This is a genomic window from Providencia sp. PROV268, from assembly GCF_028477805.1.
Lineage (GTDB): Bacteria > Pseudomonadota > Gammaproteobacteria > Enterobacterales > Enterobacteriaceae > Providencia > Providencia stuartii.
In genome coordinates, this window is record NZ_JAMPLW010000028.1 from 1 (window position 1) to 43,276 (window position 43,276).

General features: G+C 40.4%; 43 protein-coding genes and 4 pseudogenes. 19 read left to right on the plus strand and 28 right to left on the minus strand.

Going from position 1 to position 43,276, the window contains the following annotated elements:
* From PR699_RS17515 to PR699_RS17530, 4 genes and pseudogenes are all read left to right on the plus strand, one after another.
* Nucleotides 1-201, plus strand: a pseudogene (locus tag PR699_RS17515) (GDP-mannose 4,6-dehydratase); the annotation flags it as partial.
* 152 nt (nucleotides 202-353) lie between these two features.
* Complete coding sequence (trmL, locus tag PR699_RS17520) at nucleotides 354-857, plus strand: tRNA (uridine(34)/cytosine(34)/5-carboxymethylaminomethyluridine(34)-2'-O)-methyltransferase TrmL (RefSeq protein ID WP_014657216.1); 504 nt, start codon at nucleotides 354-356, stop codon at nucleotides 855-857.
* Between the two features lie 80 nt (nucleotides 858-937).
* Nucleotides 938-1,188 (plus strand): annotated as a pseudogene (locus PR699_RS17525) (type II toxin-antitoxin system Phd/YefM family antitoxin).
* Nucleotides 1,181-1,440, plus strand: a pseudogene (locus PR699_RS17530) (Txe/YoeB family addiction module toxin). The pseudogenes PR699_RS17525 and PR699_RS17530 overlap by 8 nt, the downstream one beginning before the upstream one ends.
* 108 nt (nucleotides 1,441-1,548) lie before the next feature.
* On the opposite strand, the gene cysE reads toward PR699_RS17530, so the two are convergent.
* The 4 genes from cysE to PR699_RS17550 form a co-directional block, all read right to left on the minus strand.
* On the minus strand, nucleotides 1,549-2,370 hold the full coding sequence (gene cysE / locus PR699_RS17535; protein ID WP_004924317.1) for a serine O-acetyltransferase: 822 nt from the start codon (nucleotides 2,368-2,370) through the stop codon (nucleotides 1,549-1,551).
* A gap of 23 nt (nucleotides 2,371-2,393) precedes the next feature.
* Entirely contained in the window at nucleotides 2,394-3,422 is a 1,029-nt protein-coding gene (gene gpsA, locus PR699_RS17540) for an NAD(P)H-dependent glycerol-3-phosphate dehydrogenase (protein WP_004924313.1), read from the minus strand.
* Entirely contained in the window at nucleotides 3,422-3,898 is a 477-nt protein-coding gene (secB, locus tag PR699_RS17545; protein ID WP_014657213.1) for a protein-export chaperone SecB, read from the minus strand. The genes gpsA and secB overlap by 1 nt, the downstream gene beginning before the upstream one ends.
* 116 nt (nucleotides 3,899-4,014) lie before the next feature.
* Nucleotides 4,015-4,452 carry a rhodanese-like domain-containing protein gene (locus tag PR699_RS17550; protein ID WP_004924305.1) on the minus strand — a complete coding sequence of 146 codons (438 nt, stop codon included), beginning with the start codon at nucleotides 4,450-4,452 and terminating at the stop codon, nucleotides 4,015-4,017.
* Nucleotides 4,453-4,947: 495 nt separating this feature from the next.
* Between PR699_RS17550 and envC the strand changes: the two genes are divergently transcribed.
* Nucleotides 4,948-6,240, plus strand: a complete 1,293-nt coding sequence (envC, locus tag PR699_RS17555) for a murein hydrolase activator EnvC (protein WP_004924302.1) — start codon at nucleotides 4,948-4,950, stop codon at nucleotides 6,238-6,240.
* Between the two features lie 26 nt (nucleotides 6,241-6,266).
* Nucleotides 6,267-7,226, plus strand: a complete 960-nt coding sequence (locus tag PR699_RS17560) for a divergent polysaccharide deacetylase family protein (RefSeq protein ID WP_104873128.1) — start codon at nucleotides 6,267-6,269, stop codon at nucleotides 7,224-7,226.
* 74 nt (nucleotides 7,227-7,300) lie between these two features.
* Here PR699_RS17560 and tdh read toward each other — a convergent pair whose 3' ends face one another.
* Entirely contained in the window at nucleotides 7,301-8,326 is a 1,026-nt protein-coding gene (gene tdh / locus PR699_RS17565) for an L-threonine 3-dehydrogenase (RefSeq protein WP_036942514.1), read from the minus strand.
* A gap of 23 nt (nucleotides 8,327-8,349) precedes the next feature.
* A complete protein-coding gene (locus PR699_RS17570; RefSeq protein WP_004924294.1) occupies nucleotides 8,350-9,546 on the minus strand; it encodes a glycine C-acetyltransferase in 1,197 nt (398 codons plus the stop codon).
* Nucleotides 9,547-9,777: 231 nt separating this feature from the next.
* On the opposite strand from PR699_RS17570, the gene rfaD reads away from it, so the two are divergent.
* The 4 genes from rfaD to yibB are packed head-to-tail and all read left to right on the plus strand — an operon-like array spanning nucleotide 9,778 to nucleotide 13,658.
* The gene (gene rfaD, locus PR699_RS17575) at nucleotides 9,778-10,716 is read left to right on the plus strand and encodes an ADP-glyceromanno-heptose 6-epimerase (RefSeq protein ID WP_004924289.1); all 939 of its coding nucleotides are present in this window, start codon (nucleotides 9,778-9,780) and stop codon (nucleotides 10,714-10,716) included.
* Nucleotides 10,717-10,725: 9 nt separating this feature from the next.
* A complete protein-coding gene (gene rfaF, locus PR699_RS17580; protein ID WP_014657208.1) occupies nucleotides 10,726-11,772 on the plus strand; it encodes an ADP-heptose--LPS heptosyltransferase RfaF in 1,047 nt (348 codons plus the stop codon).
* Nucleotides 11,772-12,737, plus strand: a complete 966-nt coding sequence (gene rfaC, locus PR699_RS17585; protein WP_014657207.1) for a lipopolysaccharide heptosyltransferase RfaC — start codon at nucleotides 11,772-11,774, stop codon at nucleotides 12,735-12,737. The genes rfaF and rfaC overlap by 1 nt, the downstream gene beginning before the upstream one ends.
* 60 nt (nucleotides 12,738-12,797) lie before the next feature.
* On the plus strand, nucleotides 12,798-13,658 hold the full coding sequence (yibB, locus tag PR699_RS17590) for a protein YibB (RefSeq protein ID WP_014657206.1): 861 nt from the start codon (nucleotides 12,798-12,800) through the stop codon (nucleotides 13,656-13,658).
* Nucleotides 13,659-13,700: 42 nt separating this feature from the next.
* On the opposite strand, the gene PR699_RS17595 is transcribed toward yibB, so the two are convergent.
* Both PR699_RS17595 and waaA read right to left on the minus strand, forming a co-directional pair.
* A complete protein-coding gene (locus PR699_RS17595) occupies nucleotides 13,701-15,161 on the minus strand; it encodes a glycosyltransferase family 39 protein (RefSeq protein WP_014657205.1) in 1,461 nt (486 codons plus the stop codon).
* Nucleotides 15,162-15,368: 207 nt separating this feature from the next.
* Nucleotides 15,369-16,646: a lipid IV(A) 3-deoxy-D-manno-octulosonic acid transferase gene (waaA, locus tag PR699_RS17600; protein WP_014657204.1), complete on the minus strand. Its 1,278-nt coding sequence runs from the start codon at nucleotides 16,644-16,646 to the stop codon at nucleotides 15,369-15,371.
* 215 nt (nucleotides 16,647-16,861) lie between these two features.
* Here waaA and coaD point away from each other — a divergent pair, with 215 nt between their 5' ends.
* Entirely contained in the window at nucleotides 16,862-17,347 is a 486-nt protein-coding gene (coaD, locus tag PR699_RS17605) for a pantetheine-phosphate adenylyltransferase (RefSeq protein WP_004924268.1), read from the plus strand.
* A gap of 2 nt (nucleotides 17,348-17,349) precedes the next feature.
* Here coaD and mutM read toward each other — a convergent pair whose 3' ends face one another.
* Nucleotides 17,350-18,159 carry a bifunctional DNA-formamidopyrimidine glycosylase/DNA-(apurinic or apyrimidinic site) lyase gene (mutM, locus tag PR699_RS17610; protein ID WP_014657203.1) on the minus strand — a complete coding sequence of 270 codons (810 nt, stop codon included), beginning with the start codon at nucleotides 18,157-18,159 and terminating at the stop codon, nucleotides 17,350-17,352.
* Nucleotides 18,160-18,371: 212 nt separating this feature from the next.
* On the opposite strand from mutM, the gene PR699_RS17615 reads away from it, so the two are divergent.
* Nucleotides 18,372-19,610 carry an O-antigen ligase gene (locus tag PR699_RS17615; RefSeq protein ID WP_014657202.1) on the plus strand — a complete coding sequence of 413 codons (1,239 nt, stop codon included), beginning with the start codon at nucleotides 18,372-18,374 and terminating at the stop codon, nucleotides 19,608-19,610.
* 31 nt (nucleotides 19,611-19,641) lie between these two features.
* Here the strand turns inward: PR699_RS17615 and PR699_RS17620 are convergent, their stop codons facing one another.
* The 12 genes from PR699_RS17620 to radC form a co-directional block, all read right to left on the minus strand.
* A complete protein-coding gene (locus PR699_RS17620) occupies nucleotides 19,642-20,622 on the minus strand; it encodes a glycosyltransferase (RefSeq protein ID WP_014657201.1) in 981 nt (326 codons plus the stop codon).
* A 289-nt stretch (nucleotides 20,623-20,911) separates the two neighbouring features.
* Nucleotides 20,912-22,054, minus strand: a complete 1,143-nt coding sequence (locus PR699_RS17625; RefSeq protein ID WP_014657200.1) for a glycosyltransferase — start codon at nucleotides 22,052-22,054, stop codon at nucleotides 20,912-20,914.
* A 1-nt stretch (nucleotide 22,055) separates the two neighbouring features.
* Complete coding sequence (locus PR699_RS17630) at nucleotides 22,056-23,075, minus strand: glycosyltransferase (protein ID WP_014657199.1); 1,020 nt, start codon at nucleotides 23,073-23,075, stop codon at nucleotides 22,056-22,058.
* Complete coding sequence (locus PR699_RS17635; protein WP_336297935.1) at nucleotides 23,068-23,472, minus strand: hypothetical protein; 405 nt, start codon at nucleotides 23,470-23,472, stop codon at nucleotides 23,068-23,070. The genes PR699_RS17630 and PR699_RS17635 overlap by 8 nt, the downstream gene beginning before the upstream one ends.
* A complete protein-coding gene (locus tag PR699_RS17640) occupies nucleotides 23,472-24,290 on the minus strand; it encodes a hypothetical protein (RefSeq protein WP_272577867.1) in 819 nt (272 codons plus the stop codon). The genes PR699_RS17635 and PR699_RS17640 overlap by 1 nt, the downstream gene beginning before the upstream one ends.
* Before the next feature lie 14 nt (nucleotides 24,291-24,304).
* Nucleotides 24,305-25,312 carry a lipopolysaccharide 3-alpha-galactosyltransferase gene (gene waaO, locus PR699_RS17645; protein WP_014657197.1) on the minus strand — a complete coding sequence of 336 codons (1,008 nt, stop codon included), beginning with the start codon at nucleotides 25,310-25,312 and terminating at the stop codon, nucleotides 24,305-24,307.
* A gap of 24 nt (nucleotides 25,313-25,336) precedes the next feature.
* Nucleotides 25,337-26,134 carry a lipopolysaccharide core heptose(I) kinase RfaP gene (gene rfaP, locus PR699_RS17650; RefSeq protein ID WP_014657196.1) on the minus strand — a complete coding sequence of 266 codons (798 nt, stop codon included), beginning with the start codon at nucleotides 26,132-26,134 and terminating at the stop codon, nucleotides 25,337-25,339.
* Complete coding sequence (locus tag PR699_RS17655) at nucleotides 26,127-27,251, minus strand: glycosyltransferase family 4 protein (RefSeq protein WP_014657195.1); 1,125 nt, start codon at nucleotides 27,249-27,251, stop codon at nucleotides 26,127-26,129. The genes rfaP and PR699_RS17655 overlap by 8 nt, the downstream gene beginning before the upstream one ends.
* 1 nt (nucleotide 27,252) lies before the next feature.
* On the minus strand, nucleotides 27,253-28,317 hold the full coding sequence (gene rfaQ, locus PR699_RS17660) for a lipopolysaccharide core heptosyltransferase RfaQ (protein ID WP_004924247.1): 1,065 nt from the start codon (nucleotides 28,315-28,317) through the stop codon (nucleotides 27,253-27,255).
* Between the two features lie 197 nt (nucleotides 28,318-28,514).
* The gene (gene rpmG, locus PR699_RS17665) at nucleotides 28,515-28,682 is read right to left on the minus strand and encodes a 50S ribosomal protein L33 (protein ID WP_004924244.1); all 168 of its coding nucleotides are present in this window, start codon (nucleotides 28,680-28,682) and stop codon (nucleotides 28,515-28,517) included.
* 11 nt (nucleotides 28,683-28,693) lie between these two features.
* Nucleotides 28,694-28,930 carry a 50S ribosomal protein L28 gene (rpmB, locus tag PR699_RS17670; protein WP_004924239.1) on the minus strand — a complete coding sequence of 79 codons (237 nt, stop codon included), beginning with the start codon at nucleotides 28,928-28,930 and terminating at the stop codon, nucleotides 28,694-28,696.
* 252 nt (nucleotides 28,931-29,182) lie between these two features.
* On the minus strand, nucleotides 29,183-29,851 hold the full coding sequence (radC, locus tag PR699_RS17675) for a DNA repair protein RadC (protein ID WP_041705127.1): 669 nt from the start codon (nucleotides 29,849-29,851) through the stop codon (nucleotides 29,183-29,185).
* Nucleotides 29,852-30,032: 181 nt separating this feature from the next.
* On the opposite strand from radC, the gene coaBC reads away from it, so the two are divergent.
* From coaBC to slmA, 3 genes are all read left to right on the plus strand, one after another.
* Nucleotides 30,033-31,238 carry a bifunctional phosphopantothenoylcysteine decarboxylase/phosphopantothenate--cysteine ligase CoaBC gene (gene coaBC, locus PR699_RS17680; RefSeq protein WP_014657193.1) on the plus strand — a complete coding sequence of 402 codons (1,206 nt, stop codon included), beginning with the start codon at nucleotides 30,033-30,035 and terminating at the stop codon, nucleotides 31,236-31,238.
* The gene (gene dut, locus PR699_RS17685; protein ID WP_004924226.1) at nucleotides 31,225-31,680 is read left to right on the plus strand and encodes a dUTP diphosphatase; all 456 of its coding nucleotides are present in this window, start codon (nucleotides 31,225-31,227) and stop codon (nucleotides 31,678-31,680) included. Before coaBC ends, dut begins: the two co-directional genes overlap by 14 nt.
* 533 nt (nucleotides 31,681-32,213) lie before the next feature.
* A complete protein-coding gene (gene slmA, locus PR699_RS17690; RefSeq protein ID WP_004924223.1) occupies nucleotides 32,214-32,813 on the plus strand; it encodes a nucleoid occlusion factor SlmA in 600 nt (199 codons plus the stop codon).
* Nucleotides 32,814-33,026: 213 nt separating this feature from the next.
* Here the strand turns inward: slmA and pyrE are convergent, their stop codons facing one another.
* Nucleotides 33,027-33,668, minus strand: coding sequence for an orotate phosphoribosyltransferase (gene pyrE / locus PR699_RS17695; RefSeq protein WP_004924221.1), 642 nt, complete (start codon nucleotides 33,666-33,668; stop codon nucleotides 33,027-33,029).
* Between the two features lie 116 nt (nucleotides 33,669-33,784).
* Nucleotides 33,785-34,498 carry a ribonuclease PH gene (gene rph, locus PR699_RS17700; protein WP_004924220.1) on the minus strand — a complete coding sequence of 238 codons (714 nt, stop codon included), beginning with the start codon at nucleotides 34,496-34,498 and terminating at the stop codon, nucleotides 33,785-33,787.
* 122 nt (nucleotides 34,499-34,620) lie between these two features.
* Between rph and PR699_RS17705 the strand changes: the two genes are divergently transcribed.
* Together PR699_RS17705 and PR699_RS17710 are read left to right on the plus strand one after the other, a co-directional pair.
* On the plus strand, nucleotides 34,621-35,484 hold the full coding sequence (locus tag PR699_RS17705) for a YicC/YloC family endoribonuclease (RefSeq protein WP_014657191.1): 864 nt from the start codon (nucleotides 34,621-34,623) through the stop codon (nucleotides 35,482-35,484).
* A 440-nt stretch (nucleotides 35,485-35,924) separates the two neighbouring features.
* Nucleotides 35,925-37,055: an ABC transporter substrate-binding protein gene (locus PR699_RS17710; protein WP_014657190.1), complete on the plus strand. Its 1,131-nt coding sequence runs from the start codon at nucleotides 35,925-35,927 to the stop codon at nucleotides 37,053-37,055.
* 61 nt (nucleotides 37,056-37,116) lie between these two features.
* Here the strand turns inward: PR699_RS17710 and PR699_RS17715 are convergent.
* From PR699_RS17715 to PR699_RS17725, 3 genes and pseudogenes are all read right to left on the minus strand, one after another.
* Nucleotides 37,117-38,054, minus strand: a pseudogene (locus tag PR699_RS17715) (nucleoside permease); the annotation flags it as partial.
* Nucleotides 38,006-38,671: a hypothetical protein gene (locus PR699_RS17720; RefSeq protein WP_014657187.1), complete on the minus strand. Its 666-nt coding sequence runs from the start codon at nucleotides 38,669-38,671 to the stop codon at nucleotides 38,006-38,008. The gene PR699_RS17720 and the pseudogene PR699_RS17715, both read right to left, overlap by 49 nt.
* Nucleotides 38,672-38,727: 56 nt before the next feature.
* On the minus strand, nucleotides 38,728-39,546 hold the full coding sequence (locus PR699_RS17725; RefSeq protein WP_014657186.1) for a purine-nucleoside phosphorylase: 819 nt from the start codon (nucleotides 39,544-39,546) through the stop codon (nucleotides 38,728-38,730).
* A gap of 188 nt (nucleotides 39,547-39,734) precedes the next feature.
* Between PR699_RS17725 and PR699_RS17730 the strand changes: the two genes are divergently transcribed.
* Both PR699_RS17730 and thiM read left to right on the plus strand, forming a co-directional pair.
* Complete coding sequence (locus tag PR699_RS17730; RefSeq protein WP_272572981.1) at nucleotides 39,735-40,937, plus strand: ROK family protein; 1,203 nt, start codon at nucleotides 39,735-39,737, stop codon at nucleotides 40,935-40,937.
* A gap of 48 nt (nucleotides 40,938-40,985) precedes the next feature.
* Nucleotides 40,986-41,756 (plus strand): hydroxyethylthiazole kinase, encoded by a 771-nt coding sequence (thiM, locus tag PR699_RS17735; RefSeq protein ID WP_014657183.1) that lies wholly within the window; start codon nucleotides 40,986-40,988, stop codon nucleotides 41,754-41,756.
* 29 nt (nucleotides 41,757-41,785) lie between these two features.
* On the opposite strand, the gene PR699_RS17740 is transcribed toward thiM, so the two are convergent.
* Both PR699_RS17740 and PR699_RS17745 read right to left on the minus strand, forming a co-directional pair.
* On the minus strand, nucleotides 41,786-42,490 hold the full coding sequence (locus tag PR699_RS17740; protein ID WP_237713147.1) for a lipopolysaccharide core heptose(II) kinase RfaY: 705 nt from the start codon (nucleotides 42,488-42,490) through the stop codon (nucleotides 41,786-41,788).
* 162 nt (nucleotides 42,491-42,652) lie between these two features.
* A partial coding sequence (locus PR699_RS17745; RefSeq protein ID WP_272577868.1) for a UDP binding domain-containing protein occupies nucleotides 42,653-43,276 on the minus strand: 624 nt, incomplete at its 5' end.

Genomic DNA, 43,276 nt, shown 5'->3' on the forward strand with positions numbered 1-43,276 from the left:
GCTGCTTTTGAAAAAGCATCAGGTAAACCTATCCCGTATAAAATTGTTGAGCGCCGCCCTGGCGATATCGCTGAATGTTGGTCTAGCCCTAAAAAGGCCTTTAATGATTTAGGATGGAAAGCACAATATTCAGTACAAGATATGGTTAATGACAGCTGGCGTTGGCAATCTCAAAACCCTAACGGCTATAAGCAGCAATAGCCTTTAATTGAGATCCTTCACTTAACAGCGGGTTCCTTATCGAACCCGCTTTTTTATTTAGCTTCAACAACTACATGCAACTTGTACCATTTGCGCGTAAAATCCTTCCTCATTGTTCCATCTAACTTGACTGTTTAATACAACCATTCGTTATGCCACATATTGTTTTATTCGAACCAGAGATCCCGCCAAATACAGGCAATATTATTCGCCTTTGTGCCAATACCGGATTTAGCTTGCACCTTATCCATCCGCTAGGCTTTACTTGGGATGATAAGCGACTACGCCGTGCAGGCTTAGATTACAGTGAATTCGCCGATATCAAACACCATCATGACTATTATGCTTTTTTAGATAGCGAAGGCTTAAGTCCTGATAATAACCAATCTGCTAGCGGTGCTCGCGTTTTTGCTTTAACCACCAAAGGTAAGCCAAGCCACAGTAATGTAAGCTATCGGCAAGATGATTATTTAATGTTTGGTCCAGAAACGCGGGGATTACCCCCTTACGTACTCGACAATATGCCAATTGAGCAAAAAATTCGTATCCCTATGTTGGCAGATAGTCGCAGTATGAACCTATCCAACTCTGTTGCAGTGGTGGTGTTCGAGGCATGGAGGCAGTTGGGTTACGCAGGAGCATTATTACGCGACTGATTTAGCAGCCATGCATGCTTGAACTGTCCTTATAACGCCATTATACCTATACAGAATAAAGTACAAGTATAGGAGGGAAAATGAAAACAATTTCATTTAGTGATGCTAGAAATAATCTAAAATCGGTATTAGATAGCGTTGTTGATGATGCAGATACAACTATCATCACTCGTCGTGACTCAGAGGATGCTGTAGTTATGTCTTTAGAGTATTACAATAGCCTAATGGAAACGATTTATTACGCTCACCAGCAAATGCCGAACATTTAAATAAATCAATCGCTCAATTTAAAGCCGGAAAAGTAAAGAAAAGAGAGCTTATAAATGAGTAGATTTTTAATATGGACTGACCAAGGATGGGAAGACTATCTATACTGGCAAACCCAAGACAAAAAAAGCTCAAACGCATTAATAAGCTCATTGACGATACTAAAAGAACCCCCTTTTATGGGATAGAAAAACCAGAACCACTAAAAGAAAACTTAGCTGGCTTCTGGTCTAGACGAATAGATGAAACAAATAGGCTCATTTATTCAATAGACGATGAGGGTTTAACTATTATTGCTTGTCGTTATTATTATTAAAAGGTTCAATAAATTGTGATACAGTAACATGAAATAACTCATCTGTATGGCTAGTATATTCATCCATATCTTTTAGCAGTTTCAGCTCAGATAAAATAATGACTCTTCTCAAATCCCATCGCCATCTTCAAAACCATAAATCGAACCATTAAAGTTCTGATCCATCTCAAATGATGGTTTATCACTATTTGGCTTGCCAACCACCCGAGCAGGTACACCCGCGACGGTTGTATGAGGGGGAACAGGGTGAAGAACAACCGAGCCAGCACCAATTTTTGCGCCACGACCTATCTCAATATTACCAAGAATCTTCGCGCCAGCGCCGATCATCACGCCTTCTCGTACTTTAGGGTGACGGTCACCGCAGGTTTTGCCTGTACCACCTAAAGTCACGGATTGAAGAATAGAAACATCGTTCTCAACAACGGCAGTTTCACCAATCACAATGCCCGTAGCATGATCCAGCATAATGCCACAACCAATACGAGCAGCAGGGTGAATATCCACTGCAAAAGTGACTGATATTTGATTTTGCAGGTAAACCGCAAGCGCTTGGCGCCCCTCTTTCCATAGCCAATGCCCAATACGGTAACCTTGCAATGCATGGAACCCTTTAAGGTAGAGGAGTGGCGTAGAGTATTTATCCACCGCGGGGTCACGTAGACGCACGGCGGATAAATCCATTGCAGCTGAAAAGATCATCTGCTCATCATTACGATACGCTTCTTCAACAATCTCCCTCACTTCCATCGCAGGCATAATGGGAGAGCTTAGCTTGTTTGCTAACATATAGCTGAGCGCACTGCCTAAGTTGTCATGCTTTAGCAGTGTTGCATTAAAAAAACTGGCTAGTAGCGGTTCACAATCAGCAAGCGATTTTGCTTCCTCTTTAATAAACCCCCAGATCCTATCCAATTCTTCTCGCGACATAATGACTCACTTATCTTTTAACTTTAATCTTTCGACGTCGGCGTATAAGCAATTTCATCTTTTGTTGCACGCCCTAATAGAGCCTGTGCAGCCTCTAACACATTTTTATGGCAATAGAGGATTTGATAAATTTGCTCCGTGATAGGCATCTCAACACCAGTACGCTCAGCAAGCGCTTTCACTTCTTTAGTATTGCGATAGCCTTCCACCACTTGGCCAATCTCTTTTTCGGCTTCACTGACACTCACCCCATCGCCGAGCATCATACCAAAACGGCGGTTACGTGATTGGTTATCAGTACAGGTTAACACTAAGTCACCTAACCCCGCCATACCCATAAAGGTGGCAGGATCAGCACCTAATGCCGCACCTAACCGGCTCATTTCGGCAAGGCCACGGGTAATTAATGCGGTACGCGCATTCGCGCCAAACCCCATACCATCAGAAATACCCGCGCCAATCGCAATGACGTTCTTCACGGCTCCGCCAAGCTGTACGCCGACCATATCAGGGTTTTTGTACACACGGAAACTCTTACCGCAATGGAAAAGTTGTTGCAGTTCATCGCCAAATTGACTGTCGGTTGCCGCAACCGAAATTGCCGTCGGCATCCCCGCCGCCAGCTCTTTGGCAAACGTAGGGCCAGATAGCACCGCGAGTGGAATTTCATTGCCTAATACTTCACGTGCCACATCTTGTAATAAGCGTCCTGTATCTCTTTCTAAGCCTTTAGTCGCCCAAATAACACGAGAATTGGCTTGGAGATGAGGTTGAATTTGCTTGAGTACATCACCAAAAACGTGGCTTGGTACTACGATCAAGATATTCGGACTCGCTTCCACGGCACGTTTGAGGTCCGCTTCGAGAGATAAACTATCAGGGAAAGAAACGCCAGGCAAAAATGCCTGATTGCTACGTTCTTGTTGTAATGTATGGATATGCTGAGGATCATGCCCCCACAGCACAACCTGATGACCATTACGAGCTAACGTAATGGCTAAAGCGGTGCCGTAAGATCCGGCACCGATGACTGTCATTGAAGCAGTTTTCATTAAGCGTCCTGTTGAGCTTCTGTATCTGGCGCTGATTCACCTTGCTGCTGTTGCAAATAATTCATAAACAGTGCATCAAAGTTAACTGGCGCAAGGTTCAGTTGAGGGAATGTACCACGGCTCACCATGCTAGTGATTGCTTCACGTGCATATGGGAACAGAATGTTAGGGCAGTATGCACCTAAGCAATGTGCCATTTGCGTGCCTTCAATACCTTCGATTGAGAATACACCGGCTTGTTGAACTTCACACAGGAATGCAGTTTCTTCACCCAGTTTTGCTGTTGTGGTAACACGCAAAACAACTTCATAAACACCTTCAGTCAATTGAGTAGAAGAAGTATCCAAATCCAGTTTGATTTCTGGCTGCCACTCATGCTGGAAAATATGTGGTGCATTCGGTGCTTCAAATGAAACATCTTTTGTATAGATACGTTGGATCTGGAATACCATTTCTGAGTTGTTTTGTTCTGACATAGTTTTAATACCTTTTAACTTCCATATGAATTTGACTGTATAGACCCGCCGATGTTCAAACTAACCTGTCTCAAATGAGCATCATTGGATATATGACAATTTACACGCCGGATAAATTATTTCTTACCACGAGCCAACGGCAGGTTTTCACCTGACCAGCCAGCAATCCCTTCTTTTAAGATAAAGACTTTTTCAAAACCGTGCTGGACGAGGTGCTCAGCCGGTTTACCTGATTCCATACCACTTGCAGAGACCACAATAACGGGTTTCTGTTTGTGTTTATCTAGCTCACCTAAATTATTGTCTTTAATTTCAGATGGCGTTAAGTTGATAGAATCAATAATGTGCCCTTTGCGGAAGTCGTCACGAGTACGTAAATCCACAACGACTGCCTCTTCTTTATTAATCAGAGCAATCGCCTGCGCGCGAGTGATCACTTTTGATTTAGAGAACAAACCTTTAAAGGTCATTACGACCACCGCGACAAATAGTGCGATCCAAACCAGACTCAATAACATGTTCCGGCTGACGAATTGCATGATTTCTTGCATCATGGGGGGCAATCACTCCCGTTAGTTAAAAACGAATACCAAAGGGTTCAGAGTATACCTTTGTGTTGAGCTAATTACAGCCAGTTAGCGCAAACTACATTGTTTTTTTTGCGAAACACTCCGCAGAAATGGTCTCTAATCCCGACAAAATAGCGTTTATTTATCAATATAGACGAACCATTTTACCATAAGCACAAAGCGTGACAAAAAATTGCACTGTTAAAATCAAGCATTCTGTGTGGTGGAAAAAGACACAGAGGCACTAACGAGCACTGAAAATATTTGATTTAATGCTACAAAATGGCGCGATACACTATACAATCAATAGGATGACAAATGATGATATGCTAATTATTACAAGATAATTTAGTTTTCATCAGGTCATAAAACGCGTTTGGTTCGGCGCGATTTGTTGCAATATTCAGAATAGGGTGCTGGTAACTCACGCTATCAGATGAAATAATCAGCTATCGCATTTATTCGAGGTTTTCTATCAGAATGGCCAATACACATAACCGGATGAAAAGAGCAGCTATTCGTCAGGCTATTGCTTCAACCCTGTTCGTTTGTGGATTAATCTCTCTGGTGCCTAATCAGGTATTGGCGGCCAATCAGATCACCGAAAATAAAGATCAGCTCCAAAATTTGCTGCAAAATATCGCTGAAAAAGAAAAAAGCGTCAAAAACCAGCAAGCCAAACGGGCATCATTGCTGAATCAACTCCAACAGCAAGAGAAAAACATTTCTGCGGCAGGGCGTGAGCTACATGAGACACAATCTCAACTTAAGCAATTAGATAAAGAGATTTCCTCATTAAACAGCAATATTAACCGATTGCAAAAGCAAAAAGCCGAGCACGAAAAGTTACTTGCCGAGCAACTTGACGCTGCCTTCCGATTAGGTAAGCACCAAGGTCTATCACTGTTTTTAAAAGGTGAAGAAGGCCAACGGGAAGAGCGTATCCTCGCCTATTATAGCTACCTCAATCAAGCGCGCGAAAAAAATATTAAACAGCTTGAGGCCACCACCCTTGAACTAAATCAGCAAAAACAGCTTGAGCAGCAAAAACAAGCGGAACAAAAAACAGCTTTAGCTCGCCAACAGCAAGAAAAACGTAAACTCGATAAGGCTCAGGCAGCACGTAAGCAAACTCTTGCGGCCCTTGAAAGTACGCTTAAAGAAGATCAAAAAAATCTTGCCATCATGAAACAAAATGAATCTAGGTTGCGAGATAAGATCGCGCGTGCTGAACGTGAGGCGAAAGCCAGAGCGGAGCGTGAAGCGCGTGAAGCCGCTCGTATTCGTGCTGAGGTGGCTGAAAAAGAGCGTAAAGCCAAACAAAAAGGCTCGACTTATAAACCTTCAGAGAGTGAGCGTTCACTCATGTCTCGTACTGGTGGCTTAGGCCGCCCTGCGGGGCAAGCACTATGGCCAGTTCGCGGACAGACCCTGCACAATTATGGCGAGGCAATTTCAGGTGAGCTACGCTGGAAAGGTATGGTTATCGGCGCTAACGAAGGCACACAAGTCAAAGCCATTGCCGATGGCCGTGTACTACTTGCTGACTGGCTACAAGGTTATGGCCTCGTCGTCGTGGTTGAACATGGTAAAGGCGATATGAGCTTATATGGCTATAACCAAAGTGCTCTCGTCAATGTTGGGCAAGAAGTTCGCGCTGGGCAACCTATCGCCCTTGTGGGAAGTAGTGGTGGGCAAGAGCGACCAGCACTGTACTTCGAAATTCGTCGGCAGGGTAAAACGGTCAACCCTCGCCCTTGGCTAGGTAGATAGCCAAATAAATAGTTAGGAATATAATTATGTCAAAACGCCGGCCTTTTATGCGACTCATCGGTTTATCTCTTTTGATGATGAGCCTTCAGGCTAGTGCAGCAAAATTAGCGATAGTCATTGATGACTTTGGCTATCGCACGAAAGAAGATAACCAAATATTGGCGCTGCCGACGCCAATCACGATTGCTATCTTGCCTGATTCACCTCATGGTCAGCTTGTTGCCAATAAAGCCCATCAGCAAGGGCGAGAGGTTATCATTCACATGCCGATGAAACCCCTTAGCAAGCAACCACTCGAAAAAAACACCCTTTCACCAACCATGAGCGCCGAAGAAATTGACCGTATTATCAAACGAGCCATTAGCCAAGTGCCTTATGCCAAGGGCATGAATAATCATATGGGCAGTGAAATGACCTCTAGTCTTTCAGGTATGCGCCATGTCATGAACTCACTGTCTAAGGCGAACTTTTTCTTTTTAGATAGCGTGACCATCGGAAATACGCAGGCCGTAAAAGCCGCAAATGAATTTGGTGTTCCCGTTGTACGCCGCCATATCTTCCTTGATAACCATCAATCAGAGGAAGAAACTCGCGTTCAACTTAATAAAGCGGTCGCCTATGCACGTAAACATGGCAATGCGATTGCGATAGGTCATCCACACCCTTCGACCGTTCGTGCTTTACAGAAATACTTGCCGCAACTCCCTGCAGATATAGAACTTGTCTCGGTAAGCGCCTTATTACAAGGAAGTTCGCAACCCACAGACCAAAAACCGTTAAAAATGCAGCCTGAAACGCCGAATAAACAGCCCACGCCTTCTACAGTCAACCCTAAAGATACGGCGCTGGAGCCAGTTAGGCTCGGGGTATGTGAGTTTACAGTACCAGAAAATACGTCGCTAGAAGGGATTGATTTTCTGATGTTTGTGGTTGAATCAATTTATCAAGATAAGACGCTACAGCCACTATTATCTGCCCCAAAATAGCCGTTCTTTACACAACAAAAACCTAACACTGCTTTCCAGTTGCCGCACAAATTCGGCAACTGGAATACCACCGACTAATCCCAATTTAATATCACTTTTCCTGACTGCCCTGAACGCATCACGTCAAAGCCCTTTTGGAAATCATCGATAGAAAATTGATGTGTGATTATTGGTGAAAGATCTAACCCAGATTGGATCAAGGTCGCCATTTTATACCAAGTTTCAAACATCTCTCGGCCATAAATACCTTTGATAAATAGGCCTTTAAAAATCACTTTACTCCAATCAATCGCCATTTCTGAAGATGGGATCCCCAATAAAGCAATGCGACCGCCGTGGTTCATCGTGTCTAGCATAGAGTGAAAGGCCGCGGGAGAGCCAGATACCTCTAAAGCCACATCAAAGCCTTCTTGCATGCCAAGCTCTTTCATCACATCTTTTAGATTTTCACGCCCCACATTCACCGCGCGAGTGACACCCATTTTTTTAGCTAGCTCTAATCGATAGTCATTGATGTCAGTGATAACAACGTGACGAGCCCCCACATGTCGGCACACCGCGGCAGCCATAATACCGATAGGCCCTGCTCCTGAAACTAAAACATCTTCACCAACAAGATCAAAAGAGAGCGCAGTATGAACCGCGTTACCAAATGGGTCAAAGATAGCAGCAATTTCATCTGGAATATTATCGGGGATTTTAAACGCATTAAATGCAGGCAACACAAGGTATTGTGCAAAACAGCCGGGGCGATTTACCCCCACGCCAATCGTGTTACGGCATAAATGCGTGCGCCCCCCACGACAGTTGCGACAGTGACCGCATGTAATATGCCCCTCACCGGAAACACGATCACCGATTTTAAAGCCTTTGACTTCCTGTCCTATCTCAACAATTTCCCCAATATATTCATGGCCCACAACCATTGGAACAGGAATGGTTTTTTGTGACCATTCATCCCAGTTATAGATATGAACATCCGTACCACAAATGGCAGTTTTACGGATTTTTATCATCACATCATTGTGCCCTAGTTCCGGTTTTGGAACTTCTGTCATCCATATACCTGGTTCTGCTTTTAATTTAGACAGTGCTTTCATAGAACGGCCTTATATTATTATCATTAGGAAATGACTTTCAGTTTTTTGCCTATGCGGGTGAATGCGTCTACAACGCGTAAAATATCTTCTTCCGTATGTGCCGCCGACATTTGTGTACGAATACGCGCTTGTCCTTGAGGAACAACAGGGTAGAAGAAACCCGTTACATAAATACCTTCTTCTAGTAATTCATTTGCAAAAACTTGAGCAAGCGCCGCATCCCCTAACATAACGGGAATAATGGCATGATCGGCGCCAGCGAGAGTAAAGCCTGCCGCAGACATCTTTTCACGAAATAGCGCGGCATTACGCCATAACCGCTCACGTAGCGCATCCCCCTCACTCATCATATCGATGACTTTAATCGAGGCCGCAACGATAGCGGGGGCTAATGAGTTGGAAAATAAGTAAGGACGAGAGCGTTGACGTAACCACTCGACGACTTCTTTTTTTGCCGCCGTATAACCGCCTGAAGCCCCACCAAGCGCTTTACCCAGTGTCCCTGTAATAATGTCTACTCGCCCCATCACATCACAATATTCATGGGTGCCGCGGCCATTTTTACCAACAAAACCAACCGCATGAGAATCATCAACCATCACTAATGCTTGGAATTCATCTGCTAGGTCACAAACCGCTTTCAAATTGGCAATAACACCATCCATTGAGAAGACACCATCCGTCGCAATCAAAATGTGGCGTGCACCTGCGGCTTTAGCCTCTTCAAGACAAGCCCTAAGCTCTGCCATATCATTATTTGCATAACGATACCGTTTAGCTTTACAAAGGCGTATTCCATCGATAATGGAAGCGTGGTTTAACGCATCTGAAATGACCGCGTCTTCGGGGCCTAGCAAGGTTTCAAATAATCCCCCATTCGCATCAAAACAAGAGGAATAGAGTATGGCGTCCTCCATACCTAAAAAATCAGCCAATTTCTTTTCGAGTTGTTTATGGCTATCTTGTGTTCCACAAATAAAACGGACAGAAGCCATACCAAAACCGTGACTATCCATACCCTGCTTCGCGGCTTCAATCAAATCTGGGTGATTTGCTAATCCCAAGTAATTGTTGGCACAAAAATTAACAACTCGCTTATTACCAACAATTTCAATATCTGCATCTTGCGAGGAAGTAATTATCCGCTCATGCTTAAACAAACCAGCAGCCTCTGTTTGGGCTAACTGCTCTTTAATCTGCTGATAAAATAGTTCTGACATGATTTATTCCTGTTATGTGACGATTTTTAGAGTTTAATAATAGATACTAAAACTATCGACTGATGCAGCATAAATAAATTAAGTTTGCAGCCAAGATCACGATCATTCCCCTATAAAAATGTAGCCTCTAGAATGTTTGTCTGCCAGTTATGGTGTCGTCAGCGCGCAGAAATGCTATTATGAAAAACAATTCGTATCCTTTTTGTTCTTAACCCATTTGAGGTATGCCCGATGATCATTGTCACTGGCGGAGCTGGTTTTATTGGTAGCAACATTGTCAAAGCATTAAATGATGCTGGTCGTACAGATATTCTCGTTGTCGATAATCTGAAAGACGGTACTAAGTTTGCCAACCTTGTTGACCTCGATATTGCTGATTACATTGATAAAGAAGATTTTATTGCGAGTATTATCGCCGGTGATGATTTTGGTGATGTCGATGCGGTATTCCATGAAGGTGCTTGCTCATCCACAACTGAATGGGATGGCAAGTACATGATGGACAATAACTATCAGTATTCGAAAGAGTTACTGCATTTTTGCTTAGAGCGCGAAATCCCATTCCTCTACGCCTCTTCAGCGGCAACATACGGTGGTCGTAGTGATAATTTTATTGAAGATCGCCAGTTCGAAAAGCCACTCAATGTTTATGGCTATTCGAAATTCCTCTTTGACCAGTACGTTCGCGAAATTTTGCCAGAAGCACAGTCGCAAATTTGTGGTTTCCGTTACTTCAACGTATATGGTCCTCGTGAGGGTCATAAAGGCAGCATGGCAAGTGTCGCTTACCATCTGAATAAGCAAATTAATGAAGGCCAACAACCCAAGCTATTTGAAGGTAGTGAAAACTTCCGCCGTGACTTTATTTATGTCGGCGATGTTGCCGCAGTCAATTTATGGTTCTGGCAGAACAATATTTCAGGGATCTTTAACTGTGGTACAGGCCGTGCCGAGTCATTCCAAGCCGTCGCCGATGCAGTGACACAATTCCACAGTGATAAAAATGTTTCTGTTGAATACATTGAATTCCCTGAGAAACTAAAAGGGCGCTATCAAAGCTTCACACAAGCAGACATGACAAAATTACGTACGGCTGGCTATAAGGCACCTTTTAAAACAGTTGCCGAAGGCGTAGCTGAATATATGCAATGGCTGAATAAAGAAGATTAATACAACTTTATGAAAATATTGGTGATCGGCCCCTCATGGGTAGGGGATATGATGATGTCACAGAGCCTATATCGCACGCTAAAGGCTCAATATCCTCAAGCACAAATTGATGTGATGGCACCTCAATGGTGCCGCCCTCTATTGGCGAAAATGCCCGAAGTCAATGCCGCCATCCCAATGCCATTAGGCCATGGTGCGCTCGCGATTGGTGAGCGCCGTAAACTTGGCCTTAGTTTACGCCAAAATGGTTATGACCAAGCCATTGTTCTTCCGAACTCATTTAAATCTGCTTTGGTGCCCTTCTTTGCCAAAATTGCCAAACGAACGGGTTGGCGCGGTGAGATGCGTTATGGACTACTTAATGACCTCCGTACATTAGATAAAGCCGCTTTTCCGTTGATGGTGCAGCGCTATGTTGCATTAGCTTATGATAAGCAAAACATTCACAGCGCAGCAGATATTCCAGAGCCTATCTTATGGCCTAAACTGGCTGTTAATGAACAAGAAGTCACTGAGGCTATTAAAGCGTTTAATATCAATACCACACGCCCAATTATTGGCTTCTGCCCTGGTGCAGAATTTGGTCCGGCTAAACGTTGGCCGCACTATCACTACGCCGCGCTAGCGGAGCAGTTGATCAGCGAAAAAGGTTATCAAGTTCTCTTATTTGGCTCACAAAAAGATCATGATGCAGGTGAGGAAATTCGCCAAAGCCTAACGGACAGTGCGCATGAGCATTGTAGCAACCTTGCAGGTAAAACGTCTTTAGAACAAGCCGTGAATTTAATTGCTAGCTGTCAGGCCGTTGTCAGCAATGATTCAGGACTGATGCATGTTGCTGCTGCATTGGATAAACCGCTTGTTGCCCTATATGGCCCAAGTAGCCCTGATTTTACGCCTCCACTATCGAATAAAGCAGAAGTTATCCGCTTAATTAGTGGCTACCATAAAGTTCGTAAAGGTAATGGGGCAAGCGGTTATCATCAAAGTCTCATCGATATTCAGCCTCAATTAGTGGTTGATGCGCTGGCGCGATTACAAATAGGTGTTGCTTGATGCGCGTACTGCTAGTAAAGACTTCATCGATGGGGGATGTGTTACACTCCCTACCCGCACTAACGGATGCACAGCAAGCCTTTCCTCATATCCAATTCGATTGGGTTGTAGAAGAGGGTTTTGCGCAGATCCCCACATGGCACAGCGCAGTCAATCAAGTGATCCCTGTTGCTATCCGCCGTTGGCGTAAAAACTGGTTTTCTGCCCCCATTCGCGCCGAACGTGCTGCATTTCGCCAGCAACTGACTGCAACCCGCTATGATGCGATTATTGATGCTCAAGGCCTATTGAAAAGTGCCTTTCTGGTCACGCGTCTCGCAGATGGCCCTAAACATGGCTATGATCGCCACAGTATTCGAGAGCCTATTGCCAGTTTTTTTTACGACTATAAATACCAAATTAGTAAGCAACAGCACGCCGTAGAACGTATTCGCCAACTGTTTGCCGCGAGTCTTGGCTACGATAGTCCTAAAGCGCAAGGTGACTATGCCATCGCTCAACATTTTTTACATGCCCCCACAGTCACACAGGATGACTATGTGGTGTTCTTGCATTCAACCACTCGTGATGATAAACACTGGCCTGAAGAGCACTGGCGAGAACTGATTGGGTTAATGGCCGACAGTGGTTTAAAAATAAAACTGCCATGGGGCGCAGAGCATGAACACCAAAGGGCATTACGTCTTGCAGATGGGTTTGATTTTGTCGAAGTTTTGCCTAAATTAACCTTAGCCGAAGTTGCTCTACAAATTGCTAATGCTAAGGCGGTGGTTTCTGTTGATACAGGCCTTAGCCATCTAACCGCCGCATTAGATAAACCGAATTTCACCCTGTTTGGCCCAACAGATCCCGGGCTGATTGGCGGCTATGGTTTAGAGCAACATGAAATTAAATCTGTGGATGGTACTATGAGTTCAATAAAACCTAATGAAGTATTTGAAAAATTGAAATCTAGAGTCTCATGATTTATATATCACTGATTGATTATAACTAAATTTTATACTACAACGGGCTAGCCACATTTTATGAAAGAATCAATAACAATAGTAACTGCTTTTTTTGATATTGGTAGAGGAAACTGGAATAGAGCAAATGGCCGTTCTAGATCTTTAGAGCGTACAAATAATACTTATTTAAAGTATTTCCGTAGATTAGCTAAGCTCGAAAATAAAATGGTCATTTTTACATCCTCAGAATTTAAGGAAAAAATTCTTGCTCTGAGGAAAGATAAACCAACCCATATAATCACAATTGATCTTCAGAAAAAATTTAAATTTATCCTCAAAAAAATAGCCAAAATACAAAACAGTGATTCATTTAAATCGTTAATCCAACCTAAACTCTTACGCTACCCTGAGTATTGGTCGCCTGAATATGTTTTGATCAACAATATAAAGTCTTTTTTTGTTAAAAAAGCCATTGATGAAAACCTTGTTGATAGTGACTTAGTTGCATGGGTTGATTTTGGTTATATTCGTAATAATTCAATACGTTATGGTATAACTGAATGGAATCATCCTTTCGATAAAAATAAAGTTCATCTTTTCACTATCAAAAATACTTTAGATCTTACGGATGAAAAAGCCGTGTTAGAAACTGTCTTAAATAATGACCCACATATTATTGGTGGAGTATTGGTTGCTAGTAAAGAAAAATGGCCTGAATTTTATAATCTTATATTCAAAACGCAAAAAGACTTTTTAGCTTCAGGTATGATTGATGATGATCAAGGAATCTACATAACATGCGTAAGCAAAAACCCTGACTTCTTCCAACTAAATTACTTGGGGTATATGAACTGGTTAAGCGTGTTTAAACTATTCCATGATGGCTCAAAATCAAATAATTTAATCCGTTTAGGCATTAAGTTAAAGATAATTAAATAATTGTTCATGTAACGCCTTGTTAGACGAGGCGTTACATTCAATCTACTTTTCAGGCGCAATAAACCCAAAACACATAGTTTCTGGCTCAGCATCCGGCTCTGAACGATAGATAACATCTTCTTTCTCAATCGTAAATTGTGGCCAGTACTGACGAACCTTATCAAAATTCTCATGAGCGCAATCATCATACTTACGACCTAACAGCAATGCACCATGCTGACGGATCTCCGCTTCTGTAATCTTGCGATTATACACATTCGGCGGCATATGATGTTCAAGGGTCCAAGGCTGGATCACATGTGGCCTATCTTTTGCGTAGATAATAAACCATTGATGTAAATTATCTTCACCACCAACATATTTTAGTGGAACGCCATAACGTTCATGCCAGCGATCTTCACCCTCCGCGATCAACGTTTTCACGCCAATAAATTTTTGCCCTGCGCCCTTAATATTAGCCGCTTGCACAACACAATAACCTAACAGAACCACGACACCGAAAAGGGCTAAACCAATCAGTGGTTTTCTGAGTGATTTAGTCGGCATGACTGTTATAGAGCCAATAAATAGCGGGGCACAAGCTGCCATAAAGGGTTGCAACCATTCGGTAATACGCCCACCGTCATGGAAAGAGAACCAACCATAGATCACCGCTAATGGGAAAAGAACCAAGAAATTCGCCATACGATTTGCTAGCGATTTCGGCCAACCTAATTTCCCACCACAGCTATATAAAATAATGGCGGCAATAATTAAAGGATAAAATACGCTGAGCGCCGCCTTAGTCGTATGCAAATTAAAGCCTGGGTCAATCTGTGAATCCACCCATTTAAAGGCAGAAAAATCACTCGCCATTAACCAAAAGAAATTAGGTAATACAATCGCAAACCAAAGTGCAATCGCTAAATAAAAAACAGGATAACGATAACTTTGGCGAACTTGTTTAACAAATAACGTTAATAAAAATACCGATCCTACCAGCGATAATGTTGAATATTTCCCCATTGTCGCCAAACCTGCAAATAAAGCAAAAAGCAGCCACCAAGCCGGATTTTCATAAACGGCTCGTAAGAAAAAGTAGATTATCCAAGCCCAAAAGGTCACTAAAATATAGTTATCATTGTAAGGAATGATATCAAAATTAATCACACCCGATAAATTCAACATCAACATCGCAAACCAAGCTAGGTCACGACATGCTGTTAAACGGTATGCTAATTTCCAGACCCCCAATAAACCAAAGGCAACCCCGACAAAATGAATAAAGTACCAGTAAAAACTGTAGGAAATACCCAAATAAATAGCAGGCCACATAAGAACACCAACAAACCAAGGGTTTTTTGGTGAACCCCACTCCCCATTCATCCCCCAGTTAACGGCTTCCACCGTATCATAAGGCACTGTAGGATCTAAGTGAAAGCTGGCTAGAATCCATGCAACCGCATAGCCAATGACCCATAAATAAACATATTTGTTTGATGTTGATTGATTGATTGCTGGCATACTGTCTTAAATAATTGAGTAAAAGTACCCACTATCTATTAGGCAAACTCATCATGCATAAAAATACACACCTAATAGCACCAATGGAAATTAAACGGCAGATTCTACTATAGTTTATAGCGAATAATAAGAAAGGAAGACAAATAGTCATCATCTATTGTCGTTTTATTCAAGTTCAATATTCTGAATTAGAAATAATCGTTAAAATTATTGCTCTCTCGGAGGCAAGTAAGGTTGTAAAAGCTTTAATAAACGTTGTAGCGCCCCCTGATTTTCATGCAAAACTTCCGCAGCATGACGACCATAATATAAACGGTAATCTTCGTCTGACAGGAGGCTAGTGACGGCTTGAACCATTGAATCGCTATCAGTCACCGTAATTAAGCCATCCGCCTGCTTCAGCTTCCCACAAATATCCTTAAAATTAAACGTATGTGGTCCCATTAAAACAGGTAACGCATGTGCTGCCGCTTCCAACGGGTTATGTCCCCCTGTTTCCACAAGGCTGCCACCAACAAATGCTAAATCCGCAATTCCATATAACAACATCAGCTCCCCCATCGTATCCCCGACAACCACTTGTATATCAGGAGTAGGCACAATACCTTCACTACGACGAATAAACTTAAGGCCTGCTTTTTGGGTGAGTTCTTCTGCTTTGGCAAAACGTTCAGGATGACGAGGAACTAAAATCAGTAATAAATCAGGAAATTGTTTTAATAATTGCTGGTGTGCCGCTAACACAATAGCTTCTTCACCTTCATGGGTGCTAGTGGCAATCCAAACGGGTCGATGTGCCGCCCACTGCCGGCGTAATGTGACGGCTCTAACCGCAAGCTCTGGGGTAACGGAAATATCAAACTTAAGGCTCCCCGTGACATTTAATTGCACACGTCTTAGCCCTAGCTTGATGAAACGCTCACCATCTTCTTGGTGCTGTGCAGCAACCATCGTGACATTACGCAACATACGTTTCACAAAACTACCTAATTTTTGGTAGCCTGCCGCAGAGCGCTCAGACAAACGCGCATTCGCAATCACTAAGGGTATTTGGCGACGATTAAGTTGATTAATCATATTCGGCCATAATTCCGTTTCCATAATAATTACTAATTTAGGATCAACTTGATTAAGAAAACGGCGCATAGAGCACGGGAGATCATAAGGAAGGTAGACATGGTAGACATCATCACCGAATGCCGAAACGACTCGTTCGGAGCCTGTTGGTGTCATCGTGGTTACCGTAATCGGCAATGACGGATAGTGATGCCGTAATGCCCGTACCAAAGGCACAGCAGCAAGGGTTTCACCAACAGATACTGAATGCAGCAGAATACCGCCCGGCGCAACTTTACCAGCACAAAAACCATAACGTTCACCCCAACGCTTACGATACGCGGGAGCTTTGCGACCCCGCACTAATAGGCGTACCCAAATGAGTGGCTGGATAAGATAAAGAAGTACCTGATATAAACGCAATAACATTCGATCTGATTCACTTACCAAAATTGGCGCTATCTTAACATAAACCTTTTATTAAAGTGTGCAGAATATGCACCTAAAAATAGCTTTAAAATTTGCTTAGGGCATCATTAGTCGGTTGCAACAGCACTTAATAGTCGATAATGTTGATAATATGCACATATTACTTAATTTAAATTTTTTAAATTAGCGTTAACAAACAACGAGATATCAATATTATGAAACATAAAGCGATTTACCCTGGTACATTTGACCCTATTACTTCAGGCCATATTGATATTGTTTCTCGTGCGGCGGCAATGTTTGACCACGTATTACTCGCTATCGCTAATAGCCAACGCAAAAGTCCCATGTTTACCCTTGAAGAGCGTGTTGAACTTGCCCAAAAAGTCACCTCGCACTTAAACAATGTTGAGGTGGTTGGCTTTTCTGAGCTAATGGCTAATTTCGCACAAAAACATGGCGCAAATATACTTATCCGTGGCGTTCGTTCTGTTGCGGATTTTGAATATGAATGGCAGCTCGCAAACATGAACCGCCATTTTGTTCCTGAATTGGAAACGGTATTCTTACTCCCTTCACAAAGCTTATCTTTTGTTTCATCGTCACTGATAAAAGATGTGGCACTCCATGATGGCGATATTTCTTCTTTCCTTCCGCCCGTTGTCGCTGAAGCGATGCTAAAAAAGCTGAATAAAATTTAAGCTTATTTTTGACATTGAGGACAATAAAAGGTACTGCGTTGGCCTTGTTTGATACTAAGAATTGGCGTGCCACATATCAAACAAGGCTCACCTTTTTTACCATATACAAACAATTCTTGGGCGAAGTACCCTGGTTTCCCATCGGATTGTAGAAAATCTTTCAGCGTGGTTCCACCCTGCTCAATAGAGCGCTGCAGTACCTTTTTGATCTGCTGGACCAAATCAATCGATTGTTCAAGAGTCAATGTGTGCGTGATTTTTTCTGGTGAAATGCCCGCCGCAAATAGTGCTTCATTAGCATAAATATTACCAACACCCACTACAACCTTGTTATCCATCAGCCAAGGTTTAATGGCTATTTTTCGCTTTCCTGCCTGCTCAAATAAATATTGAGCATTAAATTCATCAGAAAGAGGTTCTGGGCCTAGATGGGATAAAACACGACTCGTTTCAAGATCATCACACCATAACCACGCACCAAAGCGCCGAGGATCCGTGTACCGTAGTACTTTGCCATCTTTTAATACCAAATCAACATGGTCATGTTTTTCTTCAGGCAATTCTTCCAACAATATACGCAGACTACCCGACATGCCTAAGTGGATAATAATCCAACCATTTTTTAGTTCGATTAACAGATACTTAGCGCGCCTTTGTACACTTAAAATCATTTCATCAGATAAACTTTTAATTTGCTCTGATACAGGCCAACGTAAGCGGCTGTTACGAACAATTGCATACTGAATTGAGTTACCAACAAGATGTGGTTCTATCCCTCTACGACTGGTTTCAACCTCGGGTAGTTCTGGCATAAGTCGATCCTTAAACATCGAAATGATTAATAGAAATCAAATATCTTAAACTAAATCGCAATGTTAACTGCCTGATAGTCTGGACATTCAAGTATATGATAAATACAATTCATACATTAGCAATCAAAGATAAGTTATCTAGCACGATAAAAACATTTCGTAGCGTTTGCTCACCCTAAAAAGAAAAATGACATTCATCAGCAGGCGGATTTGTGAATATAAAAAACAGTATTATTAGCCAACTTCCTTTCCTATTAGTTTCTCTTGTCATGTTGGGTATGTTTACAAATGATACTCAAGGTGTTTTAAACATTTCTGCCGCCTTGCTTTTCCTTTACACTATTTATGTCATTATAAAAAATAAGATCCATATTAAAGATAACATTATTAACCTTGTTAGGGGTAAGAAGGTATTCTTTTTATTCAACTTATGGTGTTTGTCTTGTATCCTGTTTTTTACTTACCCCGGCTTTACTCTAGAGGCACTCAAAGAATTTTTTAATGACTGGCGCTATGTCATTATTATCTCATTATTTTTAATAGCCTTTAAAAATAATGAATCAAAATCAATAAAAACAATCAGTTATGCTCTAATTGCCACTCTGGCTTTTACTATCTTTATTTCACCTGTATTAAAGCAATTTAAAAGTAGTGACCTGCCTTTATATTTGCAGCTCAGATATGGCTTTGCTCACTATACTACCTTACTTTTTCCATTCACTTTTAGCGCCTTTTTTATTTTTAAAAATAAAATATTAAAAGCTGCGATGTTCATTTTATCTATTTTAGCTTTCTGTTTTTTACTCTATACTGGTAGCCGAGGTGGTGTTCTTTCATTACTTATTGAATCACTGATTATTTTATTTTTATTCTCCAAAAGTATTAAAAGATTTGTTTTATATATAGTCATTTTCATAATTGCTTCTTTAAGTATTACAACTATTGCATATACCACAATTCCTCAAGTAAAAAATAAAATAAATCAGACTCTAAGTGCTAAAAATATTACCTCAAGTAGAGATAAAATTATTTTAACAAGACTTCCTATTTTTACTCATGAAAATAAAAATATAGTTTTTGGCGTGGGATATGGTTCCGTATCTTATAACCAGTATCTTAATGATAACCATGCTGAGCGGTTTTCTGGAGGAGGTGTCTACTCAGAGCGTAAAAAAGAGTACGTACATAATAATGATGATCCCTTCTTCCTAAACATTATGTATAACGTTGGTTTAGGTGGTTTAATTTTATTCTGTTTGGCCTATATTATTAATTTAAAAGATCTACTTAGTTCGATAAAAATCCAAAAAAATATTCTCAATGTCGGGATACTTGTTTCTTCTATTGGCTATTTTTTAATTTACTGCCTCTTTGAATTTATATTCTTAGATATTTTCTTTCTATACAATATTTTAGTAGCAATTTTGATCAACAGAAAGCTATCAAACTAAGCAGAGTAATGCTGACTAAGTCAGCATTCCCTTAATGAAATATTTTCTTTTTCATATATTCTGCTGTTGCTAATAAAAATTGCAAAAACTTCCCATTCTTTCTTAGGTGTGATTTTTTACGGGATAATTGCTTATAACTTTCGGCTTTAAGTAAAGGGATATTTTTCCAAGGCGAATTCTGTCGTGCAATCTCAAAAAATTGATATTCACTATAGAAATTTGCCCATTCATGAAATGGCTTAGTTAAACCAACAAAGTGAATAAAAACAACCTCATCAGGTATATTATTAATATCCCTCTTACTGGTAATATACCAATCTAAAGAGAACATAAAATTAAAGTTCTCACTGATATTCACTAATTTATTATTAAGTAAAATATTCAAGGCATCTTGATCTGGATGAGTAAAATGACTACTTTTTACTAATTCAATCACCCGATTCGGAATATCTTCTTCAACCATTTTCTGGATTGACATATACAAAAATCCAGAGTTAAAGTATTTACTCATCTCCATTGGTAGCTGTTTCTTTTCACTACAAAATTTATCCTTTACTGCATAAAGATAAATATTTTCATTAAACTCCAATGTTTTTAGATATGAAAGGTTACCTTTACAAATAACATCTGCATCCAAATAGAGTAATTTATCAATTGATTGTGAAAGATAATCGATAATCACTAATCTAAAATAAATGGCATGACTCCAAGCTTGCGATGGCAACGGTAACCGCTTAAATTCTTGGTTATCAATCAAATAAATGGTTATTTTATGCTGGCTACTCTCAACTAGCTGTTGGAAAAGCTGTTTGTCTGTTAGGTCATCAACCAAAATATGGAAATGAAAATGCGTCTCTTTATTATTAATAAGGATCGATGAAATTGATGTGCCAACACCGTAGAGGAACTTTTCATCGACCCCATAAGCAATATGAAAGTAGCCGTCATCACGATCATTAGCTTTACTGCCGCTTATTTCAACTAGTGATTTGATCATTTCATGACTTAGCATTTTGTTAACCTTACTGAATATTATTATTCGATACTTAGTTTATGATAAAGAAACAGTTTTTATCTTTAGCTCCAATATAATCACTTTAGAACATATAAAAACTCTATCATAGCCTAATATCTATTCATAATAATCTGAAAAATATGCTAAAAACATCAATAACTGTAACTAGTTGAATAAGTTACTAAATTCAACATTCTGATGGAAACCATCTTAACTCAATATAGAGTAGGCAAGATTTGCGCCAATACAATATATTAATAACGTATGCTCAGAACTTATGCAAAAATTATTTATACCACTTATCAATAACACTTCTCAATTCGTTTTTCACAATTTCCCAGGTAAAATTGTCATAGGCATACTGCTTTCCAGCATCGGCTATTTGACTTCTATTATCATGATTTAAAGCGTTATTAATATCATCCGCCATGCTAGCGGCTGATAATGGTTCACGAAATATAAAACCCGTTTCATTGTGCTTAATAAATTCAACCATTGCACCACGTTGAGATGCAATAACTGGTCGACCTGAAGCCATAGCCTCAAGTGCTACCATGCAAAATGGTTCTGGTGCTATAGAAGGTACTGCAATCACATCTGCAAATGAATAATAGTGTCTAATTTTATCAGGGTGCACTCCACCTAAGAAAATACACTGCTCACCCAAGTTTTTTGCGTAGTTTTTGACCTCATCCTGATATTGTGCTAGCTCACCTTTCAATGCCGCGTTTGGGTCACCGACAATCACTAGCTTATAGCGTTTATCCTCTTTGAAGAAAACCTGACAAGCCTGCATTAACTCAAGCACTCCCTTGTCTCTAGCTATTCTACCTGCAAATAAAATAACTTTATCTTCTTGTGTCAGTCCAAAATCTTCACGATTGATTTCCGGTGGTTGAGCATAAATTTCACCATCAAATCCATTACGAACCACTTCAATATATGCTTTTGGCAATCGCTCACGGAACCAATCCTTCATAAAACGGCTTGGTACAATAATTTTGATGTCTTCTGGTACGTCTTTAGGTTCAAAAAAGTTATGCATATGCAATACAACATTGCTATGCCCTTCTTTTTTTATTATTTTCTTGAAAGACTTAATATGATTATGCACAAAAATAACGCTTTCATTAGGAACTGGAGCAAATTTATGTTTAATTTTAACAATCCTATCTGCATAAGAATAAGGATCCAGTCTTGTCCATTTTTTAAATAACCTTGTGTACACCTTTCCAAATTTGATGCGTTCAATTTCACAATTTTTATTCACAATAGAATGACTCGAATACCCTTCATTTTGTATACAAACAATACGGTTTTCGATATCTAATCTCTTCGCAACATTATACATCCACGACTCAATCGCAGCCGCACTTTTCGGTGGAATAGAATAAATAGGAGTTACTGTGAAAACTATTTTATTAATCATATTAGTATCTTTTGCTCCTGAACATTTTCATAAACAAATATTGGCTCCCTGATAAAAACCCCTTAATAAACCTTCCTTGTTTTAATAAGTGTTTATACTCTTTTTTTCTTTCAACAAATTTAGTTGCAGGTTTTAAGTCATTCGTTGTCCAAGGCGATTGCATCAAAGCCTTATAAAAAGGTTGGGAAGCGGGATAATTTGCCCATGTGTGCCAAGGTTTACTCACACCTGTGTAATGAATTAGGACTGTTTCAGGTGTAATAACCTGTTGATATTTTTGGTGAGTTGAGTCATATAATTCATTTTTTAATGTATAAACAGTATTAAATCTTTGGCTAAGTAGTTCTAAGTCATCTCTTAAAATAAGGTTTAACACATCTTGATCAGGATATTTATATCGTTGCTTAGCATTTTCTGCTGATAACAACTCAAAACATTGTTGGGTAATCTGCTTTTCATGCCATTTTTTTAAGTTGACAAACATGACACCAGAATTGAAGTAAGTCTTTGCTAGTGAAGGCGCATGAAGCCTTGTTTCACTTTTCGTTCTTACACCGATATCATCAGCAACGACACCACAGACTTTGTCTTTGATTAAATTAGTCGTTAAATCTAAGATACCATTACACATAACATCCGCGTCTAAATAGAGAGCAAAATCATAATCACTCGACAGATAATCCAAGGCAACTAACCGAAAGTACATCGCTGATGACCAAACATCAGAAGCAGGAAGTGTTTTCAGTAATTTGTTATCTAATTCATAAACATGAAATTCCACTTGAAACTGACTTGCAATAACTTTAAGTTTCTCTAGAAAATCAGAGCTAACTTTATCTAGAAAATAATGGAATCTAAAAAATGTGGTTGGATTATTTATGAGTAAAGACACCGCTGAAACCCCAGCTCCAAACTGATAGTTTTCATCAGAACCATAAATAACATCTAAGCATGATAACAAGGAATTATCAGCTTTACCCACTTCGCCGAGCACATATTTATTTGTTATGAGGTTATTCATAGTGCTTTCTCTTATTCTTTGTTGAACTGTGCCCCATCATAGCAATTAAAAAACCTAAAAGAACACCTAATGGTTTTAGGTCCACTTGCTCAAACATCCCTCGAACCAGATAAAAGCTAATGAGGCTCATTAATAACGCTATAAATGCAAAATAGCTTTTTGATTCATTGACTGTACTTTTGATTTCCTTGAATAAGGAAAAACACATCGACAAAAAAACCGCACTAAAAGCAATCAGCCCCGAGATACCTACACCAAACCAAATATATAGCCAGATATTATGAGGCCCCAATGACTTCTTAAATACCCAATCCGGTTTTTCTGGTACAACACTATTATATTTATCAATGTATATTTTATCACCAAATCCATATCCAATAATTGGATTCTCTAAAATTAACTCAAGTGCTGTTCCCTGTGTACCATTTTTATATCGATGAGTAGTTTATAAAATAGAGTTTTAGTCATATCTGGGTAGATTGATTTTAATGAGATCAATGAAATTAACGAGATACATAGTATCGAGCCAATCAATTTCCATGGACGTTTAAAACATAAAAATAATAAACCTGCCATAGCCACAGCAACCCACCCACCTCGGGAAAGAGTCCCTAACAAAACAAATAAAAATACAACACTTAGTATATAAAAATAAATTAGCTTAGATTTAGGCAATAGATACCAAAGGATCGGAATTATAGGAAAGTAAAAAACCAAGGCATCTGAAACACTCCTAAAGTTATAGGTTGTAAATGGTAAAATACCATTCTGATAAGCCTCATAGTACCGATATAGTTCAATAAGTAAAACAACCACTAATGATGCAGAAAAACTAGTCAATAGTAAATTTGAAATCGTTTTTATATTTTCTTTGTAGAGAAGAATCGGTAATAAAAGAGATAGGCTAAGCACCCCATAATTAAAGAAGTTATTATTAATCGCTCTCATTGATGCATCAGGCATGCTTGAGTAACTTATTGAAATATAAAAAACCAATGAAAACAACACGACTAAGTATAAAAGTTTATTATTTAATCTTTTTAGCACCTTTCTTGTGTCTAATGATAAATATACCAAACATGTAGCTATCATTAGGTAGAATAGCATGTGTTTATACCTAGTAACATTGTCCACAAAAAAAAGCACAACAAACATAAAGATTAAAGCTTTATTATACTTCGAAAGAGTATTCTGATTTCTTTCTAAAAAAGGCATAATTTACCCAATGATTAATTACTTAATTTAGCCCAAAAGTATTGAATGCTATTTTTGATTCCAGAAAATAATTTACCTTGGTTAAACATATGCTTAGCACAATAACGCAAATGGTTGCTATTTTTAGCCTTTAATAATGGTACGTTATTCCAAGGTGACACTGATCGAGCATCAGAGAAAGGTTTGGCTGTTTCATAGGTAGCCCATTCGTGCCAAGGTTTAGTTGGTCCAACATAGTGAATAAAAATAGTATTTTGATTAACAGGATAGTGAAATTGATCTTTTAACTCATAATTTAAGCTAAATTGTGTATTATAAACAACATCCAAATAAACGACTTTATCTGCTAATAATATATTCAACACATCTTGGTCAGGATAACTAATCTTATGATTAATATTCGTATCCATAAGTAATGACATTGATTTTTTTGTAACCTGATTTTCTTCCCAAACGGCTAAATTTACATACATCACACCACTATTGAAATATCCTGCGGATACTTCGGGGAAACCTAAAGTTTGAGCTCGTTTTTTCCACCAATTTTCATCTCGTTCAGTGACAACCGCGGCTACTTTATTTTGTAAGTCTAACTGAGTAAGCCCCTCAATCGAATTATTACAAACAACATCGGCATCCAAATACAATAGATAATCTATTTTATTGATGAAGTATTCTGCAACAATAAATCGAAAATAGATAGCATGCGTCCAATTCTTAGTCGTAGGAAGTGTTTTTATACTACTAGAATTAATTATATAGAGGGTAATTTGTACATTATAGTCGTCACTGAGCTCCCTAAACCGAGCCAAATCAGTATCACTAATTGAATCGTCTATAAATACATGAAAAGAAAAATTGGTGCGCTCATTGTGCATCAACAATGAGGCAATAGATACGCCACAACCATATAAAAAATTATGATCAATGCCATATGCGACATGAAAGTAAGATGAAATATCTAAATCTGACACACCGAGTGGGATAACTTGTTGTATCATTTTATCAAATTCAACGACCATATAAGACCCCAACAAATTGTTTATCTATAAACCACGGCGTTTTGTACGCTCTTGGATTTTTTTTGCCTTGCTTCCTGCTTTGAGTACCAAAGCTTGTTCTTCTTTTAAAATTTCTCGTAAAGGCGAATCAAAGTAAACCTTCATAAAACGGAAAATATCTCTGCTTGTTAGGCCGATATTTAATGAAGAAAAGTATAACCCAATAAGATCTTTATCACGCCAACGAGTTGGAACCTTCTTTCTAAGTTGCGCTCGATGTAAATCTATCACCGAGATTTTCAAATCCTGCTCTTCACCTGAGAAAGGCAAGTGTAGTAAAAAATGGCAAATATAACAGTCGCGGTGATTAATACCAACGGCGTGCATTTTACGTACCATTTGAGCAACACGGCGAATAATCAATTGTTTAACTCTAAAATCAGGCGCTAGGCTTGGCCAATTTGCACAGTAATCTTCCAAACTCACCGTTGGCGTTAAATCTTTCGTAATAATAAAGGAATGGCGGCGTAGCGGATTCACACCCTTTTGCCCAAATGCACGGCCATCCATCGTATCTACACCCGCTTTTGTTAGCCGATGAATTGCGTTCCACTCCCTATCAGCCCCCAATACTGGTAGCCTTAATGAAAACAGGTTTTTTAACACCTCTTTTAAGCTTGTACCATAATGGATTTTGATAAAATAGCTCTCACCACCAAGCTCAAAGCGCAATGTTTTGCGACTTTCTAGCTGACGAAAAACCTCACCTTCTAACTGCTCAGTTTCAACAAAAGGATCTTTATTTTTCCATAGCTCACTAAAAGGTGTTTTAAGTTCAATCATCTAGATGTCCTAAAATAATATCAGCCGCTTTTTCAGGTAAACTATATAAGTCCTCTGTATCCGCAAAATGCCGCGCCTTTTCTGCCCAATTTTTTAATTGTTGTTTATTTTGCAGGCTTTCTGAAAGCGCAGAATCTAACGTTTTTTGCTCAAATGGTTCACGGATCACAATACCGCATTGAGCATCAGCAATAAATGAAGCATAACCACAAACTTCCGTAACAATAATGGGTAAACCTGCTGTTATAGCTTCCAGCAACACAATACCCGCCGCTTCTTGGTATGCTGGATGCATTAAGATATCAGCCGCTGCCATTAGCTCAGCAACATCATTACGCCCACTAAAAAAGGAGACTTGTTTACCTATACCCAGTGTATTTGCTAGATGCTGATATTTTTCAGGCTTATCCTGCCCAACTACCATTAATAACGTATTTTTCTTAATCTCCTCAGGCAATGCAGCCATCGCTCTTAAGGTTCTATCGACCCCTTTACGCTTAAAGTCGGAACCAACCTGCAATAACAAATACGCTGACTGAGGTATCTGATTTTTCTCTCGATAAATTTGCCGCGCATTGGGGATTTGTTTATCGTATTTTCTATCTTGCGCAATCCCCGGCGGCAGCATATAAAAACGCGACGCTTCTGTAGCATAGTGTTTTTTAAAATGTGCAATTTGATGAGGTGTTAACATTAATAGCTTAGTCGGCTTTCCTGTCTGAAACACCGCTTTTTCAAACTGGGCATAATGTTTATAGCGAGGCGTCAATTTGTAGAAAAAACCTTTTTCATTGGCGACTTTTTCTGCGTAACAAACATCCGCCGCATAGTAAACATCTAAGCCCGGCATCTTATTAAAGCCAACCACACGAGCCACAGGATGTTGTTTAATATGTGCCTGAACCCACTCACAATACTGCGCATTACGTCCATGGTTGGTTTTAGAAGTCACAGGCACAATGATAATTTCAAACCCTGCAGGTTTATCGCCATCCCATGATTGAGTATAGACGCGGATCTGCTGTCCTCTTGCCTGACATGCTAATGCAATACGCAAAAAATCACGCTGCAAACCACCGAATGGAAAATACTTGTACAGACAAAATGCCAAAATCATCTCAGAGCCTTGTCATTATTGAACGAATATTCATAGGCAGCATTTTTTCTGTTGCCTCAATAACATCAGATGCGGGAATGATAGAAAGATATTTTTTAGTTCTATCGAGCTTTTCTCTTGGTGGCATCGCCTCATAATCACCCGCCCAAAACTGCACAACATTATCACTCCACGGACGCCAAAATACATTATTCGTTGCACCAAACAAACACACTATTGGTGTATTTACAGCCGCTGCAATATGCATCGGTGCTGAATCAACCCCGATAAATAACGCGGCATGCGCAATTAAGGCACCAAGCTCAGGAAACGTCGTTTTACCTGCCAATTCAGTAATAGGCTTGGTTTGGCAATGAGAAGCAATCGTCTCAATACAGTTTAGGTCTTCTTTACTTGGCCCTGAGGTCAAAACAACCTGATACCCACGAGATTGTAATGCATCAATGACTTGTGCAAATTTTTCATCATCCCAACATTTAAATATCTGCCGTGCGGTTGGCTGGATCACCACATAACTGCTGTGTACACCTAGCTCTAATAACTTTTGATCGATATTTTTCCAATCTTCTTCTGTGTATGACATCGTTAAATTGGTTTTTAGATTCGTTATTTTTAACGGTTCAAGCACAGAAAGATTATTCATAACAACGTGTTCACCATGAGGCTCGGTCAAGTGTGTAAAGCTATTTAGCCAATATTTGGAATCTCGATGACCAAATTTATGGGAGATTTTCATTTGGGCAGGGATAGAACGCACCAGAAGAGACACCATCCATTGGTCGGCTAGATTCACAACTAAATCATACTTATTACGGCGTAGTTTGAATAATAAACGAATAAAATTACATGCTTTACTTAGACCATTAGCCTTTTTACCTTTCATACCATATAAGGCATGAATTTCCCTATTTTCAGACAAAATAGGGATCGTATCTTGATAAAGTAACACGTCAATCTCGGCATCAGGATAGTTTTGTTTTAATGTACTGATGACGGGCGTCGTCAGTAACATATCCCCATGAAACCGCATCTTGATAACAAGAATTTTTTTAAACTGTTTTTTCACCAGACACTCTTAATTATATCTATACGTAAAATGACATAGTTCTTTGACAAAAACTAACACTATTAATTCAATCAATAATAAACATGTTACTACTTTAGTAATAATCGATATAGCTTTGAATGCCTATCGTCATAGTTTTTTGATTTTTAAAATAAAAAAACCCAGCCAAAGCTGGGTTTTTTATAAGAAAACAAAAATTATTTAATTTTTGCTTCTTTGTAGATTACATGCTTACGAACAACTGGATCGAATTTTTTCATTTCCAGTTTTTCTGGCATAGTACGCTTGTTCTTCGTAGTGGTATAGAAGTGACCAGTACCTTCAGAAGAAACCAGCTTGATTTTCTCGCGAATACCTTTAGCCATTTTTTAGCTCCTTAGTACTTCTCACCGCGGGCACGCAGTTCAGCAAGAACAGCATCAATACCCTTTTTATCGATAATACGCATGCCTTTAGCAGATACACGCAGTGTTACGAAACGTTTCTCAGACTCAACCCAGAAACGGTGAGAGTGCAGGTTTGGCAAAAAACGACGCTTGGTCGCGTTTAATGCGTGTGAACGGTTGTTACCGCTCATTGGACGCTTGCCAGTAACTTGGCAGACTCGTGACATGTCTATTCTCCAAAAATCTAATCAGCTCGAGCTTTTTTGTTCTGGGTATGGCCGCCTCGTCAGGCTTAGGAGCCCATCTCAGCAAACTTTATTGACTGAAAAGAATGTTATCATCTTAGTAAAAAAATTTACTGAGATAGGCTCTTCTCGCCAAACCCAAGATCCTCAAAGGTGGCGTAGTATACGCTTTCAATCGTTCTCACTCAAGCCCAATGCGGCAAAAGTTGTCATTTTTTAGTCAAAAAAATGCTTTTACAACCACCCTCGTTCAAGAAACGAAACACAATTTTTATGCCCAACAACAAAATGGTCAAGTAATTTAATCCCCATTAAAGTACAAGCCTCCTTAATACGAAACGTCACTTGCCTATCAGCGTCACTCGGCTCTGGGTTACCTGAAGGATGGTTATGTGCCAATATAATCGCACTGGCATTCATTTTCATTGCAAAACGAATGATTTCTCGAGGATGCACCTCTACCCGATTGATCGTTCCCCTAAATAACTCTTCGTAGCTAATAATTTGATGTTGATTGTTCAAAAATAAGACGGTGAAAACCTCTCTTTCTTGACCAGAAAATAGCTCGACTAGCCTCATTTTTAATAGGTTTGGGTCTGATATCACATCTTCATATAAAAATTGTTCAGCAAAAAACCGGCGTGCCAGCTCACTAATTGCCTGAAGTTGAGAGAACTTACACACACCAATTCCCTTGCATTTCGACAGCTTTGAGTAATCCGCTTGTAAAAGAAGGTATAAAGAACCGAACTCTTTGAGCAAACGTTCCGCAAGTTCAATTACTGATTCCCCTTGCCTGCCTGTTCGTAAAAAAATCGCTAGTAGCTCTACGTCAGTCAGTGCTACCGTACCATAAGCTAACAGTTTTTCCCTTGGCTGTAAGTTCTCTTCATATTCCATCATCACCCCCCTATTTCTCCTTTTGCGCCCCCACTTTTATATGCAGACGATAGGCACAACAACGCATAACTGGTGAATTTGCGTAGCGCTTCGCAAAAATAAAAGGGTGATGATATATACAGTGCTCTCAACGATATTTCTGATATGATAAGATGCTCTTCACGATAATTAGATGGATAGAACCATGACACAGCTATTAGGTAAAAAAATAGTTCTCGGCATTAGTGGTGGTATTGCCGCGTATAAAATTCCTGAACTAACCCGTCGGTTACGTGATGAAGGCGCAATAGTTCGTGTTGTTATGACCCATGGTGCAAAAGCCTTTATAACCCCTTTGACGCTACAAGCGGTTTCCGGTCATCCTGTCTCTGATGATTTACTTGATCCCGCTGCTGAGGCCGCAATGGGCCATATTGAATTGGCCAAATGGGCAGATATCATCATATTAGCGCCGGCTACCGCAGATTTAATTGCTCGGGTCACTTCAGGTATGGCTAATGACCTACTCACGACAATTTGTTTAGCTTCGGCAGCCCCCATTGCTGTTGTACCTGCCATGAACCAACAAATGTATCGGGCAACCGCAACACAAGAAAATTTAATTAAACTGAAACAACGTCAATATATTATCTGGGGTCCAGATAATGGTAGCCAAGCCTGTGGCGACGTTGGGCCGGGTCGAATGATAGACCCACTCGAGATAGTACGCCTAACCTGCGAGCATTTCCGCTCTCGAACAGACTTACAAGGTGTAAAAATCATGATTACTGCTGGGCCTACTCGTGAAGACTTAGATCCCGTCCGTTTTATCAGTAATCACAGTTCTGGGAAAATGGGTTTTGCAATCGCCGAAGCGGCAAGCCAACGCGGGGCACAAGTCACTTTAATCGCTGGCCCAGTGAATTTAGCAACGCCCTCCGGAGTCACACGGGTTGATGTTATCAGCGCTCTCGATATGTATGAGCAAGTCCACCACACTATTGCACAACAGGATATCTTTATTGGTTGTGCTGCCGTTGCTGATTATCGTGCAAAAACCATCGCAGAAAATAAAATCAAAAAGCAAGGTGATGAAGTTGCCATTACATTAGTTAAAAACCCAGATATTGTTGCGAGTGTTGGTCAGTTAACGCAAAATCGCCCTTATGTGGTTGGGTTTGCAGCCGAAACCCAAAATGTGGAAGAATACGCACGCCAAAAGCGCCAACAAAAACAGTTGGATCTAATTTGCGCGAATGATGTTTCTCTCGCTGATAATGGTTTTAACAGTGATAATAATGCGTTACATCTTTTCGATTCCTTTGGTGATGTCCGTTTACCACACAGTAGTAAACTTGAATTAAGCCACCGTTTATTAGACGAGATACTTCAACGTTATGAAAAAAATTGATCTAAAAATTCTTGATCCCCGTATTGGTAATGAATTTCCGTTACCAACTTATGCGACATCTGGCTCCGCAGGGTTAGATCTACGTGCCTGCCTTGACGCGCCAATTGATTTGGCACCCGGTCAGACTGAACTAATTCCTACTGGCCTCGCTATCCATATTGCTGATGAGCAACTTGCAGCGGTGATCCTCCCTCGTTCAGGCCTCGGTCATAAGCACGGCGTGGTACTCGGTAATTTAGTAGGCTTAATTGACTCTGACTATCAAGGCCAACTGATGGTGTCTGTTTGGAATAGAGGCAACCAGACCTTTACAATAGAACCAGGTGAGCGCATGGCTCAAATGGTCTTTGTACCCGTTGTTCAAGCAGAATTTAATATCGTCGATGACTTTGATGCTACAGAGCGTGGAGCCGGTGGTTTCGGTCATTCAGGTCGTCAATAATTCTGCATAATCCTAATTCAAAGCTTTACTGGTAATATCAACGCTATGTTAAGTGGCGGAATAAAAATAAAATTATCAGTAAATTAACCGGAAAATAGGCGGTGTCGTTATAGTAAAAGGGCTCTGTTACCAGGGGTATTGTTATTCAACCCTCACTTGTTTATCACGACAAAAGATCCGTTGATGCAACGGGTCTTAATAATGCTAACAATAATGATGAGTTGAATGTGTTATGCTACGTTTGTTTGATATCTCTAACAAAAAACCTCAAGTCTTACCGTATTGAGGGCTGATACGCTAACGTGTTCAGAGGATTTAAAGCGTTCCAACAACAAGGAATAGTTATATCTTCATTTAACACGAAGTGTTACGAGCGTGCATCTAACCATAGATAACAAGAATAGACCTTTGGAATTAATAAGCTCTCATACAAACCGTCCTATTTTATCTTCTTTTTGCCCTTTGATGGCTATTTACTCAGGGCAAAATTTTAGATAGTTTGTTTTGCTGTTTTAGCAGGGGTCTTATCAGACATGGCAGAAAAAGCGATAACAAAAAAACGCAACAGGCGCGAAGAGATTTTACAATCACTTGCGCTGATGTTAGAAAGTAGTGATGGTAGTCAACGAATTACAACCGCAAAACTAGCGGCAAATGTTGGTGTATCAGAAGCCGCACTCTATCGACATTTTCCAAGTAAAACCAAAATGTTCGATAGTTTAATTGAGTTTATTGAGGACTCTTTAGTATCGCGTATCAATCTTATCCTGAATGATGAAAAAGATACGTTAACTCGTATTAAATTGATTTTAGCGCTTATTTTAGGTTTTTCAGAAAAAAACCCTGGCCTAACCCGTATTATGACAGGCCATGCGCTCATGTTTGAGCAAGATAGGCTACAAGGGCGTATCAATCAGCTCTTTGAACGGATTGAGTCACAGCTACGGCAGGTATTAAAAGAGAAAAAAATACGTGACGGTCAAGGCTTTATCCATGATGAATCCCTATTGGCAACGCAATTACTTGCTTTTTGTGAAGGGATGCTATCGCGTTTTGTCCGTTCAGAATTTCGCTATCGCCCAACGGTAGAATTTGAATCTCGCTGGCCTTTAATTTTAGCTCAGTTACAATAACAGATTAAACTACTACTCACCCCGCCCACTCTTTGGGCGAGGGCTTTTTTCTTTTAGTAGGTTATTTCCCTGAGTTAACACTCACTGAAAGCTAAAGTACTGCTTGTAGAGAGAGGCCTGCTACTTCGGCATCTTTTATGCAAACTGATAGGGTAACTATGGCAAGTCACCCTTAATTTCCGGCCCAATTTAAAGCCAACAACGTGTAATACATTAAATACCATATTGCTGGCGATAAGCTTTCATCGCAATAAGGTGTTGCTGCATATCCTCACGTTCAGCCAGATAAGCGATCAAGTCGCTCATGGTGATAATAGAATACACTTTACAGTGATAATCACGCTCAACTTCCTGTACAGCAGAGATCTCACCTTTCCCTTTCTCTTGACGGTCAAGGCAGAGCAGAACACCATTTAGCGTTGCATTGTGTTGCTTAATAATTTCCATCGACTCACGGATAGCAGTACCTGCCGTAATCACATCATCGACCACAACAACACGCCCCTGTAATGGGCTCCCAACCAGAGTGCCTCCCTCACCATGATCTTTTGCTTCCTTACGATTAAAGCAATATGGCATATCCACATCATGATGCTCAGCAAGGGCGACAGCCGTGGTTGTGGCAATCGGTATGCCTTTATAAGCAGGCCCAAACAACACATCACACTCAATCGCACTTTCCTTAAGCGCTTGGGCATAGAAACGACCAACTAATGCCAAATCACGCCCCGTATTAAATAAACCCGCATTAAAAAAATAAGGGCTTTTACGGCCTGATTTCAGCGTAAACTCACCAAATTTTAGTACCTGTTTTTTCATGGCAAGTTCTATAAATTCGCGCTGATAGGCTTTCATGGGTCAATCTCCTCAATCGTTAACATCTATATATTAGGTTGCATATCTCTGGCGATATTTACCAAATCGCCGAACATAAAAAAGGCGACTATTTCAGCCGCCTATTAAAAATAACTTTATTTCAACGCTTCTCGTTGAGCTTCAAAAATCGATCCTAGCCCCGTTTTTGCTAGCGCTAATAAGGATAAAAGCTCATCATGGCTAAACGGCTCACCTTCTGCTGTTCCCTGAACTTCGATCATGCGACCATCGTCCATCATCACAACATTCATATCGGTTTCTGCTGCTGAATCTTCGACATATTCAAGATCGCACAATGCTTCACCATCAACGATTCCGACAGAAACTGCTGCAACCATAGATTTTAGTGGGCTTTGTGCAAGTTTACCCTGTTCAACCATTTTATTGAGGGCATCAACCAACGCAACGCAAGCACCTGAAATTGCAGCGGTACGTGTTCCGCCATCGGCTTGTATTACGTCGCAATCTAAGGTAATGGTGTACTCACCTAATTTTTTAAGGTCAACCGCAGCACGTAGAGAGCGTGCTATCAGGCGTTGGATTTCCATTGTACGGCCTGTTTGCTTCCCTTTGGCTGCTTCACGTTGATTTCGTGAGTTGGTTGCGCGAGGTAACATGCCATACTCAGCGGTAACCCAACCTTGACCTTGCCCTTTTAGGAAACGAGGTACACCTTCCTCTACTGTTGCATTACATAACACCTTAGTGTCGCCGAACTCAATAAGAACAGAGCCTTCCGCATGCTTAGTATAGTTGCGTGATATTTTAATCGGACGCATTTGGTCTGCCATTCTGCCTTCTGGACGCATGGTGTTATCTCCATTTTCAACTTAATTGCCGCGCATTATACGTCCTTAAACCGATAATGCCTATCCTGACATCGCGCATAGCGCTATAATCCTTCTAGTATTCATTTTGATAGGAACGAATTATGATCCGTAGTATGACCGCTTTTGCCCGCCGTGACATCAAGGGTGAATGGGGGAGTGCGGCCTGGGAGCTGCGTTCCGTAAACCAACGTTACCTAGAAACATATATCCGCCTACCTGAACAATTTCGAAGCCTTGAACCGGTGATCCGCGAGCGGATCCGTGCACGCCTTACTCGCGGTAAAGTCGAGTGTAACTTACGTTTTGAATTAGATGGTGCAAAACGTGGAGAGCTTATCCTTAATGAGGATCTAGCTCGCCAAATTATTAGTGCGGCTAACTGGGTGAAAAACTACAGTCACGAAGGTGAAATTAACCCACTTGAAATTCTGCGCTGGCCAGGCGTTATGTCCGCTGAGGAGCAAGATTTAGATGCTATCAGTGAGCAGCTATTAGCTGGCCTTGATGAGACCTTAGATGCTTTCATTCAAAGTCGAGAAGCTGAAGGTGCTGCGTTACACGCTCTTATTGAGCAGCGCCTTGATGGTGTTTTAGTGGAAGTAGCCAAAGTTCGTCAGCATATGCCTGAAATTTTACAATGGCAACGTGACCGTTTACAGGCGAAGTTAGAAGAGGCTGATATTCAAGTCGATAGTAATCGTTTAGAGCAAGAGCTGATTTTGCTCGCTCAACGTATTGATGTCGCTGAAGAGCTTGATAGGCTTGAAGCTCATGTTAAAGAGACCCGCAATATTCTTAAAAAGAAAGATGCAAATGGCCGACGTTTAGATTTTATGATGCAAGAATTTAACCGTGAATCCAATACATTAGCGTCAAAGTCTATCAATAGTGAAGTGACTAACTCTGCAGTTGAGTTAAAGGTCTTGATAGAACAAATGAGAGAGCAAATTCAGAATATCGAATAGTATTTTAAAACATATTACCAAGCCAGCCGATACACTGTATTCGCTGGCCTTGATAGTATTAACGTAATCCATACAATTTATTGAAACTAATGCATATCAGTAAACTATACTTACTTTTACTATAAGGCTAAAAGAAGGTGCTGCACGCCGAAAAAATGCAGTGATAACTTCAACACCCACCTTATTCAACTGCAAATATCATCCTACCATCAGTCGCTTACAGCGTACTTCTCCGCTAATCGAGGTACATTTTTCTCCTCTCTTTTTTAACGCTACCCGAAAACTTATTCAAATGATTAAGATTATAACCTGATGAATTAAATCAAAAAAAACATTAACTCATCAATAAATAGAAAAAGATTATAGGTTATTGTTACGGACATTTTACATATGATAATGATAATTGTTATTATCTAATCTTGCTCAAAAGGGGTCTAAATATGAAGATAGTTAATCACCTGCTCTCAATAACATTTATCACATCACTCTCATTTTCAGCATTAGCAACGACTTATCCAATCACAATCACCGATATGGACGGTCAAAAAATCACGTTAAAGCAAGAGCCTAAACGTGTTGTGCTACAGGATGGTCGAGATATTTTAACCCTTGCTTTGCTTGATAGGGACGATCCATTTAGTCGTGTTGTTGCATGGAACAACAACCTTAAAAAATCTGATCCACAAACAGTAACGTTACTGGAGAAAAAATGGCAAGAGGATATGCAGAAAATCCCAGACATGGGGTTTAATGATAAAGGTGAGGTCAATACAGAAGTGGTTATTGCGCAAAAACCGGATGTATTAATTGCGCAACTGCGTGCAAAGCCAGCCTTAGAAGGTTCAGGTGTTGTCAGCCGCTTAAAAGATGCCAATATTCCTGTCCTATATATTGATACTTTCTTACAGCCCGTCAAAAATACGCCAGCTAGCGTCGATATACTTGGATTAGTGCTCAATAAGGAAAAAGAGGCCAAAGCATATACTGATTTCTACAACACACGCTTGTCTGATATCCAGAAAACGACTGCAAAAATTGAAAATAAACCACGTGTTTTTATTGAAGCCAAAGCGGGCGCAAATGGTAGCGATAGCTGCTGCTTCACCCATAACAACGCAGGTTGGGGTGGGTTAGTACAGGCAATTGGTGCAGATAATATTGGTAGCCAATTCTTGCCTGGCGCTTCTGGTACTGTCTCTTTAGAACAAGTGATTGCCACTAAGCCTGATGTCTATATTGTTACAGGCTCTCGTTGGGTCAATAAAAATAATATTGCAGCACCCTTTGGTTATGGCGTAACTGAAGACGAAAATCAACGTGGTTTTGAACGGCTCAAAAAACGTGTTGGTTTTAACCAAATCAGTGCAGTAAAAAATAACCGCCTATATGGCGTTTACCATAATTTTTATAACCACCCTTACAATATTGTCGGTATGGAGTATCTAGCGAAATTCATCTATCCCGAACAATTTAAATCACTGAAACCTGAAGAAACCTATAATCAAATCATTAAGGAATTTACGACAATCCCAGTTTCAAAAGCAATTTGGGGTTCTCAAGCTGAACATTAATGATTATGCAAACTGCCCTCCAATTGTAGGGGGCAGTTTATCTCCTATCGAATAAAATACATTACCCTTTTGCTGCTGCAAATTCACCTTCCCTATCATGATGGTAGTGGAACGTGAAGTAGAAAATAACAGCAAGAACAACAGTATAAGAGGCAAAAACAAGCCAAATGGTATGCCAATCTTTTACGCCATCGACGCTAAAGTAGTCAACGACGAGACCACTTAATATCGCCCCAAAATAAGCGCCGACACCATTGACCATTGTCATAAATAACCCTTGAGCGCTTGCTCTCATTCGATTATCAACTTCCTTTTCAATAAAAATAGAACCCGAAATATTGAAGAAATCAAAAGCACATCCATAAACAATCATGGATAAGATCAAGAACATTAAACCTATTGCAGAAGGGTCACCAAAAGCAAAGAAACCAAATCTTAATGTCCAAGCGAACATACTTAATAACATGACAGTTTTAATGCCATAACGCTTCAAGAAAAATGGAATGGCTAAAATAAAACCAACTTCTGCCATTTGTGAGACAGACAGTAAAATAGATGGATACTGTACGATTAAACTATCTTGAAATAGCGGGTCACGAGCAAAATCATGCAGGAATGGGCAGCCAAACGTATTGGTTATTTGTAAAACAGCGCCTAATAACATCGCAAATAAAAAGAAAACAGCCATAATAGTTTTTTAAATAACACCAAAGCGTCAAGGCCCAGCTTACTGACCCAACTACTTGAGATAGCTTTTTTATTCACGGCAATATGAGGTAGTGTCAAAGAATATAGTGCCAACAATAACGAACAACTTCCTGCGATATAGAGCTGCATGCTACTTAATTCAAATTTTAATAAGCTAATGCTCCACATAGCAATAATAAAACCTACCGTACCAAACACTCGGATTGATGGGAAATTAGCCACAGAGTCTAATTGGTATTGGCTTAATGAGGAGTAACTAATTGAGTTGGATAAAGCAATGGTTGGCATAAAAAGGTAGGAGGTACAATGACTGAAGTGAGTATCGCTCCCCCCGTTACCATAATTGCGGAACGCATCATAGGATCGGTTTTCACCGCGAGTGCACCACTCACATAAACACGTATCGCATTCGACAAAGCAGCACATAAACCTAATGCAACCCCTAACCAATGGAATTGGATATGCATCGTATTAAGCAACCCCGTAGCGAATGTCGTACCAATTAAGATAAATAATACTGACACCAGCGTCATTGCTGTAGGAGCTCGGCGAGTTACAGCCGTATTTATCGCCACCCCCATCCAAGTAAATTGCAGAAATAGCACAACACCTAAAGCAGGAGATAAATACTGCAATGATGCGTAATACAATAGCCCAGTTAATCCTGTTGTTGTCCCCGTCAATAACATCAATATTGATTGTTTCTTCGATGGCCAACTGAGTGACTTTCGCCTAATGGCGGAGCCAATCAAAACAAATAGCCAGAGCAGAACCGCCCCTAGCACGGTTTGGCTACCGATGACATCATTCAAAGAAAATCCGGCCTGATAAGCCAATACAACCAATGTTGACAAAATGCCATAGCTGAAAGCGCCCAGTGAAACTAAAACTAACCCTTTTAATTTCATTTCATACCTACCTACATGGTGTTCTATGGCATTCTTTATATTGTTTTGAGAATAAGTTAGAGGCGAGCGATCACGCCGGTGACTAATTTCAAGAATGTCGCCTTCACTTTCTCGGCAGTTTCAATCACTTCATCATGGCTTAATGGTTGCTCTAAAATGCCACACGCCATATTGGTTAAGCAGGAAATACCCACTGTTTTGATTTGTGAATGGTGAGCGACCAGTGCTTCCGGTACGGTTGACATACCGACGGCATCCGCCCCTAACGTTCTAATCATGCGAATTTCGGCTGGTGTTTCATAAGTCGGGCCAGTCCACCAGGCATAGACACCTTGGCGTAGCGAAACGCCTTGTTCTTTGGCAACATCAAGGATCACTTGACGCAACTCTTTGTTATAAACTTCGCTCACATCCAAAAAGCGAACGCCTAATTCCGGGTTATTTGGCCCTATCAGCGGGTTATTAGCAGTTAGGTTGATATGGTCAGTGATAACCATCAGATCACCGGGGTTAAAGTCAGTATTGACGGCACCGCAAGCATTGGTAATGATCAATTTCTCGACACCTAATGCTTTCATCAGGCGCACAGGAAAAGTGACTTGGTCGAGAGAAAAACCTTCGTAATAATGAAAACGGCCTTTCATTGCGACCACATTTTTACCTGCGATAGTACCGATCACCAATTCATTCGCATGGCCAACCGCTTCGGACTTAGCGAAATGTGGGATCTCGCTATACGGGATATGGACTGCATTTTCTAATGTATCGGCAAATGGCCCCAAACCAGACCCTAAAATGATACCAATCGTTGGTTTTGTCGCTGTACGTGATTCAATAAAACGCAAGCTTTCTAAAATATCATTGGTGTTATGCATTGGAAATCTCCGAATCGTGCCCAAAAGAGTGAATGAGGTGATGATAAAGTAATTTAAAAACCAATCAGCGATCTTAATCTCATTTTAAGAAAAAGATTCTCGCTATGATCTTATTTAAACAGCAGGATTTTTTGAGCAGATCTGCTAATCTTGGACGCGGCGTGTCTTGATAAGAAAAAGGTGATGACTTGTTACTTACACTATTGAATGAATTTCGCACCTCGAAAAATTCAAAAACTCGTAAACTCAAAATGCTGTATAGGCTAATCCTGAATCATGGGCCAGTAAGAGCAGAAGAGCTATCATCATTAGCCAGTATGAAACCCGCGACTTGTGCAAGACTGCTTGATGAGTTAAGTAAAAGCCAATTAATTTCGACATCGGAATTGGGGGAATCAACGGGGGGACGCAAGCCAATATTGTATAGTATCAACTCGGATGATGGGTATGTTGTTGGGATTGAGATGAGCGATCTCTACTCAACCATTATGTTGCTTAACCTAAAATTAGATATTTTAGGCATGCTGAAAATAAAAAATGAACAGCTAGAGACAGCAGAAAATATGCTGGATCACCTATTGATCAAAGTTGAACAGTTATTATCTGAGCACCAATTAACAATCGAAAAAATACTGGGTATTGGCATCGCCATTGATCATATTCTAGAACGAGATAAGGTCGACTTTACTAAATATGATGAGCGGATCAGTAGCCTATTCAATTATATTGATAATAAAGTGCCCTGTTTTGTGACACTGGGCAGTGGTATCACCTTTGCCGCGCTTGCCGAATACCGTTTAAGGTATCATTCAAAAAGCCAACGTTTTTTATTTACAACTTGTGATACGGACATACGTAGCTGTACCATCATCAATAATACCTTTACCCCTGCGCCAATCAGTACCGCTCAAGCTTTTGGTCACACGACGATTGATATTCGAGGGTTAAGATGTGAATGTGGCTCTTATGGATGCTTAAAACAATACAGTTCGCTATCGGCCATAAAAGCACGCATTATTCAGCAAATTCGATTAGGAAAATTTTCAATCATTAATCAGTTAGTCAGCACTGAATCGGAGATTAATTATCATACTATTTTCCAAGCACTCGCTATGGATGATAAATTATGTTTAGAAGTGCTAGAGGAAGCTGCCTATTATTATGGCCTTGCGATTGCAAACGCTATTTTAACATTACAGCCGGATGTTGTGGTATGTGGTGGTACATTGACACCTAAAAACCATTTTTTTGCCATGACGAAAAAGTCGATAGAAGCGAAAATGGCTGCATTTCCACATATTAAAACCCGTATTTTTCCAGCAAATGACTCCTATGAAGTCGTCGCTCAAGGTGCGGGTGGAATGGTATTAGAAAATTATTTGGCGGATTAATTTTAGGTTAACAAAGACTGGCGAGATCAGGTGACATAGGAGACAGTGATGCAATTTGAAACGACTTCAGAAGAGCAAATTTCAAAAACTAAGCAGCGATTTATTGAACATTCACCCCTGATCCATTGTATGACCAATGACGTTGTACAAACCTTTACTGCTAATATTTTATTAGCCCTCGGCTGTTCCCCTGCTATGGTGATTGAACCCGAAGAAGCGGAGCAATTTGCTGCTATTGCTGATGGTTTATTAATTAATGTAGGCACATTGACCGCAAACCGCCAAAATGCCATGGCATTAGCGGTACACAGTGCTAAAAAAGCTGAAAAGCCATGGGTGTTAGATCCCGTTGCGGCTGGTGCACTGACCTTTCGCACCCGCTTTTGTCATGAACTGCTGGCTTTATCGCCAACTGCCGTTCGTGGTAATGCGTCTGAGATTATGGCGCTAGCAGGATTTAACCAAGGTGGTCGAGGTGTCGATTCATTAAACACCACGAATGATGCCCTACCTGCCGCCCAATCTCTTGCCCAAACAGCCCAAACCATTGTCGTGATAAGTGGAGAAATTGACTATATTACCGATGGTCAAAGAACGATGGCTATCTCTGGGGGCCACCCAATAATGACCCGTGTTGTCGGTACCGGTTGTGGGTTATCTGCCGTTGTTGCGGCAAGCTGTGCATTACCCGGAGATCGGTTAGCCAATATCGCGAATACATGTGCCATCATGAAACAAGCAGGCGAAATTGCAAAGCAACGCTGTCGTGGAACGGGTAGCTTTGTGCCTGAATTTTTGGACGCATTATCATCACGCTAAATCAGCGTTAATGCCGTATATCGCGACATTTATAAACGCGTTTTCTTACCACGTATTTTACGCGACCAATGACGCATGTTATTTCGCAACATGATAAATTGGTACATAAAATTCTTTTTATCAGGTTCGATACCATAAAACCGTTTTAATGCAATTAAGTCATTCGCTTTGCAAATCGCGAGATGACCAAAGTCTGATAAATCGATAATTTTAAGTCCATTATCGGTGAGCACCAGATTACCTGCATGAATATCATTCGATGCTAAATCATAAGCATGGAGTTGGTTAATAAGTGCTGCTATTTCGGGGTAATAAGGCTTGATATCGCTGACCTCCGAAAGTACTGCGCCCTCAACATATTCGGCAATAATCCATGTTTCAATGGATTCTCGGCAGCGCATCTTTTCGGCCACAAAATAGATATCATTTGTGATAGTACAACCTTGATTTTGCGCACGCACTAAACGATAAAGTAGGCGGGAAAAATAAGGGCCATGCACCATACGCATAATTCGCTTTTCTAAACGACTATCGCGCTCTTTTTCACACTTAATGATGTAGTTTTTCCCATTAATCGTAATACGAGCGACACTGCGCTCCATATTGCCACTATTGAGATTTTTACCAACAATTTTGCCTTGGATATAATCATCAATGACTTGCCAATAATCTATATCACTCTCTTTTTGATAGACCTGATACCCATTTTTTTGTGACTTTATTATATTTTTCATTGCTCGCCATTTCACCGTACCATCTGTTTCAACCAATGCTAACAATTACCTACATTCATTTCTTAGCGATTGTTGCAGATTATAGTTAAAGAATGGCAAGTATCCACTGTGAGCTAGCCAGCATAACAGCTGGCTAGTGATAGATCAGAAAAAATAAGGGAATTAATCGTTACCAAATAGGTCGCGGGTATACACTTTATCCGCCACATCTTCGATTTCAGGCACCATCCGGTTAGCTAAAATAATGTCGCTGTCCGCTTTAAAGGCCTCAAGGTCACGATAGACTTTCGAGCGGAAGAACTCATCTTCTTTCAGCACTGGCTCATACACAATCACTTCGATACCTTTCGCCTTAATACGTTTCATCACGCCCTGCACCGCAGAAGCACGGAAATTATCAGAGCCTGCCTTCATCACCAAACGGTATACCCCCACTTTACGTGGCGCTTTGGCAATAATCGCATCGGAAATAAAGTCTTTACGTGTGCGGTTAGACTCCACAATGGCGTTAATCAGGTTATTCGGCACATCATCGTAGTTTGCTAACAACTGTTTGGTGTCTTTAGGGAGGCAATACCCGCCGTAACCGAAAGAGGGGTTGTTGTAGTGGCTACCGATACGCGGGTCTAATGACACTCCTTCAATAATTTGTCGTGCGTTCAAACCGCGACTTTCTGCATAGGTATCTAATTCATTGAAATAGGCGACGCGCATAGCCAAGTAGGTGTTTGCAAACAGTTTAATCGCTTCGGCTTCTGTGCTGTCAGTAAACAGTACAGGAACATC

Bases quoted from the DNA above. Each gene is read 5' to 3' on its own strand.
- trmL (WP_014657216.1), top strand. From the start codon at position 354: ATGCCACATATTGTTTTATTCGAACCAGAGATCCCGCCAAATACAGGC.
- cysE (WP_004924317.1), bottom strand. From the start codon at position 2,370: ATGTCGCGAGAAGAATTGGATAGGATCTGGGGGTTTATTAAAGAGGAA.
- gpsA (WP_004924313.1), bottom strand. From the start codon at position 3,422: ATGAAAACTGCTTCAATGACAGTCATCGGTGCCGGATCTTACGGCACC.
- secB (WP_014657213.1), bottom strand. From the start codon at position 3,898: ATGTCAGAACAAAACAACTCAGAAATGGTATTCCAGATCCAACGTATC.
- PR699_RS17550 (WP_004924305.1), bottom strand. From the start codon at position 4,452: ATGATGCAAGAAATCATGCAATTCGTCAGCCGGAACATGTTATTGAGT.
- envC (WP_004924302.1), top strand. From the start codon at position 4,948: ATGGCCAATACACATAACCGGATGAAAAGAGCAGCTATTCGTCAGGCT.
- PR699_RS17560 (WP_104873128.1), top strand. From the start codon at position 6,267: ATGTCAAAACGCCGGCCTTTTATGCGACTCATCGGTTTATCTCTTTTG.
- tdh (WP_036942514.1), bottom strand. From the start codon at position 8,326: ATGAAAGCACTGTCTAAATTAAAAGCAGAACCAGGTATATGGATGACA.
- PR699_RS17570 (WP_004924294.1), bottom strand. From the start codon at position 9,546: ATGTCAGAACTATTTTATCAGCAGATTAAAGAGCAGTTAGCCCAAACA.
- rfaD (WP_004924289.1), top strand. From the start codon at position 9,778: ATGATCATTGTCACTGGCGGAGCTGGTTTTATTGGTAGCAACATTGTC.
- rfaF (WP_014657208.1), top strand. From the start codon at position 10,726: ATGAAAATATTGGTGATCGGCCCCTCATGGGTAGGGGATATGATGATG.
- rfaC (WP_014657207.1), top strand. From the start codon at position 11,772: ATGCGCGTACTGCTAGTAAAGACTTCATCGATGGGGGATGTGTTACAC.
- yibB (WP_014657206.1), top strand. From the start codon at position 12,798: ATGAAAGAATCAATAACAATAGTAACTGCTTTTTTTGATATTGGTAGA.
- PR699_RS17595 (WP_014657205.1), bottom strand. From the start codon at position 15,161: ATGCCAGCAATCAATCAATCAACATCAAACAAATATGTTTATTTATGG.
- waaA (WP_014657204.1), bottom strand. From the start codon at position 16,646: ATGTTATTGCGTTTATATCAGGTACTTCTTTATCTTATCCAGCCACTC.
- coaD (WP_004924268.1), top strand. From the start codon at position 16,862: ATGAAACATAAAGCGATTTACCCTGGTACATTTGACCCTATTACTTCA.
- mutM (WP_014657203.1), bottom strand. From the start codon at position 18,159: ATGCCAGAACTACCCGAGGTTGAAACCAGTCGTAGAGGGATAGAACCA.
- PR699_RS17620 (WP_014657201.1), bottom strand. From the start codon at position 20,622: ATGCTAAGTCATGAAATGATCAAATCACTAGTTGAAATAAGCGGCAGT.
- PR699_RS17625 (WP_014657200.1), bottom strand. From the start codon at position 22,054: ATGATTAATAAAATAGTTTTCACAGTAACTCCTATTTATTCTATTCCA.
- PR699_RS17630 (WP_014657199.1), bottom strand. From the start codon at position 23,075: ATGAATAACCTCATAACAAATAAATATGTGCTCGGCGAAGTGGGTAAA.
- PR699_RS17640 (WP_272577867.1), bottom strand. From the start codon at position 24,290: ATGCCTTTTTTAGAAAGAAATCAGAATACTCTTTCGAAGTATAATAAA.
- waaO (WP_014657197.1), bottom strand. From the start codon at position 25,312: ATGGTCGTTGAATTTGATAAAATGATACAACAAGTTATCCCACTCGGT.
- rfaP (WP_014657196.1), bottom strand. From the start codon at position 26,134: ATGATTGAACTTAAAACACCTTTTAGTGAGCTATGGAAAAATAAAGAT.
- PR699_RS17655 (WP_014657195.1), bottom strand. From the start codon at position 27,251: ATGATTTTGGCATTTTGTCTGTACAAGTATTTTCCATTCGGTGGTTTG.
- rpmG (WP_004924244.1), bottom strand. From the start codon at position 28,682: ATGGCTAAAGGTATTCGCGAGAAAATCAAGCTGGTTTCTTCTGAAGGT.
- rpmB (WP_004924239.1), bottom strand. From the start codon at position 28,930: ATGTCACGAGTCTGCCAAGTTACTGGCAAGCGTCCAATGAGCGGTAAC.
- radC (WP_041705127.1), bottom strand. From the start codon at position 29,851: ATGATGGAATATGAAGAGAACTTACAGCCAAGGGAAAAACTGTTAGCT.
- coaBC (WP_014657193.1), top strand. From the start codon at position 30,033: ATGACACAGCTATTAGGTAAAAAAATAGTTCTCGGCATTAGTGGTGGT.
- dut (WP_004924226.1), top strand. From the start codon at position 31,225: ATGAAAAAAATTGATCTAAAAATTCTTGATCCCCGTATTGGTAATGAA.
- slmA (WP_004924223.1), top strand. From the start codon at position 32,214: ATGGCAGAAAAAGCGATAACAAAAAAACGCAACAGGCGCGAAGAGATT.
- pyrE (WP_004924221.1), bottom strand. From the start codon at position 33,668: ATGAAAGCCTATCAGCGCGAATTTATAGAACTTGCCATGAAAAAACAG.
- rph (WP_004924220.1), bottom strand. From the start codon at position 34,498: ATGCGTCCAGAAGGCAGAATGGCAGACCAAATGCGTCCGATTAAAATA.
- PR699_RS17705 (WP_014657191.1), top strand. From the start codon at position 34,621: ATGATCCGTAGTATGACCGCTTTTGCCCGCCGTGACATCAAGGGTGAA.
- PR699_RS17710 (WP_014657190.1), top strand. From the start codon at position 35,925: ATGAAGATAGTTAATCACCTGCTCTCAATAACATTTATCACATCACTC.
- PR699_RS17720 (WP_014657187.1), bottom strand. From the start codon at position 38,671: ATGAAATTAAAAGGGTTAGTTTTAGTTTCACTGGGCGCTTTCAGCTAT.
- PR699_RS17725 (WP_014657186.1), bottom strand. From the start codon at position 39,546: ATGCATAACACCAATGATATTTTAGAAAGCTTGCGTTTTATTGAATCA.
- thiM (WP_014657183.1), top strand. From the start codon at position 40,986: ATGCAATTTGAAACGACTTCAGAAGAGCAAATTTCAAAAACTAAGCAG.
- PR699_RS17740 (WP_237713147.1), bottom strand. From the start codon at position 42,490: ATGAAAAATATAATAAAGTCACAAAAAAATGGGTATCAGGTCTATCAA.